The sequence below is a fragment of the Tissierella pigra genome, from assembly GCF_009695605.1.
Classification (GTDB): domain Bacteria; phylum Bacillota; class Clostridia; order Tissierellales; family Tissierellaceae; genus Tissierella; species Tissierella pigra.
Genome location: NZ_VUNQ01000026.1, coordinates 1 through 50,525 on the forward strand (window position 1 = coordinate 1; position 50,525 = coordinate 50,525).

The following is a 50,525-nucleotide window of genomic DNA, read 5'->3' on the forward strand; positions in this document are numbered from 1 at the left end:
TGCTCATATTATCACCAATTTATTTATACCAAAAATAAATAGAATATTAACATGAGCAGAAAAATTTAATTTTCAAATCGAAGTATAGTACGCAAATATTTAACGCGTCGTAGACGCTCTTTTTATGTAAAATTATAGGATTTTTTTAGAACCATATCATATAATATCCAGTAAATGTTTTTTTCAGAAAATTTAGGGAATATATGAATTGTAACTAGTTTAAAAAATATGGAGGTGTTATTTTGTTAAGACAGAAATTTTCAAAACATTTTATGAAACAAAAAATGATGAGAACAGTTATTGTATCTTTAATTCCATTAATATTTTCATCAATATACTTTTTTGGATGGAGAACACTAATACTCTTAGGCATTGTGACTATTGCTGGATTAACAACTGAATGGATTTTTGCAAAAAGATACAATAGGAAGGTTTCGGAAGCAATATTTGTCAGCTGTATTTTATATACCATGACTTTGCCACCTGCTACTCCATATTGGATAGCTATAATAGGGATTATATTTGGTATTATATTTGGGAAAGAAGTATTTGGAGGCTTTGGAAAAAATGTATTTAATCCTGCCTTAGTAGCCAGAGCATTTGTATATGTATGTTTCCCAGCACCTCTGACCATAGAATGGTCAAAGTCAGCATTAGGATTTCCAGGAGGGTTTAGCACTTATATTACTGAAGGTGTAGAGGCAGTTTCACAAGCTACTCCAATGCTATTATTTAGAGATACAGGAAAAATGGCTTCTTTAATGGATTTATTAATAGGAAATGTATCTGGGTCAATAGGAGAAACCTCATCAATACTAATTATTCTTGCAGGAGTCTACTTAGTATATAAAAAGGTAGCTTCTTGGCAGATAATGACAGGAGTTTTAGTTGGATTCACAGGACTAAGCAGTATTCTTTATTTATTAGGAAATAGCCAGATTCCAAGCCCAATATTTGGAGTTCTAGCAGGTGGATTATTATTTGGTGCTGTATTTATGGCTACAGATCCAATTTCTGCTCCAAAAACAAAAGAAGGTAAATGGATATATGGAATTCTTATAGGAGTAATTACAGTAGTCATCAGGGGATATGCACTGTTTGCTGGTGGAATGATGTTTGCAATACTTATAGCAAATACATTTGCTCCCATAATAGACGAAGGAGTCAATGCTTATAAAAAGCATAAGAAGGAATCTAAAGCAAAGAAAGAAGAGGTGGCAATATGAAAAAATCTTTTAGTTTTCCAATAATATTTATGGTTGTTATCACCGCTTTCTTTACTTTTATATTGGCTTTTCTAAACTATAGCACTGCTGATAAAATTGCATTTAACCAAGAACTAGAACTAAATAAAAAATTACTTTATATTTTTGATATAGAGTCATTATCTGAAGAACCAGAAGACATACATCAAGCCTTTATGGATAATATAGGGTCTATATCCTTTGAAGGAGAGGATTTATATGTATACTATGGAGATAATGAACAGATTTTAGGATATGCTGTGCCAATAAATGGCTCTGGACTATGGGGAAGCATAGAAGGCTATGTTGGAGTTTCAGCAGATTATTCTAAGATATTAGGGTTAGAGTTTATTTCCCATAGTGAAACACCAGGCTTAGGTGGAAGAATATCTGAGGATTGGTATAAGGAACAATTTAGAGGGATAGATTTAACTAAAACTACAGATGGAAACTATATTATATATAAACCTTTAGCAGGTGGAAACGTAGATGCTATAGCAGGGGCCACCTTGACATCAAAATCTGTAAGTAAACTTTTGAATGAGGACTTAGAAGAATTTATGAAAAAAGGGGTGAATAAATAATGAAGGGAGATAGTCCAAAAAAGATATTTAAAATGGGACTTTGGGAAGACAATCCAGTATTAGTGCAAATAATTGGTATATGCTCAGCTTTAGCAGTAACTAACCTTATGTTAAATTCATTAATTATGGGAGTTGGTCTAATATTTGTTACAGCACTATCATCATTTACTGTATCTATACTTAGGAATTACACACCAAAACACATTAGAATGATGGTTCAAGTACTTATAATAGCCGCCTATGTAATCATAGTAGATATTTTCCTAAAAGCTTATATGCCAGAAATGAGCAAGGCATTAGGACCATATGTAGGTTTGATTATTACAAATTGTATAATTATGGGTAGGGCAGAAGCTTATGCACAGAAGAATCCACCTATTCCCTCATTTTTAGATGGAGTAGCCTCTGGTCTAGGTTATACTTTAGTTCTTTTAGTTATAGCTTTCATTAGAGAGCTATTAGGCTTTGGAACAATTTTTGGTATTCAAGTTTTAGGAGAGTGGTGGACCCCTTGGACTATAATGATTATGCCACCAGCTGCATTTTTCATATTGGCAGTTGTTATATGGATTACAAAAACTATTCAAGAGAAAGAGAAAGATAATAAGAAAGGTCAGGTGGCTAACTTATGATAGAACTTAATCCTTTTGTTATATTCTTTGCAGCAATTTTTACAAACAATATGATATTTAGTAACTTTTTAGGAATGTGTTCTTATATAGCAGTATCAAGAGAAATCCCTACATCTTTAGGACTGGGTCAGGCAGTTACTTTTGTCCTTACTTGTACAACTATAATAAACTATCTTATATATCATTATATATTATTGCCTCTTGGACTAGATTATTTGAGATTTATAGTTTTTATTGTCAGTATAGCAGCTTTTGTACAACTTCTAGAGATGTTTGTGGAAAGATACCTTCCTAATTTATATTATGCACTAGGTATATTTTTACCTCTTATAACTGTAAATTGTGCTATATTAGGAGTTTCGTTATTTATGATAATTCGTGATTATAATTTCCTTCAATCCATAGGATTTAGTATTGGGTCTGGAATTGGATGGACATTGGCAATAGTTGCATTGGCAGGAATTCGTCAGAAATTAAAGAAAGCTTCAATACCTAAGGGACTTGAAGGACCTGGTATAACTTTAATCATTACTGGTTTAATGGCTTTAGCTTTCATAGGTTTTTCAGGTATTGTTCAAATCCAATAGGAGGGAAATATATGAATGAAATAATTATAACAACCATATCCATTACAGGAATATCGGCTATATTTGCTTTTCTGCTTACTCTTGCCGATAGAACAATAGGAAATTATGGAGAAATAGAGTTAAATATAAATGATGATAAAGACTATATAGTTCAGGGAGGTTCCTCACTTTTATCTACTTTAATAGATGAAAAGATATTTATTCCATCAGCTTGTGGAGGTAAAGGTACTTGTGGATATTGTAAAGTAAAAGTGCTAGAAGGTGGTGGTCCAGTACTTCCTACTGAGATTCCATTTTTAACTGAAGAGGAACTAAATAACCATGTAAGGCTTTCATGCCAATGTAAAGTAAAAGACAAAATTAAAATTGAGATACCTGAAGAATTATTTAATGTTAAAGAATATTTTGCTGAAGTAGAAGTTTTGGAGGATATGACTTCTGTAATTAAGAGAGTGAGAGTCAGATTACCAGAAGGAGAGGAAATAAAATTTAAGCCAGGGCAGTTTATTCAACTGAAAGCACCTTTATATGAAGGTAATGACGAAGAAGTTTATAGAGCCTATTCAATAGCTTCTGCTGCAGGAGATAAAAATAATATAGAACTATTTATAGGATATGTACCAGGTGGAAAATGTACTACTTATGTTCATAAACATTTAAAAGTAGGAGATACAGTACAAATAAATGGACCATATGGAGACTTTTATTTTGATGATGAGAGTAATCGAGAAGTTATATTAGTTGCAGCAGGTACAGGCATCGCTCCTATACTTTCCATACTTAAACATATGAGAGAAAAAAATATAAACAGAAAGGCTAGATTTTACTTTGGTGCTAAAACTCCAGATGATTTATTTTTGCTGGACTACTTTAAGGAATTGGAAGAAGAATTATATGATTTTAAATTTATACCAACTCTATCAAGGGTAACAGAAGAGCATAATTGGACTGGAGAAACAGGTAGAGTTAATAATGCCATAGATAAATATTTAACAGACTCAGAAAATAAAGAAGCCTACCTTTGTGGCAATGAAAAAATGATAGCTACTATGGTAGAAGCTCTTATGGACAAAGGTATACCTGAAGAATTAATATACTTTGATAAATTTGATTAAGAGAAATCCTAGTGATTTCTCTTTTTATGGACTACTTTAAGAAAAAATATGATATAATTATACTGAAGTATAATCAATACATAAAAAATCCTTAGGGGGACGAGGCATGAAGCTTGAGTTATTTGACTTTATAGACGAAACCTTAGAACTGATAGAAAAAAGAAAGGAGAGTATTGAGAAGGTTGCAAATTCTTTAGAAAAGTTTTTTACTGATAGCTTTTTTATACAGGATCATTTTTTAAATGTTAGCTATAGAATAAAATCACCAGAGAGTTTAAGAGAAAAGATATTGCGTCATAATTTCTACATAAAGTATAAGACTCCAGAAAACCTATTGGACAATTTATCAGATTTAATAGGGTTCAGAGTAGAGTGTAGATTTATCGAAGATGAGGACAAGATTTATAGAGATATAATGAAGTTATTTAATATAAAATGTAAAGATGGTTTTTATACAAACTGTCTTAATTCAAATATTATGTTGCAATTAGAAGATAAACAGCCACAGAAACAAAAAAATGGATTTGAAATATATAAAATTGATGGTAAGTATTGTAAAGATGGAGTATGTATTAACTTTGAGTTACAAATAAAATCTTTAGTAAATGTTTTCTGGGGAGAAATTGACCATAGAGTATTGTATAAAAATTTCAACTATATGTTAACAGAAGACTTTTTTAGAGATATAATGTCTTCAATAAAAGACAATTTATCCATGATTGACAGGCAATTAATGCTTGTGTATAATCATTTAAATGGAATGGATGCCAGCAACTCATTGACGAAAAGAATTCAATTACAAGCATTGTTATCAAAGATTATTCATGATATTTATATAGTTAAAATAAGACAGGAAATAGGATTTGTATTAGACTTCAAAAAATCTACAGATGTTATTGTAAACTATATATTTATGAAAGGTGGATTAGAAGAGTCTGAACATTATAGTACCAACTTTTTAAGAGTGTTAAATAGATTAAATGAAATAGGAAAAAATCATATATCATTTAATAGATACATGAACTTTGAAAGAGAAATTTTTTTCAATGATGATTTTACAAGAAAAATAGGAAATAGTATTCTAGAAATAATAAATAAAGATTTTAGGTGGAATTTATTTTTTAGAATAATATTTGAAATAGAGGAAGGAAATAATGCAGAAGATTTTGAAGGGTTTTTAATATTTGTTAGATATAGATTTCATGAAAACTTAATGTTGATTTTGGAAAATAAAGATTTCATTGATGAAGAAAAAGAAGAAATTCTTCACTGTATATTGAATACAATAGCAACTAATTTTTGTAAAGATTTAGATGTTGATTTTTTAAGTGATTGTAGTATCAAGAAATTAAACAATACCATAGGAAAAGCTTTTGAAAACATAGAAAGCTTTAATGATTGGATAGAGAATAAAGAAAAATTAATTGATATGATATTAAAACATGACTTTTAAAGTATTTGAAAGAATTTCAAATACTTTTTTTTCTAATTGGGTAAAGATATAGTACACCATAAATATTAGGAGTTGATATAATGAAAGTCTTTGGAAGAATAAAATCCACCTTATGGAATATACAAAAAAGTATTAAGAGATTTCCTATAACCATAGGAATTTCTACAATTTTGGCTATATTTCTAATATATTTAAATGAGAGCCATTTGGCATGGGAGACAAAAGAAAAACTAGACCAAATAACTTTAGTGTTAGGATTAGGAATTCCTTTATCTTTATTTATTAGTCTAGGTATAGAGCGATTTTTTGAAAAAAATAAATTAGTCTCAACAATTCTATATTGTGTTGGAGCTGGATTTTTATTATTGTATTATTTTATATTTTTAGAGGATAATAATACTGCAGAGATTTCCAGATATATAGGTACTATGATATTTTGTATTTTAGGATTTTTATATATTTCAAGGATTGGAAAGAATAAGGATTATGAGTACTATATAATGGATATATACTATAGTTTCGTCTTAACCTTTGTATATTCATTTGTGCTTTACTTTGGCTTATCAGCAATCTTTTTTACTATTGACCAGTTATTTGATGCTAATGTTCCAGTAGAGTTATATTATTATATGTTTTTAATCGTATTCTTTATATTTGCAATATCATTATTTTTATCAAAGTTACCTTATGTGGATACCCAATATGAAGAAATAGAATATGGAAAACCTTTAACCATATTACTAACTTATATAGTAATTCCTTTAATAACTATTTATACTATAATACTATATATATACTTTGGTAAAATACTTTTAACTAGAATATGGCCAAGAGGGTTAGTATCACATTTGGTACTTTGGTATTCAACTATATCAGTTGGAGTTATATTCTTAATAACTCCAATACTAGATGAAAATAAAATTGCAAATACATTTAAAACCTTTTTTCCTAAAATAATAATTCCCATTATATTGATGATGTATATATCTATATATCAAAGGGTAAATCAATATGGAATAACAGAAAATAGGTACTATTTAATAGTATTAGGATTGTGGGTACTAGGTATAATGATATATTTTGCAGTGAAAAAACCTTTGAAAAATATTGTTATACCAATTAGTTTGTCTGTAATAATGTTGAATTCCGTATATGGACCTTTTAGTAGTTTTGCCATATCTAAATATAGTCAAAATAAAAGATTTGAAAATATATTAAAAAGAAATCATATGATTTCAAATGGTAATATAGTATTAAGTCCAGATATAACTAAGGACGATAAAAAAGAAATAAATAATATACTAAGTTATTTTAATACAAACCATAGTATCCAAGATATAAAGGTTTTACCTAAGGATTTTAGTTTTGATAAAATGGAAAATGTATTTGGATTTAAATATAATGCTTATATGCCATATGAAAACAATAGGTATTTTTACTTTGGAATTTATGGAAATAGAGAGCCTATAGATATAAAAGGATTTGATTATTATATAAATATAGAATATTGGAATGAAGACAAAATAGAAACTGGAGGATTAACTTTACAGTTTAATAAAACAAAAAATGTATTAACTATTTCTAAAGATGATAGAATTATATTGGAACAGGGTATAATGGAATTTGTAAAAGATATATATAATAAACAAGCATCTAAAGAGGAAGATAAAGAAAAGTCTATGGTTTCCTATAAAGATACAACATATAACGTTTCCATAAGAGATAGTATAGACAATATAGACCTTAAATTTATATTTACCAATATAAGTGGAAGAATAGATGATCAAGATTTATTGGAAATTGATAATGTAGAATTTATATTACTAATTTCAAATAAACAATAAGTTGAAAAATATATACCCTGTTTTTTAAAAAGAATTAGTATATAATACTATTTATTATAGGTAAATTATATTATAATATAGATTGGAGGTATTAAAATGAAAGAAATATATTTAGCAGGCGGATGTTTTTGGGGTGTAGAGGAATATATGTCTAGATTAGACGGAGTAGTAGATACTGAAGTTGGATATGCCAATGGAACAAAAGAAAATCCAACCTATCAAGAGGTTTGTACAGGGATTACAGGTCATACTGAAACAACCTATATAAAATATAATGAAAATATAATTTCTTTAGAACAGTTATTAAATAAGTTTTGGAAAATAATAGATCCAACTGTATCCAATAGACAAGGACCAGATATCGGAAATCAATATAGAACTGGAATTTACTATATAGATAAAGAGGATTTAGATATTATAAATAAAACATTGGAAGAACAACAAAAGAAGTATGATAAGCCCATAGTAACAGAAATTATGCCACTGAAAATTTTCTTTAATGCAGAAGAATATCATCAAGACTATTTAAAGAAAAACCCTGGTGGATATTGTCATATAGATTTAAGTAAATAAAAGGAATCCCTTAGGGGATTCTTTTAATGTGCATGGAGATGAAGATATGAAAAAATTCAAAAAAGTATATATAGAAATAACTAATGTTTGTAATCTGCAATGTGAATTTTGTCCTACAACCAATAGACATAATAGATTTATTGAAATAGATGAATTCTATCATATCCTTGATGAAGTAAAGGGTTTTACAGACTATTTATATTTTCATGTAAAGGGAGAACCTTTATTGCATCCTGATATAGATAAATTATTGGATATATCCTATGACAAAGGTTTTAAAGTCAATATAACCACCAATGGAACTCTGCTTTCAAAAGTGGGAGATAAATTATTAAACAAACCATCCCTTAGACAGATTAATATTTCCCTCCATAGCTTTGATGGAAATAATGGAATGGAAAATAAAGATGATTATTTAGATAATATATTTAGCTTTATTAAGTCTACTAAAAATAACAAAGATATAATAATAGCTTTAAGACTTTGGAACTTGACAGAGGATAATGTATTTAATAAAGAAATAAATAAAAACAAAGAAATATTGGATAGAATTCAATTGGAATTTAATCTTCCTTTTAAAATTGAAGATATAATAAATCCACAAAAGGGATTTAAAATAAAAGACAGAATATATTTAAATCAAGACTTTGAATTTATATGGCCAGATTTAAATAATGAAGACTTTGGAAGTGAAGGATATTGTTATGGTTTAAGAAATCAAATAGGTATACTGGTAGATGGAACAGTGATTCCCTGCTGTTTAGACGGGGAAGGAAAAATTCCTTTAGGGAATATCTATAATGAGTCATTAAATCAAATATTATCCAGTACTAGAGCTAGAAATATATATGAAGGATTTTCTAAAAGAGTAATAGTAGAAGAAATGTGTAGAAAATGCGGTTATAGAATAAGATTTAATTTATGAAGAAAATTTAAGATGTTTATTTATGGTTTAAAGATTGACACAAGATATAGTGGTTTGGTAAAATTAAGTAACGATATATAGAAAAAGAGGGGGATTTAAGTGATTACTAAAATAAAAAAAAGGGATGGAAGGGAAGTTCCTTTTAATGTGGAGAAAATCTCTAATGCAATATTCAAAGCTGCACAGGCAGCAGGTGGATATGATTATAATACTTCAATGGCATTGGCAGAAAAGGTGATTATACTAACTAATGAAAAATATAGTGGAAAAACACCAGGTGTAGAGGATATACAAGATATAGTAGAAAAAGTTCTGATTGAATCGGGACACGCTAAAACTGCTAAAGAGTACATATTATATAGAGCAGATAGAAATAAAGTGAGAGAAATGAATACTAGACTAATGAAAGTATTTGAAGATTTAACTTTTAAAGATGCTAAAGATGTGGATATAAAAAGAGAAAATGCCAACATAGATGGAGATACTCCTATGGGAACTATGTTAAAATATGGCTCTGAATCAGCTAAACAATTTTACGACTTGTTTGTTTTAAATCCAGCACACTCAAGAGCTCATAAATCAGGGGAAATTCATATACATGATTTAGATTTTCTTACATTAACAACTACCTGCTGTCAAATAGATTTAATAGAATTATTTAAAAATGGCTTTAGTACAGGTCATGGATTTTTAAGAGAACCTAGAGATATACATTCATATGCAGCACTAGCTTGTATTGCTATACAGTCAAATCAAAATGACCAACATGGAGGACAATCCATACCTAATTTTGATTATGCCATGTCCTTTGGGGTAAAGAAGACTTATATTAAACAATATAGACAAAATTTAAGAAAATCTATTGAGATACTAGTAGAAGATGTGGATTTAGACGAAAACCTTGATAATGTATTTAGTATCCTTGAAGAAGAATATAACCTAGTTCCAACTTTAAGTAACAATGAAGAATATCTATTAAAGGAAGCAGAATATTTAAAAGAATTACTAAATGATGATGAAATAGTGGATAAAGTACAAAGGTTTACTGAAAAGAATAGTTATAAAGATACAGATAGAAGAACTTTTCAAGCTATGGAAGCTTTGATTCATAACCTTAACACTATGCACTCTAGAGCAGGAGCTCAAATACCATTTAGCTCAATAAATTATGGAACAGATACATCAGTAGAAGGAAGAATGGTAATTAAAAATTTACTATTAACAACAGAAGAAGGACTAGGAAATGGAGAAACACCTATATTTCCAATACAGATTTTTAAGGTAAAAGAAGGTATTAACTATAATAAAGAGGATATAAACTATGACTTATTTAAACTATCTTGTAAAGTAAGTGCTAAAAGATTGTTTCCAAACTTCTCATTTATAGATGCACCTTTTAATCTTAAATATTATAAGGAAGGTCATCCAGAAACAGAAATAGCCTATATGGGTTGTAGAACTAGGGTAATAGGAAATGTATATGATCCATCTAGGGAAATTGTAAATGGAAGAGGTAATTTAAGCTTTACAACTATTAACTTACCACGAATAGGCCTTGAAAATAGGGGTAATATAAATAGTTTTTATAAGAAATTAGATGAAACTATAGATTTAGTTATAGAACAGCTAATAGAAAGGTTTGAAATCCAAGCAAGTAAAAAAGTAAGTAACTTCCCGTTTCTAATGGGACAAAGAATTTGGATGGACTCAGATAAATTAACTAGAGATGACAATATAAGAGAAGTGCTAAAACATGGAACATTATCAATTGGTTTTATAGGATTAGCAGAATGTTTAAAAGCACTAATCGGCAGTCATCATGGTGAAAGTAAGGAAGCACAAACATTAGGATTAGATATAATTAAACATATGAGAGCCAGAATGGATGATATTAGTAAACAATATAAAATGAATTTTACTTTAATTGGAACACCTGCTGAAGGAACGTCAGGTAGATTTGTAAAAATGGATAGGGAAAGATTTGGAAGTTTAGAAGGTATAACAGATAGAGAATATTATACAAATAGTTTCCATGTACCAGTTTATTATAAGACTAAGGCTATAGATAAAATAAATATAGAAGCTCCTTACCATGAATTGACTAATGCAGGACATATAACATATGTAGAAATAGATGGAGATCCATCTCAAAACTTAGAAGCTTTCGAGAGAATTGTTAAAGCCATGAAGGAAGCTGGAATTGGCTATGGTTCTATTAATCACCCTGTAGACAGAGATCCTGTATGTGGTTATACAGGAATTATAGGAGATACATGTCCTCAATGTGGGAGAGAAGAAGGCAATATTAAATTTGAAAGAATTAGACGTATTACTGGATACTTAGTAGGAACTCTTGATAGGTTTAATGATGCTAAAAAAGCAGAAGAAAGAGATAGAGTAAAACATTTTTCTTGTTCCAAATAAGGGGTAGTAATTATGGATAAAATAAGAATAGCAGGAATAGAAGAGGAATCCATTGTAGATGGTCCAGGAATTAGATTAGTGGTGTTTACCCAAGGATGTAAACATAACTGTGTTGGATGTCATAATCCTAGTACCCACTCTTTTAATGGAGGGAGCTTAATAGAAGTAGATAATATAGTAAAAATGGTGAAGGAAAATTCTCTGCTAGATGGTATTACTCTCAGTGGAGGAGAACCCTTTGAACAAGCATTGGAGTGTAGTATCTTAGCTAGAAAAGTTAAAAGCCTTGGATTAAGTGTAGTAACATATACTGGATATACTTTTGAACAAATGCTTAAAAATAAAAAGTTTAGGGAGTTGCTATTGCAGACAGATATTTTAATAGATGGCAAATTCGACATATCAAAAAAATCTATGATGTTACAGTTTAGGGGTTCAACAAATCAAAGAATAATAGACGTTAAGAAATATTTAGGGTAGCTATAAATGGAATTTAGTATTATTTATAAAGAGAGAGTGCTTATGAGGTGAAATAGATATGTTTAAATTAGATGGAATAAAAGATATGAACCAAGAAGAAAGAATGCGATATATGATTCTTCTTGTAAAAGGGCAGCTTAGTTCAGAACAGGATGATTTAGCAAATATTTCAAATATAACAGGCATAATAATGGCATGTGCAGATAGATTGAATTGGGCGGGGTTTTATATATTAAGGGACAATGAATTGGTTTTAGGACCATTCCAGGGGCTTCCAGCTTGTAATAGAATAAGTATGGGAAAGGGAGTTTGTGGAAAAGCAGTGGAGACTAGAGAAACTCAATTAGTACCAGATGTACACTTGTTCCCAGGACATATTGCTTGTGATAGTCAGTCTAATTCAGAACTTGTTATACCAATAATAAAGAATAATAGAGTCTATGGAGTACTGGATTTAGATAGTCCAGAAAAAAATAGATTTACAGAACTAGAGGAAAAATATTTTACTAATCTTGTAGAATTATTAAATCAAAATATAAATTGGGAAAAAATATAGTTAAATAAAAGATTTAATGTAAGTTTAAGAATTATAAATTATGGTAAAGATTATAATACTATATAAACTAAATTGACTATTTTAGGGTGTATAGGAATAAGGAGGATATAAAATGGGAGTTTTACAAGGACTAAAGCCAGAAAGGGTAATGTACTACTTTGAAGAAATATCTAAGATACCTAGATGTTCCTATGATGAACAAAAAATAAGTGACTATCTAGCCAGTGTAGGCAGAAATTTAGGATTAGAAGTTATACAGGATAAGGCTTTGAATATAATTATAAAAAAACCAGCTTATAAGGGATACGAAAATAGTCCTACTATAATACTACAGGGACATATGGATATGGTAGGAGAGAAGGTAGATAACTCAAATCATGATTTTTCAAAGGATCCTATAAAACTTGAAGTAGAAGGAGATTATATTATGGCCAAAGAAACTACCCTTGGAGCTGATAATGGTATTGCCGTAGCAATGGCGTTGGCTGTACTGGAGTCAAAAAATATAGCCCATCCTCCCTTGGAGGTTCTTATAACATCTAATGAAGAATCTGGTATGACTGGAGCAGCAGCCTTAGAACCACAAAGTGTAACAGGTAAAATACTAATAAATATAGATTCAGAAGAAGAAGGAACAATACTTGTAAGTTGTGCAGGGGGAGAAAGAAATCTAGTTACAATTCCCATAGAATGGGATGAAATGTTAAACAATAAGGAAATATATGAAATATCAGTATCTGGACTTAAAGGTGGACACTCTGGAATGGAAATTGATAAAGGAAGAGGGAATTCTAATAAAATAATTGGAAGAGTGCTTCAAAGATTAAATAGAGAGATAGATATAAATTTATGTTATATAGAAGGTGGTTCAAAATCAAATGCCATTCCTAGATATACAAAAGCAGTTGTTGCTATGGAAAAATATAATGTAGAAAAAGCTAATGCGATTATTAAAGAAATAGAAAAAGAATTTAGATTTGAGTTACTTTCTACTGATAAAGATGTTGAATTATCTTTTATAAAAGTAGATGACAAAAGAGATAAGGTGTTTTCTAAGGATACTACACAAAAAACAATTACTGCTTTGATGCTTTTTCCAAATGGAGTTAACTCCATGAGTATGGATATTAAGGGTTTAGTAGAAAGCTCAAGTAACTTAGGCGTTATAATAACTACTGGAGACAGTATAACTATGGAGTCTGCCATAAGGTCTTCCATTGGAAGTCTAAAGACTTATATAGCAAACCAAATAAGAGTACTTGCTGAAAATATTGGAGCAGAGTGGGAAAGTACATCATCTTATCCTGCATGGGAATATGCTAAAGAATCTTATATAAGAGATGTATTTAAAGATGCTTATAAAGAACTATATAATAACGAAATAAATATTGATGCAATACACGCAGGACTTGAATGTGGCTTATTCAAGGAGAAATTTGGCAGCATAGACATGATCTCTTTTGGTCCAAATATGTATGGAGTACACGCACCAGGGGAAAAACTAAGTATATCATCTACAGAAAGAACATATAAATTGCTTTTAAAGGTACTAGAAAAAATTCATTGATTTTATAAAATATATATGTACTTATATATCTAAATAGGGTATCATTAGCATATAATTAATAAATATAAAGGTAAAGGAGAATGAAAATGGACAATAAAAAAGATGAAGCTTTTGAATATAATGATGAGCATTGTGGTGGCTGTGGTTGTGGATGTGGCTGTGATGATCATGACCATGAATTAGATGATTTTGATTTTGAGGATATGGAGGAAAACGATATAATATATCTTACACTTGATGATGATACTGAATTAGAGTGTAGTGTTTTAGGTATATTTGAAGTTGAAGATGTTGAATATATTGCATTATTACCAATGGGTGATGATGAGGTATTGCTTTATAGATATGTTGAATTAGAAGATAATGAATTTGATTTATTGCCAATTGAAAATGAAGAAGAATTTGGAACTGTATCTGAAGCTTTTGAAGCTTTATTTATAGATGATGAAGACTTTGTAGAGTATGAAAACTATGATGAGTTAGATGACGAAGAATAGTATAAAGGGCGCTTTACCTTTGGTAAAGTGCTTTAACTATATAATTGAGTAAGACTTACTTAAAAGGGTATTAAGTTCATAAGGAAGGAGGAAAAGGTTGAGCACAGTATATAATACCTATTCTAAATATTTGAGTGAAAAATTTGGTGAAAAGGTATATAAACTACCTATATCTTTGCCATTGACCTGTCCCAATAGGGATGGTACTGTAGGGAGAGGGGGTTGTATATTTTGTGGAGAGGAAGGTGGTTCTTTTGAAAACTTATCATCTTCCATATCAGTAAGAGAACAGTTAGAGAGGAATAAAAGATATATAGGTAATAAGTATAAAGCAAAAAAATTTATAGCTTATTTTCAAAATTTTACAAATACTTATTTACCTTTTGAAAGCTTTAAGGAGTGTATAGACCAAGTTTTATTAGAGGATATAGTTGGGGTGTCTATTTCAACTCGTCCAGATTGTATCAATGACAACTATTTAGAATATTTATCAAAAATTAAAGATATATATAATATAGATATAACAATTGAATTAGGACTTCAGACAGTAAACTATTCTACTTTAGAAAAAATTAATAGAGGCCATACATTAGCTGAATTTATAGACGCAAGTATAAGGATTAAAAGATATGGATTAAGAAATTGTACACATATAATCTTAAATCTTCCTTGGGATACAGAAGCTGATGTAATTGAAAATGCTAAGGTATTATCAGCCCTAGGAATAGATGAAGTGAAACTACATGCCTTATATATAGTTGATGGAACAACTTTAGGAACTTTATATAAAAATGGAGAAATAGCTTTAATTTCTAAAGAAGAATATATAGAGAGGGTAATTTTATTTCTAGAATATCTTGATCCTAATATTGTGATTCAAAGGATTATAGGAAGAGCACCTGAAGAAAATTCACTATTTGTCAATTGGAATGAGTCTTGGTGGAAAATAAGAGATACTATAATCGCCTTGATGGAGTCCAGAAATTCAAGACAAGGGATTAAATTTAATTATTTAAATGGAAGAGGACTAAAAAAATTCCAATAGGTTTTTTAAATTTTCAAAAAGTTTCTTCAAAAAAGAAGGAAATAATCGAATTATGTCGAATATATAATATATAATAAAAAGAAAGGTAGAGGTGGTTAGTCATGGTTAAATTAATTTTGGGTGAAAAAGGTGCAGGAAAGACAAAATGGTTAATCGATAATGCTAACAAGGATATGAAGGCGGGTAATGGTAATATTGCTTTTATTGATGTGGATGACGACCATATTTTTACTTTAGATTATAATGTACGACTAATTAATGCCATGGAATTCAATATAATAAATATTGAATCTTTCTATGGCTTTTTGTGTGGTTTAATTGGAATGGATTATGATGTGGAAAAAATTTATGTAGACAGCATCTACAAAGTAATTGATTTGAGTATTCCAAATCTAGAAAAGTTAGTGGAAAAATTAAAGAAAATAGGAGAAAAATTGGAAGTAGAATTTTTCATAAATGTAAATTATACTATGGATCAAATACCAGAACATTTACGAGAATATGCAATAGAATTAGGACTTGAATGTGCAGTATAAATAAAGGAGACAGTTAGCTGTCTCCTTTATTTATACTATTTTGAAGATTTAAAAGTACCACAATCTGTTTCTTCGGATGTAGAAGCGTTTCTAGGTAATATTTCAATTTTACCAGCTGTACATAAATCTCCTGATTTATAATAGTGACAAGTATTTACTACACATTTTACACCTTCAGTAATTTGTTCGTTGTGCATGGTAATCTCCTTTCAAATTAAATATTCTTACACTAATAGTCTTACTATTTTAACAAAAAATATTCCTAAGATAGTTTAAATAAAATGGGAAATAAGGTAGAATAATATATAGAATATGGAAGGTGATAATATGGCAAAAAAAGAAAGACTAGATAAAGTTCTTGCTAATATGGGATATGGAAGCAGAAAAGATGTAAAAAAGTTTATTAAGGATGGAAGAGTAAAGGTAAATAATAGTATTATTTGCAATAATGAATTTAAAGTAAATCCATATGAAGATGAGATTTTTTTGGGCGAGGAAGAAGTTTTATATAGAGAATATATATATTTAATGATGAATAAACCTCAAGGACTTGTATCTTCTACTGATGATCCTAGAACTAAAACAGTAATAGATTTATTATCAGAAGAATATTTAATTTATAAGCCTTTTCCAGTAGGAAGATTGGATAAAGATACAGAAGGATTTTTATTAATAAGCAATGACGGTAAATTAGCCCATGAACTATTATCTCCTAAAAAAGGAGTAAATAAAAAATATTATGTGGAAGTAGACGGATATGTTGAAGATAAATACATTGAAGTTTTTAAAAAAGGAATCACCTTAGATGATGGATATAAAACTTTACCAGCAGATTTAGAGATAATTAATGGAAATATAATATCTAAGGTATATTTAACTATACAAGAAGGAAAGTTTCATCAGGTAAAGAGGATGTTTGAAAGTATTGGAATGAAAGTTTTATTTTTAAAGAGAATTTCCATGGGACCATTGGTTTTAGACCAGCTATTAGACTCAGGAGAATATAGAGAATTAACAAAAACAGAAATATCTTTATTAAAAGAGCTATAATTTATGATATAATATAATTTGAAAATAAATTAGATAGGGTGTGTAGCTTGATTTTTTATAGCAAAACTGGGGACAACTTTGAAACATTTTTTCATAGAAGATCCTCTTTAATATTTGAGTTTGAAAAAGGAAATATAACAAAGAAACAATTTTTAGAATATAACTATGATTTAGTAATGAGAATGAATTTTAAACCTTTTTTAAGAATTGATAGTTATGAAATGGGAATGTTTAATTATCAGTATTATAATGTCTTAGCCAAGTACTTTTCTATGTTGGCTAAAGAAGTAAAGAATACCAAAAAACATCAAAAATATTATAATTATTATTTGAATAAAGGAAATAATTATTATAATGAAAAGGACAAAGCTGCTTTAAATTTACTTGAGTATTTGGAATTTAAAGATATTGAAGCATATTTTGTCAGCTTAAACTCAAAGCGTTTAGATGATAAACTTTATGAAATTGTACTTCTCAATTATAAGGAAGCAATATTTCACTCAAAGGCAATTTGGTTATTAGATATATTAAAAGAAAAAGGAGTATTTTTAGAAGAAAAAAAATTATCTTTAATAGATGGATATATTAATGAAACCTATTAATTAAAAATAAAGTCTTCCATTAGGAAGACTTTATTTTGTAAGTATTTTAAGAATTTCTTCTATTGAACTATTGGATTTGATTTCATAGTCTCCTGATTTTAGCTTAGTATCTAACTTTAATTCTTGAGCTTTTATAACAAAATCTTCTTTGCTGCTTACTAAACCATTTTCTGCTAATATATTACCGATTTTAGATGGTAATGAGCCTGGTGGAATGTTAAATTTAACCATGTTACCACTGTTGTTAGTATCTTTTGGTTTGTTTTCATCTTTATTATTGTTAGTATTATTATCTTCCTTAGGGCCATTATTTTCATCTGATGGATTTTCGCTATTATCTTTATCTGAATTAGAATCTTCATTACTTTTATTTTCACCATTATTATCTTCAATAACAATATCATTTGGTGGCATATCCAAGGCATCTTTTGCAAACAGAAGGTCTAACCTCCAACCTATAATAAATATTACAATTCCTACTATTCCTATCATTATTATGTAGTCTACAGAATCATATAAAATATCCTTTATGATCTCAAAAAACTTTTTCATAATTTCACCTCTTTAAAAACTTTTGTAAAAATTTAGGTTTTAATCTTATAATTGTGTATAATATAATTATAACATAAGATTTAGAAAAAGGTGAGAAAACTTTGAGAGAAATAATAATAGATAAAAATGAAAATGAACAAAGGCTTGACAGATTCTTGAAAAAATATTTAGCTGAGGCTCCTCAAGGATTTGTGTATAAAATGATTAGGAAAAAGAATGTAAAGCTAAATGGGGCAAAGGTCCAACCAGAAACCACAATTTATGAAGGAGATAAAATACAACTTTATTTATCAGATGAGACTATAGATAAATTTATAGCCAAAAAAGAAGAAGTAAAATCTAAAATTATACCAAATATTATCTATGAAGATAACAATATAATATTAATAAATAAACCTATAGGAATATTATCTCATGGTGCATCTAAGGAATTTGAAGAAAATATAGTAGATAGCATGGTATCATACTTGATTCAGAAAGGTGATTTTGTACCAAGAATACAAAAGACCTTTACTCCTTCCATATGTAATAGACTAGATAGAAATACTTCTGGAATAATAATTGGTGCTAAAAACTATGAGTCATTAAAGATTATAAATGAAGCAATTAAGAAAGGTAAAATAAGAAGATTTTATAAAACTATAGTGAAGGGAAATATTAAAAAAGAATTTACAGCAGAGGCATACCTATCAAAGGACGAAGAGAGGAATAGAGTAACAATATATAAAGATGATTTAGAGGGAACTAAGAAAATTGAGACTATAATTAAACCATTGAAAAATAAGAAAGGATATTCTCTACTTGAAATAGAATTGATTACTGGAAGAACACATCAAATAAGGGGCCACTTATCATCTCTTGGTTATCCAGTTATAGGAGATAGAAAATATGGCGATGGAAATATAAATAAAGAATTTAAGGAGAAGTATTCTTTAGAAAATCAATGGCTTCATGGATATAAAGTGGAATTTAATGGATTATCTGATGAATTACAGTATTTAAATAGTAAAATATTTATTAGTGAAGTAGGAGGAAAAGTTGGAGAAATAGAAAAAGATTTGTTCGAATAATTAGGGGGGGATTGTTTTGAAAAATGAAATGAAAATATATGTAGAAAACATAGGGGAATACATATCCTTAAAAGAAGGAACAAATTTAAAAGAGGCAACAGAAATTGTATTTAAGGAAAAACATAAAAAATATTTAGGTGCTAAAATAAACAATGAAGTTTTTAATTTAAATAAAATGGCTGAAGATGGTATGAGCATAAATTTTTTAACTATAGAAGATACAGATGGTTACAGAATATATACAAGGACTATATCTGCTGTTTTTATAATGGCTTGTAAAAGTATAATACCAAATAAGACAGTGAGAATTGAACACTTTCTTGGAGAAGGGCTTTATGCAAGTTTTGAAAAGGATTATTCTATTACCTTTAAGAAAGTAAAAGAAATCCAAGATAAGATGGATGAAATAATCAAAAGTGACATTCCAATAATCAGACAAAAGATGTCTAAAGAAACAGCAATGAAAGTATTTGAGGAATATAATTATATTGATAAAATAAGGCTTTTTAATACCTTAGATAGAATAGATATTGATGTTTATGATATAGGTGGACATATAGATACTTACCATGGTTTTCTAGCTCCATCTACAGGTTATTTAGAAATTTTTGAACTTAAATATTATTATCCAGGAATTTTAATATTATTTTCAGGAATGAACTCTAATTATAAATTACCTGAGTTTAAAGAATTAAAAAAGCTATCAAAGGTTTTTAAAGAGGCTAATGATTGGGGAGATATATTGGACCTTGCCTACATAGGTTCATTAAATGAAAAAATTATAAATGGAGGCATAGGGGAAGTAATTGGAATATCGGAAGCACTTCATGAAAAAAAGATAGCCAATATTGCAGACAAAATTTGTGAAGATGAGGACCTTCATTTAGTTTTAATAGCAGGACCTTCATCTTCAGGGAAAACTACTTTTTCTAAAAGATTAGAGATGCAATTAAAAGTAAATGGAAAAAAACCTATATCTATATCTGTAGATAATTATTTTGTAGATAGAGAAAAAACTCCTTTGAACGAAGATGGAAGCTATAATTTTGAAACCATAGATGCCATAGATTTAGAAAGTTTAAATGAAGATTTAGTAAAGCTATTGGAAGGTGAAGAAATTGAGTTGCCTAAGTTTAATTTTATTACTGGGAAACGTGAAAAATCAGGGAAAAAGCTTAAAATAGACAAGTCAAATCCAATAATAGTTGAAGGAATACATAGCTTAAATCCTAAGATGACAAGTTATATCCCAGAAAAAAACAAATATAAGATATATATATCAGCATTGACTCAATTAAATATAGATGCACATAACCGTATACCTACTACAGATGCAAGGCTAGTTAGAAGAATAGTGAGAGATATAAAATATAGAGGGATCGATGCTACTAAAACTTTGGAAATGTGGGCAGGAGTTAGAGCAGGGGAAGAAAAATATATTTTTCCTTTTCAAGAGGAAGCTGATATAATGTTTAATTCTGCATTGGTATATGAACTGGCAGTACTAAAGAAACATATAAAGCCTTTATTAGAAGAAATAGATAGCAATAATATTTATTATGGAGAAGCAAAAAAACTTCTTAAATTTTTAGAATACTTTGTAGACATTGAAAATGAAGATTTAATTCCACCAAACTCTATTTTAAGAGAGTTTATAGGTAAAACTGCCTTTGATATTCATTAATTATGTGGAGGTAAATATGGAAAAAATACTAAATAAAATTATAGATAATAATAGATATTTAATAAAAGAGGGAGCAGTGGCAGACTATATACCTGCTTTACTGAAAGCAAACCCGAATCATATAGGAATATGTGTTATGGATGTAGATGGAAATATTTATAAAGCTGGAGATTATACCGAAAAATTTACTATACAAAGTATATCCAAAGTTATGAGTCTTATGCTAGCTTTAATAGATAATGGAGAAGACCAAGTGTTTAAAAAAATTGATTATGAACCCACGGAAGAACCCTTCAATACATTGTTTAAGCTGGATTTTCCTCATACTATAAAACCATCTAATCCAATGATAAACTCTGGTGCCATAGTAACGACCTCGCTTATAAAAGGAGAAGGGGAGGAAAGGTTTAATAGATTACTCACACTTATTAGAACAGTAACTGAAAACCCTAATATATCCTATAATGAAGAAGTATATTTGTCGGAAAAGGAAACAGGCAATAAAAATAGAGCCATGGCATATTTAATGAAGTCTAGAGGATTTATAGAGGGTGATGTAGAGGATATATTAGACACATATTTTAAACAGTGTTCCATAGAAGTAACAGCAGTTGATATTGCTAGAATAGGTTTGTTTATAGCCAATAGATGTAAATTATCTAAAGGAGACAGAATATGTGATAATAAAACAGCGTCTATATTAACAGCAATTATGGCCACCTGCGGAATGTATAATTTTAGTGGAGAATATGCTTCAACAGTAGGTATACCATCAAAAAGTGGTGTAGGAGGAGGAATATTAGGTACTATACCATATAAAATGGGAATAGGAGTATTTAGCCCAGCCTTAGACCAATATGGAAATTCCATAGCTGGATACGGTATTATGGCAGATTTATCCAAAGAGTTGAATTTAAATATATTTTAGTAACAACAAACGGAGAGATAAAGATAACTCTCCGTTTGTTGTTTAATTATATTGCAAATAAGGATATACTATAATAAAACTAATCAATAACATAAGAAAAGGTGATAAAATGAAAAAGACTATAGTATTTATTTTAATTACTCTTATTATATTAATTTTAGTGGGATGCAGAAAAGATAATATAAATCTTGGAGATGCAGATATGTCTGAGCCTAATGAACTGCCTTCAGAAAATAACAATATACAAATAGACCCTATAAAAGACAGGATTAAATCCATGACTTTAGAAGAAAAAATAGGGCAATTACTTATAGTAGGTTTTGAGGGTACAGAGATTAATAATGAAATAGTAAATTTTATAGAGGAGCTTAAAGTAGGTGGGTTTATATTATTCTCTAGGAATATAGAAGATGAAAATAAAACATTAAAGCTCTTAAATAATATAAAGGAAGCCAATTCAAATAATGATATTCCCCTATTCTTATCCATAGATGAAGAAGGTGGAAGAGTAAGCAGGCTTCCAAAAACTTTTACTAGACTTCCAGAGTCTGTAAAGTTGGGAAAGAAAAATAATAAGGATATTTCTTATAACTATGGTAAAATATTAGGTGAGAGAGTAAAGGCTTTAGGTTTTAACCTTGATTTTGCACCAGTTTTAGACATTAATTCAAATCCTAAAAATCCTGTTATTGGAAACAGGTCATTTGGTAATACAACAGACATTGTAGTAAGCAATGGAATACAAGTAATGCTTGGAATAAGAGATACAGATACAATTCCAGCAGTAAAACATTTTCCAGGACATGGAGATACAAGTATGGATTCTCATGTTAACCTACCAATAGTAAATAAAAGTATGGAAGAGTTAGAATCCATGGAATTAAATCCTTTTATAAGAGCAATAGAGGAAGATGTGGATATGATTATGGTGGCACATATATTATACCCTGCCATAGATAAAGAATATCCTTCTACTATGTCACAGAAAGTCATACAAAATCTATTAAGAGATCAATTAGGATACAAGGGAGTAATAGTATCTGATGATATGACCATGGGTGCAATAGTAGAAAACTACTCACTGGAAGAAGCTTCTTTAAGGTTTATTAAATCCGGTGGAGACATTGCATTAATATGTCATGGAAAAGATAATCCTAGAAAGGTTATGGAATATATAAAGGAATCAGTAGATACTGGTAATCTAAATGAAAAGGATATAGATGAAAAGGTATATAGGATTTTAAAATTAAAAGAAAAATATAATTTAGAGGATAAAATAGTAGAACTTAACGATTTAGAAGGGTTAAATATTGAAACTAAGAAACTAATAGAAGAAATCAATAAATAGCCAATAGAAGGGATGATATATAATGACTGACAGAATAATATATTTTGGACCTTTCAATAATAGCAAGAAGTATGATTTAGTACAAAAAACCATGGAAAGTTTAAAAAAAGGAGAAGGTCATAGATTTTATTATTTACTTCCTAATGGAGAATTACTTGCAAAGTATAGAATGAAATTTATTGATGAAGTAGAGCAAAGTTTTGAAATCAATCTTTTTACCTTTGATGATATAGTAAATGAGATATTAAATGATAATATTGACTTAACTATTAATGAATTTGCTAAAGATATAATCATAAAAAATTCAATACTTAAATTGTATAAAAAAGAAAAGATTGTATATTTTAGAGATGCTATTTCTATGGACGGATTTATTGAAAGTTTAGGGTATATAATAGGTGAAATCAAAAGGTCATTGATTCATCCAAAGGACTATATTGAAACCTGTCCTGATTCAGCCTGTTTTCAAGAAATAGGACTTATTTATTCTGAATATGAAAGGGAACTTAAAAGATTAAATTTAATAGATAGAGAAAGTTCATATTTTAAAGCAATCGAAAAATTAAAAGCTGATGGAAATTATTTTGAAAGTTTGGATTTTATAATTATAGATGAATTTTATGATTTTAGACCTATAGAGATGGAGATATTGAAAGAGATATGTAAGACTAATATAGATATATATATAAATATTCCTTTTCAGACAAAAGCAAATATGTCTAGTATCAATAAAACTATTACTAATTTACAATCTATAGGTTTTAAAAAACAATATGTAGAGAAAAAAGAATTCAATATATTTGAAACCATAGGACAAAATTTGTTCAGTGAAGAAACACTAAAATTTGAATATAATAATAAACTGACTTTAATAAAATCACCTTCTATTTATTTGGAATTTAAAAGAATTTTTCAGGAAATAAAAAGCCTTAGGAAAGCTGGAATGGATTTATCTAAGATTGCAATTATATTGTTAAATAATGATTATAAAGATACATTATTTCAAGTAGCACAAGAGGAAAATCTCCCAATAAACTTACAAATAGAAACTGCACTAAAAGAAATTCCTTTAATTAAAGAGTTTTTAAATATATTTGGGCTTATGATAAAAAAAGGAGATAGAGGAAGTATAATAAATAGGATTAAATCCAATTATTTTACTATTATAGATAAATCATATAAAGACGAAATGGAATTTGCTTTAAAAAATATTAAATTTGATAATATATTTGAATTAAACAAGATTTTAGAAGAAGAAAATAGTTTAAATATATCCATGAACAATATAGATACGCTCAAAAATGTATTAAATCTTATCTTAAGTGAAATGAATAAAATTCTATATAAGGATTCAATAAATAACTATAATAAAATATTCTTTGAAATAATAGATAGCTACAATATAGATAATAAAATAAAAGATATATATGCTACCTATAAAGATTATGATATTTTCTATCGAGATACTTTAGCTTTAGAGAAATTAAAAGAAATCATAGAGAAAATGAATCAAATATCTATGATTATAGAAGAAATTTCAATTGAGGATTATTATTTGGGAATTACAAAGCTATTAGAGGATGAAAGAATTTTAAAACAAAATAAGAATTCAAAGGGTATAAAAATATTAAATCCCATAAACAGTAGAGGTTTTCAGCATGATATTATTTTTGTAACAGGATTATCAGGAGAGTATTATCCACTTTTACAGGAAAATAATTTTTTGCTCAATGATAGAAATTATATCGATTTACTAAAAATCAAATTAGATTATAAAAATTACTTAGAGAGATTAAACAACGAATCGGTAAAATTTGCTTCTTTAATTGCTTCATGTAAAGAGAAACTTTATTTATCTTATAGTGAAGGATTAAATGAAGATAGTATACCTTCAATTTTTTTAGATGAAATAATAAATATGTTTAATGGAGAACAATTGGAAGAAAAGTTTCAAATTATAAATCTAAGTTTAAATTATTTATTTAAAGATCATATAAAGGATATAACTACAATAGATGAATTGTCTAATTACCTAATACTTAACCATTATGAAAATTTATCAGAAGAAACAAAGGAGTATTATAGGTTTCACAATATGGCAAATAAGGACAAGCTTAAGATTATAAATAATAAAATTATTTGTGAATATAAAAGAAATAGTAAATCTTTTAATGAATATAAGGGGCTAATAACAGAGGATATAATAAACGAAGATATAAAGTCATTTAATAAAAATAATATATATTCTAACACCTATCTTGAATCCTATAACAAATGTCCTTATGCTTTTTTACTTCAAAGAGTTTTGAATATAGAAAAACATGAGAATGATTCTGAAGAATATAGTAATATAGATATAGGGAATGTTTATCATGAGGTTTTGAGACATTATTATAATATATATAAAGAGGATTTAAAGGAATCTATAGAAGATAATATAAGTTTTGTATTTGAAGATACAATAGATACATTAAAGGAGTTAGTAGAAAGATATTCTACTGGAATAGGCTTAAATAAGCAATATAAAAAGGATTTATTAATAGTAGAAAATATCTTTGATAGATTGATGAATTTTATAAAAAACGATATAGAACGATTATTTAATTCAAAAGAAAAATTAATTCCCTATGAATTTGAATTGGAATTCGGAAGATATGGAGACTTTTCATTGCAGACTAATAAAGGAGAAATAAAAATAAGGGGAAAGATTGATAGAATTGACAAAGTTCTAGGAGAAGAGAAATATGTAATTATGGACTATAAAAGTAGCACCTATGGAATCTATGATATAGACCATATGTCAAATGGTTTGTCACTTCAGTTGCCAATATATATAATGTCTCAGAAAAACAAAGATATAGTTGCTGGAATATATGGTATAGTTTCCAATGGTGAGTTTCAAACTAAATTAGGCAAAATTGAAGAAACAAAATTAATAACTAAGAAACATAAAGGAGCTTTAGATAATAATCAATGGAATGAATTACTGGAAATTACAAAGTCTAATATACAACAGACAATAGATAGAATAAACAGTGGAGATTTTTCCATAAATCCTTTGGAATGTTCATCCTATTGTATATATAAGGATATTTGCAGATATGAAAATGTATTGGAGGTGGAGTGATGACAATAGATCCACAGCAAATAGCTATAAAAACCATAGAGAAAAACGTAGCTGTAAATGCAGGGGCAGGTACAGGAAAAACTAAAGTGCTGACAGAAAGGTTTATACATATATTAGAATATGGAAACCTAGAGGAAAATAAAGAAATAGAATCCATAGTGGCAATTACATTTACTAAAAAAGCTACTCAAGAAATGATAGATAGAATTAGAAAAGAAATAAGAAAAAACTTTTATAGGGGAAATGTGTGGAGGAAGTATTATAGAGATATGGAAAAGGCAAATATTTCCACCATCCATAGTTTTTGTGCAAAGATATTGAGGGAAAACCCTATTGAAGCAAATATAGACCCATTATTTGAGGTATTAGAAAATTATGAATCTATGAGTCTCTTAAATAAAACAATACAAGATGTATTGAATAGAGGCTTGGAAAATAATAAGGGAGTATATGAATTACTAAGAATATTTAAAAAGAACAATATAAGCTTCTTAATTGATGATTTTTATCAGCTTTATAATAAGGCTAGAACCATAGGACTAACTTTCAAAGACTTAAAACAAAAAACTTTAGAATATATAAATTCCTTGGAGTTTGAAAAAGAGGATATTTCATTTATAAAAGATAAGTTTATATATTTAATGGAAAAATTGCCTAAAAACTCAAAGATATTTAAGCTGCAAACAGATTTAAATTGGATTAAATTTAAAGACAATCATTATTTAGATGAGGAATTACCTAGCTTATTGGCATATCTATATGAAAACATAGGTACAAGCTCTAAGGAAACTGAAAATATAGATATGTTAAAATCATCTATAGAAAAGTCTTTACTAGGATGTGAAAAATACAATATTCATATCTATATGATTATATTAGATTTGCTTATGGATATTGATAAGGAATATGAGTCAAAAAAGAAAGAAATTAAAGCCTTAGACTATGATGATTTACAAATAAAAGTTTTGGATTTATTAGAAAATACCTATATTAGAAATAAATACCAAGAAATATATAAATATATTATGATAGACGAGTTTCAAGATACGAATGAGTTGCAAAAAAAGATATTCTATAAACTAGCTACAGTAAATGAAAAACTAGACAGGTCTAATTTATTTGTAGTAGGAGATCCAAAACAATCTATTTATGGCTTTAGGGGTGCAGATTTAGAAGTTTTTTATGATGTAATGTTAGATATTCAGGAAGTCTCTAAAGAGGAAATAATTACATTACAAAAAAATTATAGAACTGTAGAAACTGTATTGAAATTTATCAATAGTATATTTAGTAAACTAATGACAAATAAGTATACAGAGCTAAAAGAATTTCATAAATCAAAAAACTCCATAGATGTAGAAATCTTGGAAAAAGAAGATTTAGAAGTACCGGATAATCAAAGTCCTAGTAATTATCATAGACATTATGAAGCACAATTAATAGCAAAGCGAATAAAGGAATTAGTATTACAAGGAAAATATAAATATGGTGATTTTGCTATGCTCTTTAGAGCAACTACTAGAAATCATATTTATGAAGAAGCCTTAAAAAACTTTGGAGTACCCTTTTATAATTTAGGTGGAAAAAGGTTTTTTTTACAGCAGGAGGTATTGGATTTAATTAATGGTTTAAAATCCATAGGAAATCCATTTGATACCATAGCAACCATAGGTTTTTTAAGATCTCCTATGATAGGGCTTACAGATAAAACTATATATTGGATACTAAGAAATAAGAAGACAACAGTATATAATGCTATGGTAAATATTGATTATGATGAAAAAATAAATGATGAAGAAGAAAAAATCAAAGAAGCCATAAACATCATGGATTACCTATATAATATAAGAGATTTGTATGGACTAACTAAGTTATTAGATGAATTGATTTCAAAAACATATTTTATAGAAACATTACTTTTAAAACAAGGTGGAAAACAATGTATTGCAAATATTTATAAGTTTAAAGATATGGCAAAAAAATATGAATTGAACTTTAGAGGAACAGTAACAGATTTCATTGATTACTTAGAAGAAATTAAAACTAGAGATGAAGAAGAAGGAAAAATAGAATCAGAAGATGCTGATGTAGTTAAGATACTGACTATACATAAATCTAAAGGACTTCAGTTTCCAGTGGTGATAATCCCAGAAATGGCTAATTCCAACGGTGGGACTTATCCAAATATGTTATTTCACAAGGAAGTAGGTATAGGGGTTCAATTAGAAAATAATAGAGCATTATACGATAATATAAGAAAAGAATTATATAAAAAGGATAAAGAAGAAACAGAAAGAATTTTATATGTTGCTATGACTAGAGCAGAAAAGATGCTTATTTTAGGCAGTCAAGGAAAAGACAGTGGATTTAAAAAACTTATAAAGGACTTTATAAATCCTACAGAATGTAAAATTATATCTGAAGTCCATGTTCCAAGTGAGGAATATATTCCAGTTAGATTAATAAATAATGAATTAGTGAATCAAGATAGTATTACAGATATGGAGTTACCTTTATTATTTAAAGATACTAACTATCCTAAGGATACCATAGATAGATATAATATAACTCAGTATCTTACATTCTTAGATTGCAATAGAAAGTTTTATTTTGATTATTATAGAAAGTTATCTCACATAGGGCTAGAGTTAAGGACTGAAAAAGAACAGCTTATTAGTAGTATTCAAAAAGGAAATATTATTCATAAATTTTGCCAGTACTATAAATTGAATATGGATGTAGAGGAATTGTTGCAAAATATATGCAAATCCTTTGGAATATATTATACTTCTTCTATATATGAAGAATTAAAGCCTTATATCGAAAATTATTTAAAACTGTACAATGAGGATTATGATAAAACCTTTATAGAAAAAACTTTTTATTTAAAGTTAAAGGACAAATATATAACAGGAGTAATAGATAGGATAAATATTAAAGGACAAAAAGCAGAAATAATTGATTACAAAACAAATAAGGTAATAAATAAACATTCTCTTATGGAATACTATAAGCCACAACTACAACTATACTCATATGTTGTTAAAAATATAATGGATATAGAAATCCATAAGACTAAGATAATATTTTTAGAGAATGGAGAATCTATAGATATTCCAGTAGATGATAATAGTCTAAGAGAAAATATATATTGGATTGAAAGGTTTATGGACTTTACGTCTAGGAAGGAAAGTATATATGATTATGAAAAAAGTAATAGATGTCCAAGTTATTGTAAATATAAAGGTATTTGTGATTTGGAATAATGTATTTTTATTTGGTACATTTTTAGTGGAGGGATAATAGGTGATAATAGGAATCTTTTTTATATTAATTAGTGGATTTATTTATATAAAAGAAAAATATAACGTAGTTACAATAGAGGGAGAAAGAGTTTTTAACAAAAAAATAGATATAATACAAGATGGAAGATATAGGTATAGTATTCTCATAAGTATATTATCATTTATATTAGGAATTTTTAGTATATTAAGTTCAATTATATATTAAGGTGATTGATATGATAAAAAAAATAATAAATTTTATATTAGTATTTATAATAATTTTAATTCCAAGTAAGATATTTGCTGAACCTATTAAATCGATTTTAATACTAGTTGATGAGCTTAAAATAGAAACAATAGAAAATTTAGAATTAGACAAACTTAGTCTAGGATTTATAAATTTAAAAACTAGACCTCCCTACTCGGAGGAAGGTCTATATCTATCAGCTAATACAGGAAAAAAGTTAACTGTAAAAGACCTTGGGAAAAAAAGTATAAATTTAGAATATCTAGGAGATGTATTGAAAAAAGAAAAAACATCCTATATTGGAAATGGAAAGGGAGCACTTTTAATTTCTAATAAAGATAGGATTGTTGATTATGAAGAAAATTCTATTGTTTATAATTTGGATTGGCTAAGGAAAGTTACAGATAAATTTTTAGATAAATCCAATATATTGTTGTTGGAGTATGATATTCAAGAAGAAAAAAATAATGTGGAGATTCTAAAAAGATACTTAACTGAATATAAGGATAATCAGATAATTATATTGCCTAAAAAAGTAGCAGAGAAGGATAAGTATTTATTAAACAAATATCTGGTTCCGATAATATATATTGATGGAGAAAATAATGGGCTATTAACAAGTAATTCCACTAAAAGAGAAGGATTTATTGCAATAGAAGATATTTCTGTTCAATTGAAAAACACCTATGGATATGCGAAAAAAGTCAATATAGGAAAACCATTTAAGTTTCTAGAAGTAGAGAATCCTATAAAAGAGATAAATAAACTATATAGAATAAATATGAATCTACTTATTAGTGCTTATTTATTCCATGGAATCACCTATTTGTCAATTATACTATTGTGTATTTCAATAATGAAATCCAATAAGGTAAATAACAAATTATATTTTTTCTATTCATTTATATCTGTAAATATTCTAATATCATTAGTATTAGGACTATTTAAGTTAAATCAAAGCATTGTTATTTATTTAATCCTTAGTATGCTGATTTCATATATAATCACAAAATTAATTATAAAAAAAGAATTAAATTTTGTGAAAACAATAAGTAGTTTCACCTATATATTTGTAGTTTTAGGAACTATGTTATATCCAAATATGATTTATAATTCTTATATTGGATTCAACAATCTAGTATATGGTGCAAGATATTATGGTTTGAATAATGGAATAATGGGAGTATTACTGGCTACTTCCATATTATTTTTCTTTAGTATGACTAAGGATATAAAAAATATAAATTTTAAAAGAGTTATAGGTGTAATTATATTTGTAGTTAATATGATTACTTTGTCTACTCATTTTGGTGCTAATACAGGTGGGTTTATAACTTCAGTTTCATTATTTGGATTTATGATTTATATTATGTTTTTTTCCAAGAAAAATGGAATAAAAGAGATACTTATATTTCTATTAATAGGATTATTTATATTTGGAATAAATATGTTTTTTGATATTCTTAGGGAAGATAATACCCATGCAATAAGTTTCTTTTATAGAATAAAAGAAAATGGAATAAGTGAATTTATATCTATGGCATCATTTAAGGCAAAAGAATTGATGAAACTAACATTAACTCCTCCATTTTCCCTTGCCATTATAGCCGAGATTATTATATTTAAAAAACTATATAAATATATAATATCTAATAAAAGTTTAAAAGAAAAAGCAATAATAGTATTGCTTACTTCCATTATAGGCTTTTTGATAAATGATACAGGGGTTATAACTTTTATTTATATGAATTATTATTTAATTTTAGATATAATTAGTAATAGGTTAGAATGGGATTGTTGAAAAAAAATACAAAATATAATATAATATTCGTGACACGAAATATTCTTAAAATTAAACAAGGAGGAGAAGAAATTTGCTTAAACGATTTATATCATATTACAAACCACATAAAAGACTATTCTTCATAGATATGTTTTTTGCATTTCTTATATCTGTATCGGATTTAATCTTTCCGGTTTTTACAAGAAAAATGATTAATGAAATTATTCCAAATGGAAGAATGGACCTTTTAATTAGATGGACTATTATAATGTCCTTATTATTTGTTCTTAGATATATTAGCAATTATATTGTAGCTTATTGGGGACATTTACTGGGAGTAAGGATAGAGCACGATATGAGGGGAGATATATTTTCTCATTTACAAACATTGCCTTTTAGTTATTTTGATAACAATAAAACAGGTCATATTATGTCTAGAATAGTTAATGATTTACGAGATATAACTGAATTGGCACATCATGGGCCAGAGGACTTATTTATATCCTTAGTCATGTTATTAGGCTCTTTTATTGTGTTGATTAGAATTGAGTGGAGACTTACTTTGGTATTATATGCGTCTATACCAATTATTATATGGTTTGTTATATCTAAAAGAAATAAAATGTCAAATTCTTTTAGGGAAGTTAGAAAGAAAATAGCAAATGTTAATTCCCAGTTAGAAAATAGCATTTCAGGAGTTAGAGTTGCGAAATCTTTTACTAATGAGGATTATGAGATTGAAAAATTTAATAGAGGAAATCTTGAATTTAGTGATGCTAGAAAAGGCTCCTATAAGGTTATGGCTGAGTTTGAAGCAGGAATAGGAATAATGGCTAGTATTCTTAATCTATTGGTTATAAGTTTAGGAGGATATTTTGTATATAGAGACATAATTAATTTTGGAGACCTTTTCTCTTTCTCTCTTTACGTTAATTTCTTTATGCAGCCAATTAGAAGACTGTCACAATTTGCACAACAGTTGCAAGAAGGAATGACTGGCTTTGAAAGATTTATTGAGATTATGGACATTAAATCAGATATAACTGATAAGGAAAATGCCTTAGAATTAAATGATATAAGCGGAAAAATTAGATTTAAAGATGTTTCATTTAGTTATAATAATGGAAAACATACAGTACTTTCTAATTTAAACTTAGATATAGAACCTGGTAAGACTGTGGCATTAGTTGGACCATCAGGGGCAGGTAAGACAACTTTATGTCATCTGATTCCAAGATTTTATGAAACAAATAGTGGTGAAATTCTTTTAGATGATATTGATATTAAAGATATACAAATAAAATCTTTAAGAAAAAATATTGGACTTGTACAGCAAGATGTATTCTTATTTACTGGTACAATTAGAGATAATATAGTTTATGGAAATCCTGATGCTAGTGATGAAGATATAATAAAAGCAGCTAAAAAAGCTAGGATACATGAATATATTATGTCTCTACCAGAAAGATATAATACTTTTATAGGTGAAAAAGGTGTTAAATTATCTGGAGGACAAAAACAGAGAATTTCAATTGCAAGGTTATTTTTGAAAAATCCGCCAATACTAATATTGGATGAGGCCACTTCAGCTCTTGATAATGAAACTGAAATTATGATACAAAAATCTTTAGAGGAATTATCCCAAGGAAGAACTACTTTAGTTATTGCCCATAGATTATCAACCATAAAAAACGCAGATGAAATTTTGGTATTAACAGGAGAAGGCATTGTTGAAAAGGGAAATCATGAAGAATTATTGGAAAAAGATGAATTATATGCTAAGTTATATAAATCACAATTTAAGAGTTTATTGCAGTAATAAGTAGCAAAAATACCTCTCCTTTCATAATATAATTAGAGGAATAAGAAAGGGGAGGTGTTTTTATGTCTTATGATTATCCAGAACTATATTATAGAATATATCCTAAAGTCATATCAAGAGTGGATGAACATTTAAGTGGAAACTATTCTATGGAAGAAATTACAAAGGAACAAATGGAGAAAATGGTAGATGATATATATATAAAGATGGTTGAAGAATGTCCAGAGATACATGAAGATCCATATGAAAGAAGACATAGAGGAAGATATAGGGGAATGCAAAATATCTTTTATGGAAGAAGCAGAATTGTAAGGGATTTAATAACAATCCTTTTAATTTCTGAACTACTAAGAAGAAATCAAAGTTTTTATCCATTATAACAAAAGATTCGATGGAGCATTAAATATAGCCTTTGTTGAAGCTTTTTTAGAGAAAGTTCATTATTTATAAAGATAAAAAAGTAGAACTTTCCTATTGGTTATAAAAAAATACCCATTATAATAAATAGGCTGATTTCAGCCTATTTAGTTTTAAATTTTAAATTTTGGAAATATATAAGATAATGTAAGAGTTTTGTAACTAATTATTAAATTATTTGTAACCAATAGAATTAATAATTATTATATGCTAAAATTAGATTATAGGTATGACATAATGTAAAGGAGTGACATAAATGAAAAAAAGGAAAAAATCATTTACCATGAGAAAAATGAAAATCATTTTTTTAGCTATTATATTTTTTTTAATAGGGACTACATCTGTAAAGATTTTTAATAAATCGAACAATGCAGCTGTTGCCATAAGTGTGACAGATATTCTAAATATAATGGGTGAAAAAAATCCCATTAATCAAGCATTAGATGAGGAAATTAAACAAATTGAGGCAAAGGCTGAAGAAGATAAAAAAATTGCGGAAGAAAAAGCAAAAGAAGAAGAAAGAGCAAAGGCCAATGGAAAAGAGAATAAAAATACTAAGTTAGCTTATTTGACATTTGACGACGGTCCATCTAAATATGTAACAAACCAAATTTTAGATATTTTAGATGAATATGATATTAAAGCAACATTTTTTATTTTAGGCAAAATGGTTAATTCAAACCCAGATGTATTAAAGAGAATTCATGAGGATGGACACTCCATAGGACATCATTCTTATAGCCATAATTATAAATATATATATAAAGATACTAAAAATTTTTTAGGTGAAGTAGAATCAACGGAAAAGGCTTTGAAAAATGTCTTAGGTGAAGAATTTGAAACAAAACTATTGAGAATGCCAGGAGGGTCTTTTGAAAAACATAAACAGAAGTTTTTAAAGATGTTTGAAGAAATGGGATATAAAAACTATAATTGGAATTCATTAAATGGAGATGCAGAAGGTATAGGTTTATCAAAAGAAAAACTAGTAAATAGAGTGAAAGCCACAACAAAAGGGAAAAAAGAAGTAATTATATTAATGCATGATACAGATGCAAAACAAACAACTGTAGACGGACTGCCAGAAATAATAAATTACCTTATTAATGAAGGATATGAATTTAGAGCTTTAAGCCAAGAGTAAATTAAGGAAGGGATTTTAAATGAATAACTCAATTCTAATAATAGAAGATGAATCTTCCATAAGAAAATTTATAAAAATAAATCTTGAAAGAAATGGTTTTAACGTATTTGAAGCAGGAAGTGGTGAAGAGGGTATAAATATTGCTAGAAAAGAAAAACTAGATATAGTAGTTTTAGATATTATGCTTCCTGGAATAGATGGATTTCAAGTATGTAAGATTTTAAGAGAAGAATTTCCAAGACTGGGCATAATAATGCTTACAGCCAAAACTCAAGACATAGATAAAATTATGGGATTAGAGTATGGAACTGATGATTATATGACTAAGCCTTTTAATCCTACAGAATTAGTTTTAAGAGTAAAATCTTTAGGAAGAAGAATGGAGTCTATAGGAAATATAGATGTAAATAGTATATTAAGTTCTGCTCCTTTTAAAGTAGATATATATTCACGTAAGTTTTATAAAGATGATAAAGAAATAGAACTTACGCCTACAGAGTATGCCATAGCAAAGATATTTATAGAAAATCCAGGAAGAGCTTTTAAAAGGGATGAAATTTTAAATCAGGTTTGGGGATATGATTTTATAGGAGATTCTAAAATTGTAGATGTGAATATTAGACGACTTAGGGCTAAAATAGAAGACGATCCTAGTGAACCAATATTTATACAAACAGTTTGGGGAATTGGTTACAGATGGAAGGATAAAAGTTAGAGGTTGAATACATGAAAAAAAGTATAAAGACTAGATTAGTTAAAAACTTTATGTTGATTATTGTTATAACTGTGCTAATTTTAGAAATAGGACTTATTAATGGAGTCAGAACATATTATTATAGAAGTATTGAAGATATACTTAGCAATCAAATTGAGTTTTCTAGGGATTATTATTTAAGATATTTTTATTCTGATTCCCTGGAGGATATTATTATAGACGATGTAGATGTATTTTGGCAGCATACAAATGCAGAAGTTCAAATACTAAATCCAGAAGGAAAACTATTGATGGACTCTTTAGGTGTTGCAAATGATGACTCAAATTTATATCCTGATATAAAAGCAGCTATAAATGGAGATAAAGGAGTATGGACAGGCAAGGTTGACTATTATGATAATACAGTTATGTCTGTATCAACAGCACTAAAAGAGCAGGATAGAGTAATAGGGATTATTAGGTTTATTACATCTCTTAAAGAAACTGATAATACAATAAGATCTGTTTCTTTTTTGTTACTTAGTATGGGACTAGTAGTGGTTTTTATATCAGGTTTGGTAAGTGTGTTTTTAGCCAACTCCATAGTAAAACCCCTTAAAGAAGTAACAGATGTGGCAGAAAAAATGGCAGATGGACAGCTGAAGGTTAGAAGTCAAATAAAACTTCAAGATGAAATAGGTAAACTATCGGATACTTTGAATTATATGGCAGAAGAATTAATAAAAAAAGAACAAATTAAAAATGATTTTATATCATCTGTATCTCATGAACTGAGAACTCCATTAACATCAATAAAAGGATGGGCAATAACATTGAAATCTGAGGATTTTAATGAAAATGATATTATATTAGATGGTCTTGAGATTATAGAAAAAGAAAGTGATAGATTGACTACAATGGTAGAAGAACTTTTAGATTTTTCACGATTTGTTTCTGGAAGAATACAATTAGAAAAAGATGATTTTAAAATTGCCGACACTATTAATATAATAGGAAAGCAATTATATCCTAAGGCTATTAATAATAAGATACAATTTATTACCAATATTGATGAGAATTTAGGAACTATATTAGCTGATGAAAATAGAATAAAACAAGTCCTCATTAATATTTTGGACAATGCCTTTAAATTTACATCTGAAGGTGGAGTTGTAGTATTAAATGCTTTTACGGAGGATGATAATTTAGTATTAGAAGTAAAGGACAATGGTTCAGGTATCTCTGAAGAAGATTTACCAAAAGTAAAGGAAAAATTTTATAAAGGGAAAAATAGTCAGTCCCATAGTGGTATAGGATTATCCATATGTGATGAGATAATTAAGCTTCATAATGGAAACATGGATATATATTCAAGTATCAATGAAGGAACTTTAGTAAGAGTAACTTTGCCCTTAGGAGAGGTTAATAAATGAAAAAACTATATTTAATCATAATATCTATAATCTTAATTTCTTTGTTAAGCTCATGTAGTATTAGTAAGTTTGAAACTAAAGATAAAATAAAAGCACCAGAAAATAAATTACCACCACTATTAGGTAAATGGGCCATAGAAAAAATCATAGATGAAAATGAAGAAGTATCTACAATGGATAAGGAAGCTTTATTTCACGAATCAGCAGTTGTCATAGGAGAAAATTATGCTTTAAATCCTGTTTATAAATTAAAGAATGTAAATCTTTCCGACTATTTATTATATAAATATAAAATGAGTCCTGAAGACTTAGGACTTAAAGAGGGAGAAGTTCAGATAATAACAGTATTTAGTAACAATCAGTTTTTTAATGAATTTATAAAATATAATGATGATGAAATTGTAAGTTTTATCCAAGATAAATTTTATTTTTTTAAGAAGTCTGTAGATAAAATAAGTAAGGAAGAAATCCATAGATATATAAATGTCGAAAACAGTATAATGCGAACTTCAAATATAGAAGAAGTGGATACTTTACGATCAGGAATTCTTTTGGGAATTAAATCCCATTTCTATGATGAAGAAAGTCAAAAAGACAACTGGAGTTATAAGACTCTTTGGATTAGGACAAATAATCGTAATACAGCATCTATATATGAATTAAAAGACTTATTGCTTCCTAGAAAAAAAGGATTTTGGTTAGTTAATGTAAATAGAGAAAATAATAATGGAGCTATTAATGATAAAATAAATGCAGTACAAAAAGGAAAGTTTAAAGAGGAGATAAATGACGAATCTTTTTACTCATTTAGAACAGCAAAAATTTCTAATGATACTAATGTTATAAAGCCTTCAATACTGAAAAATATTTTATATGTGGGAAATGACTATATATCTACAGAAACCATAGAGATATTAAGTAATAAAAAGACTATACAAGTATATCCAATAGATTCTTTAAATGATGAAAAAGCTATTAAGATTTCAGATGTAATAGGAGAAGATGGATTAAAGACATTTATAGAAGGTGCACAGGGTATAATCAAAGCTAATTCTAATATAGGGTTAAATGAAGAAAGTTTTGGTCTATCTAGAAGAAATGGATATTGGATTATGAAGGGAAGAATAAACTATATAAGTGGTGATGAAGAATTATATAAGGATTATAATATAAAAACTATTCCACCAAAAGAGTTAGTGAACTATGATAATCTGATTATTCCATGGAATATAATAAAATCCAAGGTTCCTGAAGCTATAGATGCCTTTACATCCCCCAATGAAGATATAATTCTTATTGTTACAAGAAACAATATATTAATATATGGAATTCATGATCATGATATATCTCAAAAGGAAATAGGAAAAATTAAGTTGAATAGTTCAGATAGTGTAGTCATGGCAGAATGGGCAATAGGAAGATATACCATGATTTGGGAAGATGAGGTTATAAAAAATGGAGCAGAGAATATTTATCCTTAATTTAAATAAAGGATAAATATTCTCCTTTATAATTAATAGGAATGTTTTACTTTTTTATAAGAGTTAATTTTTCTGTTCTTGAAAGTTGTTTTATGGCATATTCTCTTTTTTGAGCCTCAATTTTATTATCAAATTCTTCAAAATATACTAGTTTAACAGGAGTTCTGCCACGAGTATATTTTGCAGCCTTTCCTAAATTATGTTTATGAATTCTTTTATCTAAGTCCACAGTCCAACCAGTATAAAGTGTATTGTCTTTACATTTCAGTATATATACATAGCACAAATTATTTCACCTATCTTTAAGGGCTTCTTTCATTACCTTAGAAATAGTATCATAAGAGTATCCTTTTCGTTGTAAGAAGCCACTAAGTTTTCTATAAATAGAATTTTTGTCATGGTTTTTATAAGAATTTAATTTCTTCATTGCCAGTTCTAAAGCTATATCATATTGTTCATCTTTATCTAGAATTAAAACATCTTCTATAATTTCCTTGGGAATACCTTTTAAGATTAGTTCATATTTTATTCTTTCAGGACCCAACTTATTAAGATTTACTTTGTCATGAACGAAAGCTTCTGCAAAGGCTTTATCATTGATATAATTATTTTCCTTACAATAGGCAATGGCATTATTTATATAAAAGTCTTCAAAATTTTTACGTTTCAATGCCATATAGATTTCTTTTTCAGATCTTAGCCTATAAGATAATAAATTAAGTGCATGACTTGTTACTTTATTCTGCTCTTCGGCTTTAAGAATTTCTTTAATAAATTCATCAGTTACTTCCATCCCAACCTCTAAGTGATATTTAAACCTTAACTCCTCTTCTATACCTATGGAGAAAATATTATCCACATATATATTGACTCTATTCTTATTTCTTTGGGGTTCAATATTAGTAATTTTCATAGTTACCTCTTTCGTTAAATCTAAGTATTTTATTATATTATATCATAAAGTAGAATTTGAAAGAAATTTTATCTGAATCATTGATTAATTAATATATATATGCCTAATAATAGTAATAATTATTTAAATGCTATAATTTGAAAATCATTCACATTAGACTAAGTTTGTGATAACATAATTAGGTATAAAGAATTTTGGAGGAATGAGAATGTATAATATATTGGCTATATTGTTTAAATATATATTTATTATAATCATATATTTATTTATTTTTAGTATTATAAGACTTATATATTTAGATATAAGAAGTATGGAAGGAATATCTTCAGATAATAGGGTGTATTTAAAGTTAATCAATAGGAAAGAGTCCTTGCCATATAAAATCAAGGAGTACTATTCCATTGATAAAAATATAACTCTAGGCAGAAATAATCAAAATAATATTGTAGTAAAAGATCCATTTATATCTAAAAAACATTTTCAAATAATAGAAGATGAGGGAGAATATTATCTTGAGGATTTAAATAGTGCAAATGGTACACATTTAAATGGAGATAAAATATTTGATGCAATGCAATTAGAAGATGGAGATATTATTAGGGCGGGACAAATAGAGTTTTTGTTTGTAAATAGATGATAGGAGAATATTATGTCAAAAAAAGGAATCAGACCAAAGTCACCGAGAAACTTATTATTCGTTTTTGAAATTTTAGCATTATTATTATTATTTGTCTATGAAGGAGACAAAATAGATAGACTAACTTTAGGCACAGGTATTGGTTTAGTTATTATAATATATTTATCAAATTATATATTAACTAAGATTTCCTATGGAGATAATTACATATTTTTAATTGTTACTATGCTTATATCCATAGGAATAGTTATGATATATAGGATTGATTCAAGTCTTGGGATAAAACAGCTGATATGGTTATCCATAGGGATATTTTTATTTTTCTTAACCTACTTTATTTTAAAGTATATTAGAGGTTGGAAAAACTTCATATATCTTTATATAATTGCTTCATACATTTTGTTTTTTATTACCTTTGTATTTGGAAGCAGAAAAGGTGGAGCTATAAACTGGGTTAGTTTTGGTGGAATTGCCTTTCAGCCTGCTGAGATTACCAAACTTTTAGTAATATTCATACTAGCCTCTTACTACTCTGATACTTCTAGATGGAAAGAGTTAAAATATGGTCCTTATTATTTAATGGGAATTATATATTCCTTTATTTTATTACTATTTTTACAAAGAGATTTAGGTACGGCTTTAGTGTTTTATGGAATATTTATTATGATTCAGTTTATCTATGAAGAAGATAGAAAACTTGTATTATATAATATAGGATTATTTGCCATAGGCGGCATATTAGGATATACACTATTTGACCATGTTAAAATTAGATTTCAAGCTTGGTTGAATCCTTGGAAATATATAGAAAGACAAGGGTATCAAATAACTCAATCTTTATTTGCCATTGCTGAAGGAGGATTTTTTGGCAGAGGTTTAGGATTAGGGTATCCTGATTTTATTCCAGTAGTATATACAGATTTTATTTTTTCTGCTATATGTGAAGAAATGGGGGTATTCACTGGAATAGGTATAATAATGTTATTCATGATTCTTGTATATAGGGGATTTAAAATAGCCATTTCTCAAGAAAGTCTATTTTATAAAATACTGGCTTTAGGTATTAGTATTTTATTTGGAATTCAATCCTTTATTATTTTAGGTGGAGTTTTAAAGATGATACCACTGACAGGACTGACTTTACCTTTTGTTAGTTATGGGGGGAGTTCTATATTATCTAGTTTTATTGCCCTTGGAGTTCTACAAATATGCTCTGAAGAAATAAAGATAAAGGAGGAATTTGATGAACAAAGAGACTAAAAGAATAATAGTTGTATTAGTTGGGTTTTGCCTAATGTTTATTAGTTTAATAGTATATATAAGCTATTTTCAAGTATTTAAGGCAGAGGCAGTAAAAAACAACAGTTATAATAAAAGACTATGGATCAATGAAGAATCCATACTTAGGGGGTCTATCTTAGATAGAAATCATAAGGTCTTAGCCTATAGTGAAAAAAAAGATGATTTATATAAAAGATACTATCCTTATGGCAGATTGTATAGTCATATAATAGGATATAGTTATCGTGAGTATGGAAAAGTAGGTTTAGAGCTTCAATATAATAATGCTCTTTTAAATATAAATGAAAATGCAGCTATCAATGAAATAAAAAATTTAGTTATACCTACTACTGAGGGAAATAATCTAAGACTAACTATAGATCATGAATTACAAAATAAGGCCAGAGGATTGTTAAAAGGGAAGAAAGGCTCTATTGTTGCAATGAATCCTGTTACTGGTGAAATATATGCAATGGTCAGCCTCCCAGATTTTGATGTTTCAAATTTGAAGGAAGATTGGAAAGAAATATCGGAAAATCCAAATAGTCCTTTAGTAAATAGAGCTACTCAAGGATTATATGCTCCAGGCTCTACTTTTAAGATTTTAACTACTGTTGCAGCTTTAGGAACACCAAATTTAGATAAAGATTACGATTGTGTGGGAAGTACAAAGATTAATGGGTATATATTTAAAGACTATCAAGGGAAGGCTCATGGGCATATAGATTTAAAACAAGCATTGGTTAAATCATGTAATACTTATTTTACAGAGAAGTCTATTGAAATAGGAAAGGAAAAAATGGGAAATGTAGCAGATAAGTTTTTAATTAATGGTGATATTCCTTTTGACCTGCCTACTAAAAGCTCACAGTATCCTTATAAGGGTAATTTAGATAAAACAGATATTGCGGCCTCTGCCATAGGTCAAGGTAAAGTATTGGTAACTCCATTAAATATGGCATTAGTAGCTTCTGGTATTGCCAATGGGGGAGAAATAGTAAAGCCAATATTAGTAAAAGAGATAATATCTAAAAATGACAAAGTGATGAAATCCTATAATACTGAAGTATTATCTCAAGGTACAGATCCTATTACTGCAGAGAAAGTAAAAGAGATGATGGTAGAAGTAGTAAAATCAGGTACAGGAACAAATGCTAGAATTAAAAATATAGAAGTAGCAGGGAAAACAGGAACTGCTGAAAATGCAAGTGGAAAATCCCATGCTTGGTTTGTAGGATTTGCTCCAGCAAAAGAACCAAAAGTAGCTGTTGCAGTTATATTAGAAGAAGAAGGTTCAACAGGAGGTAAAACAGCAGCACCTATAGCAAGAGATATTATGATTCATGTAATAAATAATATCAAAGATTAAGGGAGGAGATTCAATGGAAAGTAAAAAAGAAACATTGGAACGAAAAGATTTACCACAAGAATTAAAATGGGACTTAGAATCTATGTACAAAGATGTAGGAGAATGGGAAAAGGATTATAATAAGGCTAAGGAAATGGCTAAGAATTTTGATTCCCATAAGGGTGAAGCAGTTTCCAGCAGTGAGAATTTATATAATACATTAAAGGATAAAGATGAATTATATAGACTGGCAAGTAATCTATATTCTTATACTCATATGAAATTAGATGAAGATACTAGAGATGGAAAGTCTCAAGCTTTATCAGATAAAGGTTTAAGTCTCTATATAGAAGTAGAAGAAAAGACGTCTTTTTTAGTACCAGAGATATTAACTTTAGATTTGAATGTTTTAGAGAAATATTATGAAGAAAAACCTGAGTTAAAATTATATAAAAAATATATAGATAATATTTTAAGACAAAAGAGTCATGTGCTATCTGCTAGAGAAGAGTCTATATTAGCACAAGTTGGAGAAATAGGTTCTGCACCAGAAAAGATATATTCTATGTTAAGTGATGCAGATTTAAAATTCCCTGTTATAAAGGATGAAGATGGTAAAGATGTGGAGATAACTCATGGAAACTTTATTCCACTGATGGAATCCAAAAATAGAGATGTAAGAAAAAATGCTTTTGAAGCTTTATATAATACTTATGAAGGATTTAAAAATACATTTGCAGCTGCCCTAAGTGGAGATTTAAAGAAAAATATATTTAATGCAAATATTAGAAACTATAAATCAAGCAGAGAAGCTTCCTTAGATACAAATAATATTCCTTTATCTGTATATGATAATTTAATTAATTCTGTTCACAATAATTTAGACAGTATGTATAAATATATGGAAATTAGAAAAAGAGCATTAGAAGTAGAGGAACTTCATATGTATGATTTATATACTCCAATAGTAAAAGATGTAGATTTCAAAATTCCATATAAAGAAGGAGTAGAATTAGTTAAAAAGGCTTTAGTTCCTCTTGGTGAAGAATATATGGATGTAGTAGAAGAAGGATTTAGTTCACGTTGGATAGATGTATATGAAAATAGAGGTAAAAGATCAGGTGCATATTCTAGTGGGTCCTATGATTCTAAACCATTTATATTATTAAATTATCACGATACATTAGACAATGTATTTACTACAGCTCATGAAATGGGTCACTCAATTCATAGCTATTTTACAAGAAAAAATCAACCCTTTGTTTATGGAAATTATTCTATATTTGTAGCCGAGGTTGCATCTACAGCTAATGAATCTTTGCTTATGGACTATATGTTAAAGAATGTAGTGGATAAAAATGAAAGATTATATCTACTAAATCATTATTTAGAAAGTTTTAGAACCACTGTATTTAGACAAACTATGTTTGCAGAGTTTGAAAAGATAATAAATGAACATCTAGAAAAGGGTGAATCATTAACAGCAGACTATTTATGTGAAGAATATAAGAAATTAAATGAACTATATTATGGACCGAGTGTGGTAGTAGATGATGAAATAGCAATAGAGTGGGCAAGAATACCTCATTTCTACTACAACTACTATGTATTCCAATATGCTACAGGATATTCAGCAGCAGTTGCGCTATCTCAAAAGGTACTTGAAGAAGGGAAGGAATCAGTAGATAAATATCTAAACTTCCTAAAGAGCGGAAGTTCAGATTATCCTCTAAACGTGCTAAAGCTGGCAGGAGTAGATATGACCACAGAAGAACCAGTAAACAACGCAATGAAGTTATTTAGTAAATTAGTAGATGAAATGGATAAGTTAATATAGATATAATAAAAAAGATACCAATGCTTGGTATCTTTTTTATGCAAAGAAAAATAAATGTTTAGATTTATTAAAAAATAACGACAGGTTTATTTGAAAGGGAATGTATAAAATGGTAATATGTAAATAGATTGTAATAAATTTGAAAACAAGAGATTTTCAAATAATAATTGAATGGATAGAAAATAAATAAGTTAATATTTAGGAGATTCAATATGAATTTTATTAATTTTATAACAATTTTTATTCCACTAAACTTTATGGCTATGTATTTTTTAATAAAGGTTAGGAATATGTATTTTTTTATACCAATAATCTGTATATTCTATATTAAGATATTCGATTTAGAAAATAAAGCCTATTATAATATTCCAGAAGATTATAAAAAAATTAGGGAGAAATATATTCCGAAAGAATTTAGTGTTTCTTCTGAAAAAACTTTTCTTATGCACTATCTAGATGCTTCGAGGAGAAGGGCAATTCGCAAGAAAAAATATAGAATAAAGATATTTGTGATGGCTACTATATTCATGGTTATTATAACTAAACTATATGGTGAGAAGGCGTTCAGTAGTATTGTAGAATTACTAGCTTATATGACTACTATTATGGTCATATTATGGGTTTCAATAGCACTATACTATGACATTAAATCATATAAAAAGTATATAGAAATATATGGAGAAGCGGAAAAAGAAATTGATAAGTTTCTGATATTGAAAAGTGCTTTACACCTACTAACACAGCTCTTTGCTATTGTTTTTATGCGTATAAGTATAACCAGACTATATAGACCACGGAGAAGGTTCTGGAGAAGGTACTGAATCTAAAAATCAATAGATAAACCCCTTAATTTAAATAATGTAATTAAGGGGTTTTGTTCTATAAGGGGCAGTTTTCTATAAAAACTTACTTCTTAAATTACTCCAATACATATCTTTATCAAAATTTAATTTCTTAATAGTCTTATGGGAAAGCTTTAAATTTATACTGGTGATATTATTATACTTAAACTCAACTCCATCATTTATAATTAAAATAGAATTTTCATATCTAAATTCGGGTTTAATGGATATTGTTATATCTCCAGGAACTACAGCACTATTAGGTAAAGACCGATATACCTTAGAGCTAATAGGAGATAGGGGTGTTAATTGTAAAGTCTTTAGTGATGGATATATTATACTGCCACCACTGGAAAAATTGTATGCTGTACTACCTACTGGTGTAGATATAATTACTCCATCTCCACTGAATTTTTCTAAATAATTGCCATCTAAAGATATTTCCAGATGAACAACTTTAGACTTTATGCCCTTTATAACTATTTCATTTACTCCAGTAAGAAAGAAAGATTTACTTTTAGTACATATCTCTGCACTTACTAATGAAATTTCTTCTACCAAATAATCTTTATTTATATATTTATTAATAAATTCATCTATATTTTCAGGTAGAATTTCTTGGAAAAAGCCTAAGTGTCCAGTATTTATACCGACAAAGGGGATACTTGGAAATTTATTACGGTGTATGGCTCTTAAAAATGCTCCATCTCCTCCCACGCATATATTTAATTCTGCATTATCATTATATTTTTCTGATATATGAAAACCTTTATTTTTAAGTTTATCCGATAAAATTTCAGATGTTTTTTTAGATTCATAGTTATAATTTGAAATAATATTTATTATTCTCACGAATGTACCCCCTAAATGGTTTAGTCTTTAAATTTATATAATATCTGATATAATTAGTTTACCTATATATTATATAATAAACATAAAAAGATTTGGAGGTAAATATGGATTTATTTAAGGAAAGTGAAAACATTGTTACTTTTAAAGTAGATAACCATGATTTAAATTTAGAAGAATTTCTTGTTACTAAGGATTTATCAGGAAGATTATTCAGAAAACTATATAAAGAAAAGAATATTTATGTAAATGGGAAAACTAGAAGAAAAGGACTAAAACTTGAAAAAGGAGATATAGTATCTATTCTCATGGAAAATGAAGAAGAAAATACTATGCCAGAAAAAATGGATATAGATATAGTCTATGAGGACTTTGATTTATTAATTTTAAACAAACAGCCAAATGTTGTAGTGCATCCCACAAAATCCCATCAAGAAAATACTTTGTCTAATGGTATATCATATTACTTTAAAGAAAAGGGAATACAAAAGAAAATTAGATTTGTAAATAGATTAGATATGAATACTACAGGAATTTTAATAGTTGCTAAAAATCCTTTTGCTCATCAGCAAATGGCATTACAATTTGAGTCCAATATGGTAGAAAAAAAATATCAAGCAATAGTTAAAGGAAGTGTAGAAAAAGAGGAAGATTATATAGATTTACCCATTGGAAGGGAAGAGGAAAAAAGTATTAAAAAGACAATAACAGACAACGGACAAGATGCCTTAACTAAATACTCTGTAATAGAAAGATATAGTAATGGTAGTCTTTTAGATGTTCAAATATTTACAGGAAGATCTCACCAGATTAGAGTCCATTTAAATCATATAGGTCATCCCATAATTGGAGATACTTTATATAGTGAAGAAAGTAGTTATATAAACAGACAAGCTCTTCACTCCTATTATTTAAAAATAAAACATCCTAGAACAAAGGAAGATATAGAATTTATTGCACCATTACCAGAAGATATGAAGGGACTAATAAACCATCTAAAGAATAAGTAAATTTACTTATTCTTTAGATGGTTTTCTATTATCCTACTTTTTTTCTTCAGTTTTAGATGTAGGAGTATTTAATACCTTCATTATTTCCATCATAGCATTCATTTCTTTCATCTTATCACTATTTTTTTGACTATCTCCAGTTAGCATAGGTCCAAGAAGGCTCATTAGTTGAGTAGGATCTTTTACTGCATCTTTATTTCCCATTACTGAACTCATCATCCCAAACATTTGTTTATATTTATCCATGTTGACGATAAAATCCATCATCATTCCAAGATTTTTAACTTCTGTATTAGGCGTTTCTTTTTGAATTACATTGACCATTTTACTTATTCTTTCCTTATTATTATCTACAGATATTGGCTCTTTGATATAAACATATTCATCGTTTTTCATGAAATCTGCTAATTCATTTATTTTTATTAATCTTTCAGTAAATAATATTGATTTATTTATCAAAGGTATGTATTGTTCAGGAAAATACGCTCCAACCTTTTTTGCTAATTTAATCTTTTCAGCAGTATATTTAGGGTCTATGTCCATGGAGTTTACAAAATTTCCTAAGGAATTTAATGCAGCCACATCACTTTCTTTATTTTTGCCCATTATTAGTAAAAATAAAAATATTAATATTTTATTATCCAAAATTATCCCTCCCAAATCTAATATAATAACCATTATATGCAAAAAGGAATTAATAGTTGCAGTGCAATTTAGTAATATATTTAATTTAGCTTTCATAAATTAAAATATAAGATAGAAGGGGGTAATGTAATGAAGGAAAAAGATATACAAAAAATTGTAGACAATATAGGTAAATACAATCCTAGTGAGGAAGATATTATGCTAATTGAAAGTTTACAGGATCAATATATGGATAAATCTGATGATGATTTATTTGTAGAAATAATAAGAGTAAATGATGAAATCGAAAATAACCTAAGTCCAGAACAATATGAAGAAATATTTCATAAGCTAGAAAGTATTAGACCAATGTTAAGTGAAGAACAAAATCTAAAATTAGATAAGATACTAAAAATTTTAAATAAGGATTAATATATGAAAGGGCTGACTTTTAAATAGTTGGTCCTTTCTTATTATGGTATTTTAACAAATCTAGGAAATAGACATGGCAATCATAAGGTGCTATAATGTAATAGACATTATGTAAACCAAAAGGAGTGGTTTAATGCAAATAAATAAGAAGTTAAAGTTAGTTCTACTTATGGCTATTTCTATTATCCTATTATCCACTGTGCTATTCTATATGCAAAAGAATAATGAGGTAGAAGATATGCCCTATACCTTATTTTTAAATCACTTGGAGAAAGGATTAGTTGAAGAAGTAGAATTATCTAATAGTGGAAAAATAAAGATAAAGCTTACAAATAATAAAGTTGCTACTACAGATAATCCAAGAACCGACAGATTTAAAGAAGAGCTGTTAATGTATGATGTGAAAGTAATAGAGAAGACTAATGGTGTAAATCAAGCTATACCAATGTTAATACTAGTATCGGCAATGGGATTGATGATATTTTACTTAAATAAGAATATGTCTAAACAGGCTGAGAAAGAAATGACCAAGATGTCACAAATAGATGCAGAGTTATCTAAAAAAAGAATAACTTTTAAAGATGTGGCAGGTAATGAGGAAGCTAAAGAATCTTTAATGGATATGGTAGATTTTATAAAGAATCCAGAGATTTATAACAACTTTGGTGCAAGATTACCTAGAGGAGTCCTTTTATATGGTGCGCCGGGAACAGGAAAAACTCTTATGGCTAAGGCAATGGCAGGAGAGGCAGAAGTTCCTTTTTATGCTGTATCAGGATCTGATTTTGTACAAGTATATGCAGGACTTGGTGCCAGTCGTATAAGAGAGTTATTTAAAAAAGCTAAAGAAGCTGGAAAGTCTGTTATATTTATAGATGAAATAGACTCCCTTGGAAAAAAGAGAAAGTCTGGAGATAATCCTTCAGGAAGTGAGGAAGGGGATAGAACATTAAACGCATTGTTAACAGAGATGTCTGGATTTAAGGATAATGAAGGAATAATAGTAGTTGCAGCAACAAACAGGATAGATATCCTAGATGAGGCTTTATTGAGACCGGGAAGATTTGATAGACAAGTGGAAGTTTCTTTACCAGATGTAAATGGAAGATATGAAATTCTTAAACTACACAGTAGAAATAAACCAGTTGCTAAAAATGTAGATTTAAAAAAGGTTGCATTAGAGACCATTTACTTTAGTGGTGCTAAGCTTGAAAATTTAATGAACGAATCTGCCATTATAGCTGTAAAGGAAAAATCCAAAGAAATTACAATGAATCATATAAATAAAGCATATTATTCAGTATTGGTTGGAGATGAAAAAAAGGATAGGTCAGCAATAAGCCATGTAGATAGAGAAATAACAGCCTATCATGAAGCAGGACACGCTTTGGTGGCAAAGTTAGTAGCAAAGGATAATAGAGTTACTAAAGTAAGTATTATTCCAAGCACAAAGGGTATGGGAGGATTTAGTCTAAACATTCCACCGGATAAAATGTATCAGACTAAAAAAGACATACTAAGAAATGTAATGATTTCATTAGGTGGAAGAGTAGCAGAGGAAATAATATATGGTAAAGAAAATATTACAACAGGAGCTTCTTCAGATTTAGAGAAAGCTACAGATATGACTTTATCTATGATTGGTGTATTTGGTATGGATGAAGAAGTAGGGCTTTTAAACTATAATGTTTTATCTGGTAGGGATATTAATAATGGAGTTTTAATAAAGAGAGCAAAGGATATATTAAATACTCTTTATGAGGATACTATTAACTTATTAAATACTAATATAGATATTTTACATTCTTTAGCAGGAAAGCTTATAGATAAAGAAGTTCTTTATGAAGATGAAATAAACAATATAGTTTACAAATCATAACAAATAATATATTTAGAGTTGATATGAGACAATACATTTGTGACAAGTAAATATGAAAAAAGGAAAGACCTCTGATATAATGTTGTTTACCATAACAAACAAAAATCGGAGGGATCTTTCCTTATGAAAACAATTATAACAGAAG

Annotated in this window: 46 protein-coding genes; 40 read left to right on the plus strand and 6 right to left on the minus strand. The window is 28.1% G+C overall.

Translation table 11 applies throughout. The features are described 5' to 3' along the window. Window positions 1–242 precede the first annotated feature (242 nt). The 16 genes from FYJ83_RS11985 (at window position 243) to FYJ83_RS12060 (ending at window position 16,062) form a co-directional block, all read left to right on the plus strand. Entirely contained in the window at window positions 243–1,226 is a 984-nt protein-coding gene (locus tag FYJ83_RS11985) for an RnfABCDGE type electron transport complex subunit D (RefSeq protein ID WP_229768579.1), read from the plus strand. After that, window positions 1,223–1,828, plus strand: coding sequence for an FMN-binding protein (locus tag FYJ83_RS11990; protein ID WP_154440818.1), 606 nt, complete (start codon window positions 1,223–1,225; stop codon window positions 1,826–1,828). The genes FYJ83_RS11985 and FYJ83_RS11990 overlap by 4 nt, the downstream gene beginning before the upstream one ends. Continuing rightward, window positions 1,828–2,460: an NADH:ubiquinone reductase (Na(+)-transporting) subunit D gene (locus FYJ83_RS11995; protein WP_154440819.1), complete on the plus strand. Its 633-nt coding sequence runs from the start codon at window positions 1,828–1,830 to the stop codon at window positions 2,458–2,460. Before FYJ83_RS11990 ends, FYJ83_RS11995 begins: the two co-directional genes overlap by 1 nt. Beyond that, window positions 2,457–3,047 carry an NADH:ubiquinone reductase (Na(+)-transporting) subunit E gene (locus FYJ83_RS12000; RefSeq protein WP_154440820.1) on the plus strand — a complete coding sequence of 197 codons (591 nt, stop codon included), beginning with the start codon at window positions 2,457–2,459 and terminating at the stop codon, window positions 3,045–3,047. Before FYJ83_RS11995 ends, FYJ83_RS12000 begins: the two co-directional genes overlap by 4 nt. A gap of 11 nt (window positions 3,048–3,058) precedes the next feature. Continuing rightward, on the plus strand, window positions 3,059–4,162 hold the full coding sequence (locus FYJ83_RS12005; protein WP_154440821.1) for an NADH:ubiquinone reductase (Na(+)-transporting) subunit F: 1,104 nt from the start codon (window positions 3,059–3,061) through the stop codon (window positions 4,160–4,162). A 106-nt stretch (window positions 4,163–4,268) separates the two neighbouring features. Then, a complete protein-coding gene (locus tag FYJ83_RS12010; RefSeq protein WP_154440822.1) occupies window positions 4,269–5,615 on the plus strand; it encodes a GTP pyrophosphokinase in 1,347 nt (448 codons plus the stop codon). 80 nt (window positions 5,616–5,695) lie between these two features. Beyond that, the gene (locus FYJ83_RS12015) at window positions 5,696–7,459 is read left to right on the plus strand and encodes a DUF4153 domain-containing protein (protein WP_154440823.1); all 1,764 of its coding nucleotides are present in this window, start codon (window positions 5,696–5,698) and stop codon (window positions 7,457–7,459) included. Between the two features lie 96 nt (window positions 7,460–7,555). Beyond that, entirely contained in the window at window positions 7,556–8,032 is a 477-nt protein-coding gene (gene msrA / locus FYJ83_RS12020) for a peptide-methionine (S)-S-oxide reductase MsrA (RefSeq protein ID WP_154440824.1), read from the plus strand. Window positions 8,033–8,078: 46 nt separating this feature from the next. Beyond that, a complete protein-coding gene (locus tag FYJ83_RS12025) occupies window positions 8,079–8,957 on the plus strand; it encodes a radical SAM/SPASM domain-containing protein (RefSeq protein WP_154440825.1) in 879 nt (292 codons plus the stop codon). A 99-nt stretch (window positions 8,958–9,056) separates the two neighbouring features. After that, window positions 9,057–11,381: an anaerobic ribonucleoside triphosphate reductase gene (locus tag FYJ83_RS12030; RefSeq protein WP_216585127.1), complete on the plus strand. Its 2,325-nt coding sequence runs from the start codon at window positions 9,057–9,059 to the stop codon at window positions 11,379–11,381. A gap of 12 nt (window positions 11,382–11,393) precedes the next feature. Then, a complete protein-coding gene (nrdG, locus tag FYJ83_RS12035; RefSeq protein ID WP_154440826.1) occupies window positions 11,394–11,861 on the plus strand; it encodes an anaerobic ribonucleoside-triphosphate reductase activating protein in 468 nt (155 codons plus the stop codon). 58 nt (window positions 11,862–11,919) lie between these two features. After that, window positions 11,920–12,417, plus strand: coding sequence for a GAF domain-containing protein (locus tag FYJ83_RS12040; protein WP_154440827.1), 498 nt, complete (start codon window positions 11,920–11,922; stop codon window positions 12,415–12,417). Window positions 12,418–12,529: 112 nt separating this feature from the next. Next, window positions 12,530–13,984 carry an aminoacyl-histidine dipeptidase gene (locus FYJ83_RS12045; RefSeq protein ID WP_154440828.1) on the plus strand — a complete coding sequence of 485 codons (1,455 nt, stop codon included), beginning with the start codon at window positions 12,530–12,532 and terminating at the stop codon, window positions 13,982–13,984. A gap of 86 nt (window positions 13,985–14,070) precedes the next feature. Then, window positions 14,071–14,481, plus strand: coding sequence for a DUF1292 domain-containing protein (locus FYJ83_RS12050; protein WP_195837993.1), 411 nt, complete (start codon window positions 14,071–14,073; stop codon window positions 14,479–14,481). A 97-nt stretch (window positions 14,482–14,578) separates the two neighbouring features. Next, the gene (locus tag FYJ83_RS12055) at window positions 14,579–15,526 is read left to right on the plus strand and encodes a TIGR01212 family radical SAM protein (RefSeq protein WP_154440829.1); all 948 of its coding nucleotides are present in this window, start codon (window positions 14,579–14,581) and stop codon (window positions 15,524–15,526) included. 101 nt (window positions 15,527–15,627) lie between these two features. Further along, window positions 15,628–16,062 (plus strand): hypothetical protein, encoded by a 435-nt coding sequence (locus FYJ83_RS12060; protein WP_154440830.1) that lies wholly within the window; start codon window positions 15,628–15,630, stop codon window positions 16,060–16,062. A 35-nt stretch (window positions 16,063–16,097) separates the two neighbouring features. Here FYJ83_RS12060 and FYJ83_RS12065 read toward each other — a convergent pair whose 3' ends face one another. Continuing rightward, the gene (locus FYJ83_RS12065) at window positions 16,098–16,259 is read right to left on the minus strand and encodes a DUF1540 domain-containing protein (RefSeq protein ID WP_154440831.1); all 162 of its coding nucleotides are present in this window, start codon (window positions 16,257–16,259) and stop codon (window positions 16,098–16,100) included. Window positions 16,260–16,389: 130 nt separating this feature from the next. Between FYJ83_RS12065 and FYJ83_RS12070 the strand changes: the two genes are divergently transcribed. Further along, entirely contained in the window at window positions 16,390–17,112 is a 723-nt protein-coding gene (locus tag FYJ83_RS12070; protein ID WP_154440832.1) for a pseudouridine synthase, read from the plus strand. 47 nt (window positions 17,113–17,159) lie between these two features. Then, a complete protein-coding gene (locus FYJ83_RS12075) occupies window positions 17,160–17,714 on the plus strand; it encodes a DUF6648 family protein (protein WP_154440833.1) in 555 nt (184 codons plus the stop codon). 30 nt (window positions 17,715–17,744) lie between these two features. Here the strand turns inward: FYJ83_RS12075 and FYJ83_RS12080 are convergent, their stop codons facing one another. Next, window positions 17,745–18,266 carry an endolytic transglycosylase MltG gene (locus FYJ83_RS12080; protein ID WP_154440834.1) on the minus strand — a complete coding sequence of 174 codons (522 nt, stop codon included), beginning with the start codon at window positions 18,264–18,266 and terminating at the stop codon, window positions 17,745–17,747. 101 nt (window positions 18,267–18,367) lie between these two features. On the opposite strand from FYJ83_RS12080, the gene FYJ83_RS12085 reads away from it, so the two are divergent. The 14 genes from FYJ83_RS12085 to FYJ83_RS12150 all read left to right on the plus strand — a co-directional run bounded on the left by FYJ83_RS12085 (window position 18,368) and on the right by FYJ83_RS12150 (window position 38,728). Further along, on the plus strand, window positions 18,368–19,336 hold the full coding sequence (locus FYJ83_RS12085) for an RluA family pseudouridine synthase (protein WP_154440835.1): 969 nt from the start codon (window positions 18,368–18,370) through the stop codon (window positions 19,334–19,336). A 16-nt stretch (window positions 19,337–19,352) separates the two neighbouring features. Next, window positions 19,353–21,020 (plus strand): nucleoside kinase, encoded by a 1,668-nt coding sequence (locus tag FYJ83_RS12090; protein WP_154440836.1) that lies wholly within the window; start codon window positions 19,353–19,355, stop codon window positions 21,018–21,020. A 16-nt stretch (window positions 21,021–21,036) separates the two neighbouring features. Continuing rightward, a complete protein-coding gene (gene glsA, locus FYJ83_RS12095) occupies window positions 21,037–21,948 on the plus strand; it encodes a glutaminase A (protein WP_154440837.1) in 912 nt (303 codons plus the stop codon). Between the two features lie 109 nt (window positions 21,949–22,057). After that, window positions 22,058–23,296, plus strand: a complete 1,239-nt coding sequence (gene nagZ / locus FYJ83_RS12100) for a beta-N-acetylhexosaminidase (protein WP_154440838.1) — start codon at window positions 22,058–22,060, stop codon at window positions 23,294–23,296. A gap of 22 nt (window positions 23,297–23,318) precedes the next feature. Beyond that, window positions 23,319–26,423: a PD-(D/E)XK nuclease family protein gene (locus tag FYJ83_RS12105; RefSeq protein ID WP_154440839.1), complete on the plus strand. Its 3,105-nt coding sequence runs from the start codon at window positions 23,319–23,321 to the stop codon at window positions 26,421–26,423. Beyond that, on the plus strand, window positions 26,423–29,689 hold the full coding sequence (locus FYJ83_RS12110) for a UvrD-helicase domain-containing protein (RefSeq protein WP_154440840.1): 3,267 nt from the start codon (window positions 26,423–26,425) through the stop codon (window positions 29,687–29,689). The genes FYJ83_RS12105 and FYJ83_RS12110 overlap by 1 nt, the downstream gene beginning before the upstream one ends. 40 nt (window positions 29,690–29,729) lie before the next feature. Next, window positions 29,730–29,933, plus strand: coding sequence for a hypothetical protein (locus FYJ83_RS12115; protein ID WP_154440841.1), 204 nt, complete (start codon window positions 29,730–29,732; stop codon window positions 29,931–29,933). Between the two features lie 10 nt (window positions 29,934–29,943). Further along, entirely contained in the window at window positions 29,944–31,755 is a 1,812-nt protein-coding gene (locus FYJ83_RS12120; RefSeq protein ID WP_154440842.1) for a hypothetical protein, read from the plus strand. A gap of 73 nt (window positions 31,756–31,828) precedes the next feature. Beyond that, on the plus strand, window positions 31,829–33,556 hold the full coding sequence (locus FYJ83_RS12125) for an ABC transporter ATP-binding protein (RefSeq protein ID WP_154440843.1): 1,728 nt from the start codon (window positions 31,829–31,831) through the stop codon (window positions 33,554–33,556). 65 nt (window positions 33,557–33,621) lie between these two features. Further along, a complete protein-coding gene (locus FYJ83_RS12130) occupies window positions 33,622–33,939 on the plus strand; it encodes a hypothetical protein (RefSeq protein WP_154440844.1) in 318 nt (105 codons plus the stop codon). A gap of 293 nt (window positions 33,940–34,232) precedes the next feature. Beyond that, the gene (locus tag FYJ83_RS12135; protein WP_154440845.1) at window positions 34,233–35,120 is read left to right on the plus strand and encodes a polysaccharide deacetylase family protein; all 888 of its coding nucleotides are present in this window, start codon (window positions 34,233–34,235) and stop codon (window positions 35,118–35,120) included. 19 nt (window positions 35,121–35,139) lie between these two features. Next, window positions 35,140–35,835 carry a response regulator transcription factor gene (locus FYJ83_RS12140; RefSeq protein WP_154440846.1) on the plus strand — a complete coding sequence of 232 codons (696 nt, stop codon included), beginning with the start codon at window positions 35,140–35,142 and terminating at the stop codon, window positions 35,833–35,835. A gap of 11 nt (window positions 35,836–35,846) precedes the next feature. After that, a complete protein-coding gene (locus FYJ83_RS12145) occupies window positions 35,847–37,247 on the plus strand; it encodes a sensor histidine kinase (protein WP_154440847.1) in 1,401 nt (466 codons plus the stop codon). After that, window positions 37,244–38,728, plus strand: a complete 1,485-nt coding sequence (locus FYJ83_RS12150; RefSeq protein WP_154440848.1) for a hypothetical protein — start codon at window positions 37,244–37,246, stop codon at window positions 38,726–38,728. The genes FYJ83_RS12145 and FYJ83_RS12150 overlap by 4 nt, the downstream gene beginning before the upstream one ends. 46 nt (window positions 38,729–38,774) lie before the next feature. On the opposite strand, the gene FYJ83_RS12155 is transcribed toward FYJ83_RS12150, so the two are convergent. Next, entirely contained in the window at window positions 38,775–39,014 is a 240-nt protein-coding gene (locus FYJ83_RS12155) for a GIY-YIG nuclease family protein (protein ID WP_154440849.1), read from the minus strand. 6 nt (window positions 39,015–39,020) lie between these two features. Next, on the minus strand, window positions 39,021–39,641 hold the full coding sequence (locus FYJ83_RS12160) for a regulatory protein RecX (RefSeq protein ID WP_154440850.1): 621 nt from the start codon (window positions 39,639–39,641) through the stop codon (window positions 39,021–39,023). Window positions 39,642–39,849: 208 nt separating this feature from the next. Between FYJ83_RS12160 and FYJ83_RS12165 the strand changes: the two genes are divergently transcribed. From FYJ83_RS12165 to FYJ83_RS12185, 5 genes are all read left to right on the plus strand, one after another. Continuing rightward, window positions 39,850–40,278, plus strand: a complete 429-nt coding sequence (locus FYJ83_RS12165) for an FHA domain-containing protein (protein WP_154440851.1) — start codon at window positions 39,850–39,852, stop codon at window positions 40,276–40,278. A 12-nt stretch (window positions 40,279–40,290) separates the two neighbouring features. Continuing rightward, complete coding sequence (locus tag FYJ83_RS12170) at window positions 40,291–41,538, plus strand: FtsW/RodA/SpoVE family cell cycle protein (RefSeq protein WP_154440852.1); 1,248 nt, start codon at window positions 40,291–40,293, stop codon at window positions 41,536–41,538. Further along, window positions 41,522–42,928 (plus strand): peptidoglycan D,D-transpeptidase FtsI family protein, encoded by a 1,407-nt coding sequence (locus FYJ83_RS12175; RefSeq protein WP_154440853.1) that lies wholly within the window; start codon window positions 41,522–41,524, stop codon window positions 42,926–42,928. Before FYJ83_RS12170 ends, FYJ83_RS12175 begins: the two co-directional genes overlap by 17 nt. A 13-nt stretch (window positions 42,929–42,941) precedes the next feature. Then, the gene (pepF, locus tag FYJ83_RS12180) at window positions 42,942–44,744 is read left to right on the plus strand and encodes an oligoendopeptidase F (protein ID WP_154440854.1); all 1,803 of its coding nucleotides are present in this window, start codon (window positions 42,942–42,944) and stop codon (window positions 44,742–44,744) included. A 212-nt stretch (window positions 44,745–44,956) separates the two neighbouring features. Beyond that, on the plus strand, window positions 44,957–45,565 hold the full coding sequence (locus tag FYJ83_RS12185) for a hypothetical protein (RefSeq protein WP_154440855.1): 609 nt from the start codon (window positions 44,957–44,959) through the stop codon (window positions 45,563–45,565). A gap of 75 nt (window positions 45,566–45,640) precedes the next feature. Here FYJ83_RS12185 and FYJ83_RS12190 read toward each other — a convergent pair whose 3' ends face one another. Further along, window positions 45,641–46,438 (minus strand): NAD(+)/NADH kinase, encoded by a 798-nt coding sequence (locus FYJ83_RS12190; RefSeq protein ID WP_216585130.1) that lies wholly within the window; start codon window positions 46,436–46,438, stop codon window positions 45,641–45,643. Between the two features lie 104 nt (window positions 46,439–46,542). Between FYJ83_RS12190 and FYJ83_RS12195 the strand changes: the two genes are divergently transcribed. Continuing rightward, entirely contained in the window at window positions 46,543–47,445 is a 903-nt protein-coding gene (locus tag FYJ83_RS12195; protein WP_154440856.1) for an RluA family pseudouridine synthase, read from the plus strand. Between the two features lie 33 nt (window positions 47,446–47,478). On the opposite strand, the gene FYJ83_RS12200 is transcribed toward FYJ83_RS12195, so the two are convergent. Next, window positions 47,479–48,090 (minus strand): hypothetical protein, encoded by a 612-nt coding sequence (locus FYJ83_RS12200; RefSeq protein WP_154440857.1) that lies wholly within the window; start codon window positions 48,088–48,090, stop codon window positions 47,479–47,481. Between the two features lie 129 nt (window positions 48,091–48,219). Between FYJ83_RS12200 and FYJ83_RS12205 the strand changes: the two genes are divergently transcribed. Both FYJ83_RS12205 and FYJ83_RS12210 read left to right on the plus strand, forming a co-directional pair. Continuing rightward, window positions 48,220–48,501 carry a hypothetical protein gene (locus FYJ83_RS12205; RefSeq protein WP_154440858.1) on the plus strand — a complete coding sequence of 94 codons (282 nt, stop codon included), beginning with the start codon at window positions 48,220–48,222 and terminating at the stop codon, window positions 48,499–48,501. 133 nt (window positions 48,502–48,634) lie between these two features. After that, window positions 48,635–50,380: an ATP-dependent metallopeptidase FtsH/Yme1/Tma family protein gene (locus FYJ83_RS12210; RefSeq protein ID WP_154440859.1), complete on the plus strand. Its 1,746-nt coding sequence runs from the start codon at window positions 48,635–48,637 to the stop codon at window positions 50,378–50,380. Window positions 50,381–50,525 lie beyond the last annotated feature (145 nt).

Excerpts from the sequence above, each read along its gene's own strand:
- FYJ83_RS12185 (WP_154440855.1), top strand. The coding sequence starts at position 44,957 with ATGAATTTTATTAATTTTATAACAATTTTTATTCCACTAAACTTTATG.
- FYJ83_RS12110 (WP_154440840.1), top strand. The coding sequence starts at position 26,423 with ATGACAATAGATCCACAGCAAATAGCTATAAAAACCATAGAGAAAAAC.
- msrA (WP_154440824.1), top strand. The coding sequence starts at position 7,556 with ATGAAAGAAATATATTTAGCAGGCGGATGTTTTTGGGGTGTAGAGGAA.
- FYJ83_RS12050 (WP_195837993.1), top strand. The coding sequence starts at position 14,071 with ATGGACAATAAAAAAGATGAAGCTTTTGAATATAATGATGAGCATTGT.
- FYJ83_RS11990 (WP_154440818.1), top strand. The coding sequence starts at position 1,223 with ATGAAAAAATCTTTTAGTTTTCCAATAATATTTATGGTTGTTATCACC.
- FYJ83_RS12195 (WP_154440856.1), top strand. The coding sequence starts at position 46,543 with ATGGATTTATTTAAGGAAAGTGAAAACATTGTTACTTTTAAAGTAGAT.
- FYJ83_RS12140 (WP_154440846.1), top strand. The coding sequence starts at position 35,140 with ATGAATAACTCAATTCTAATAATAGAAGATGAATCTTCCATAAGAAAA.
- FYJ83_RS12145 (WP_154440847.1), top strand. The coding sequence starts at position 35,847 with ATGAAAAAAAGTATAAAGACTAGATTAGTTAAAAACTTTATGTTGATT.
- FYJ83_RS12025 (WP_154440825.1), top strand. The coding sequence starts at position 8,079 with ATGAAAAAATTCAAAAAAGTATATATAGAAATAACTAATGTTTGTAAT.
- nrdG (WP_154440826.1), top strand. The coding sequence starts at position 11,394 with ATGGATAAAATAAGAATAGCAGGAATAGAAGAGGAATCCATTGTAGAT.
- pepF (WP_154440854.1), top strand. The coding sequence starts at position 42,942 with ATGGAAAGTAAAAAAGAAACATTGGAACGAAAAGATTTACCACAAGAA.
- FYJ83_RS12160 (WP_154440850.1), bottom strand. The coding sequence starts at position 39,641 with ATGAAAATTACTAATATTGAACCCCAAAGAAATAAGAATAGAGTCAAT.
- FYJ83_RS12170 (WP_154440852.1), top strand. The coding sequence starts at position 40,291 with ATGTCAAAAAAAGGAATCAGACCAAAGTCACCGAGAAACTTATTATTC.
- FYJ83_RS12015 (WP_154440823.1), top strand. The coding sequence starts at position 5,696 with ATGAAAGTCTTTGGAAGAATAAAATCCACCTTATGGAATATACAAAAA.
- FYJ83_RS12130 (WP_154440844.1), top strand. The coding sequence starts at position 33,622 with ATGTCTTATGATTATCCAGAACTATATTATAGAATATATCCTAAAGTC.
- FYJ83_RS12040 (WP_154440827.1), top strand. The coding sequence starts at position 11,920 with ATGTTTAAATTAGATGGAATAAAAGATATGAACCAAGAAGAAAGAATG.
- FYJ83_RS12120 (WP_154440842.1), top strand. The coding sequence starts at position 29,944 with ATGATAAAAAAAATAATAAATTTTATATTAGTATTTATAATAATTTTA.
- FYJ83_RS12150 (WP_154440848.1), top strand. The coding sequence starts at position 37,244 with ATGAAAAAACTATATTTAATCATAATATCTATAATCTTAATTTCTTTG.
- glsA (WP_154440837.1), top strand. The coding sequence starts at position 21,037 with ATGGAAAAAATACTAAATAAAATTATAGATAATAATAGATATTTAATA.
- FYJ83_RS12070 (WP_154440832.1), top strand. The coding sequence starts at position 16,390 with ATGGCAAAAAAAGAAAGACTAGATAAAGTTCTTGCTAATATGGGATAT.
- FYJ83_RS12065 (WP_154440831.1), bottom strand. The coding sequence starts at position 16,259 with ATGCACAACGAACAAATTACTGAAGGTGTAAAATGTGTAGTAAATACT.
- FYJ83_RS12045 (WP_154440828.1), top strand. The coding sequence starts at position 12,530 with ATGGGAGTTTTACAAGGACTAAAGCCAGAAAGGGTAATGTACTACTTT.
- FYJ83_RS12060 (WP_154440830.1), top strand. The coding sequence starts at position 15,628 with ATGGTTAAATTAATTTTGGGTGAAAAAGGTGCAGGAAAGACAAAATGG.
- FYJ83_RS12210 (WP_154440859.1), top strand. The coding sequence starts at position 48,635 with ATGCAAATAAATAAGAAGTTAAAGTTAGTTCTACTTATGGCTATTTCT.
- FYJ83_RS12105 (WP_154440839.1), top strand. The coding sequence starts at position 23,319 with ATGACTGACAGAATAATATATTTTGGACCTTTCAATAATAGCAAGAAG.
- FYJ83_RS12205 (WP_154440858.1), top strand. The coding sequence starts at position 48,220 with ATGAAGGAAAAAGATATACAAAAAATTGTAGACAATATAGGTAAATAC.
- FYJ83_RS12135 (WP_154440845.1), top strand. The coding sequence starts at position 34,233 with ATGAAAAAAAGGAAAAAATCATTTACCATGAGAAAAATGAAAATCATT.
- FYJ83_RS12005 (WP_154440821.1), top strand. The coding sequence starts at position 3,059 with ATGAATGAAATAATTATAACAACCATATCCATTACAGGAATATCGGCT.
- nagZ (WP_154440838.1), top strand. The coding sequence starts at position 22,058 with ATGAAAAAGACTATAGTATTTATTTTAATTACTCTTATTATATTAATT.
- FYJ83_RS12000 (WP_154440820.1), top strand. The coding sequence starts at position 2,457 with ATGATAGAACTTAATCCTTTTGTTATATTCTTTGCAGCAATTTTTACA.
- FYJ83_RS12010 (WP_154440822.1), top strand. The coding sequence starts at position 4,269 with ATGAAGCTTGAGTTATTTGACTTTATAGACGAAACCTTAGAACTGATA.
- FYJ83_RS12080 (WP_154440834.1), bottom strand. The coding sequence starts at position 18,266 with ATGAAAAAGTTTTTTGAGATCATAAAGGATATTTTATATGATTCTGTA.
- FYJ83_RS12165 (WP_154440851.1), top strand. The coding sequence starts at position 39,850 with ATGTATAATATATTGGCTATATTGTTTAAATATATATTTATTATAATC.
- FYJ83_RS12175 (WP_154440853.1), top strand. The coding sequence starts at position 41,522 with ATGAACAAAGAGACTAAAAGAATAATAGTTGTATTAGTTGGGTTTTGC.
- FYJ83_RS11995 (WP_154440819.1), top strand. The coding sequence starts at position 1,828 with ATGAAGGGAGATAGTCCAAAAAAGATATTTAAAATGGGACTTTGGGAA.